Origin of the sequence: Streptomyces sodiiphilus (genome assembly GCF_039529215.1) — a bacterium.
GTDB lineage: Bacteria > Actinomycetota > Actinomycetes > Streptomycetales > Streptomycetaceae > Streptomyces > Streptomyces sodiiphilus.
Map to the genome: position 1 here is coordinate 169,973 of NZ_BAAAMJ010000030.1, position 57,049 is coordinate 227,021.

Consider the following 57,049-nt stretch of genomic DNA (forward strand, 5'->3'; position numbering starts at 1 on the left):
CCAGTTCCGAGCAGGCCGAGGAACGGCTCGGCGAGGAACTCGCGGCCGCCCGCGACTCACGGGAACGGCTGGCACACCTGCTGCTGGGCCACATCCGCCGGCACCCGCGGCAGTGGCATCTGTACGGCTCCCTGCTGGCCGAGACCGACCGCATGCTCGACGAGCTGGACGTGGAGAAACGGTCGGTACGGCTGGCCGAGGAACTCGACCGGTACACCCGTGAGCAGCGGGAACGCCACCCGCGCCTGTACCGCCTCAGGAGTCGGCTGTGGGCGGGTCCGCGGCGACGGCGCTCCCGGCCCTGACCACCGGCGCCCGCGCCCGCCCCGGCGAAGGGAGTCCCGGCCTCAGCGGCCCTGCCCTCCGGCACCCAGCTGTGCCATCAGCTGCTCGGTCTCCGAGATCACCCAGTACTCGGCGAGCCGTCCGCCGGAGTGGCGCAGGATGTCGTGACCGTGGAACTCCACGACCGTCCCGGGCTCGGCGCGGACCCCCGGCAACGCCGGATCCCCCGCATAGGTGCCGTGGGCACGCCAGCGGGCACAGATCAACTGCCCCTCGACGATCGGCCCCACCTCGGCGTGAAACCGCAGACCCTCGAACGGGCGGCGGCCCTCGCGGACGGTCTCGGCCAGCGCGTGCGCTCCGCGCACCAGCGCCGGCCTGCCGGGCCAGTGCCCGAGGAAGTCACGGGTGACCAGGTCCTCAGCGACCCGGCCCACCCGGTCGAGATCGCCGTTCCAGAGCTCCTCCAGCCATCGGGTGTACAGGGTGTGCGGGTTCCCACCTCGGCTCATATCACCCAATTGTGTCACTCTCCGGCCGATTCCGTCATGGCCACGGCCCACGGAGTCACCCCGGGATGCCGCCGGCCCGCTCGCGCAGGTACTGCCAGGCCCTGTCCACCTGTTCCCGCAGCTCCTCCATCGAGCCGTCGTTGTCCAGCACGATGTCGGCGACCGCCCGGCGCTCCGCCCGGCCCGCCTGCGCCGCCATCCGGGCCCGCGCGTCGGCCTCCGCCATGCCCCGCAGCCGCACCAGGCGGTCCAGCCGGGTCTCCTCGGAGGCATCCACCACGAGCACGGCGTCGTACAGATCCTGCAGCCCGTTCTCGGCGAGCAGAGGCACGTCCTGAACGATGATCGCGTCCGGATCGCGCGCGACAGCCGCCTCCTGGAGCCGGGCGGAGCGGTCGCGCACCAGAGGATGGATGATCGCGTTGAGCGCCCGGAGCCGCTCCGGGTCGGCGAAGACGATGCCGCCCAGCCGCTCGCGGTCCAGCGTCCCGGCGGGCGTCAGGATCTCCTCCCCGAACTCGCGCACCACCGCGGCCAGCCCTTCGGTTCCCGGCTCCACCACCTCGCGGGCGATCCGGTCCGCATCGATGATCACCGCCCCGCGGGCGGCCAGAAGCCGGACCGCTTCGCTCTTGCCCGCTCCGATACCGCCGGTCAGTCCCACTGTGAGCATGCGGGCAGGCTATCGTTCCGTGCCGCCGCCGCTCTCGCCCTCCCCGCGCTCGGCCAGGAACCGCTCGAAGACCTCGCCGAGTTCCTCCGCGGAGGGCAGCTCCGCGGGCTCGGCCATCAGGCTGCCGCGCGTCTCCGCTCCGGCCATCGCGTCGTACTGCTGCTCCAGCCCACGCACCACGGAGACCAGCTCCGCGTCCCCGTCGGCCAGTTCGCGCTCGATATCCTCCCGGGTGCGCAGCGCGCGGGAGCGCAGCTCCTGCGCCGCTTCCGGCAGCACCAGACCGGTGGCCGCGGTCACGGACTCCAGCACGGTCAGCGAGGCGTCCGGGTAGCGGGACCGGGCAAGATAGTGCGGCACATGAGCGGCGAGCCCCAGGACATCGTGGCCGGCCTCGCCCAGCCGGAACTCCGTGAGAGCCGCGGCGCTGCCCGGGACCTGGGCCTCGTCGAACATGCTGCGGTGCCCGGGCAGCAGGTCGGTGCGACTGCCGTGCGGGGTGAGCCCCACCGGGCGGGTGTGCGGGACACCCATCGGGATGCCGTGGAAGGTCACCGCCAGGCGGACCCCCAGCCGCTCCATGATCTGCCGGACGGCAGCGGCGAACCGCTCCCATTCCACATCCGGCTCCGGGCCGCTGAGCAGCAGAAACGGCTGGCCGGTGGCATCATTCAGCAGCTGAAGCTCCAGCACGGGGGTCGTGTAGGACGTCCAGCGGTCGCGCCGGAAGGTCATGGCCGGCCGACGCGCCCGGTAGTCCACCAGACGGTCGTGGTCGAAACGGGCCACGGTGGTGGATGCGCGCCCCTCCCGCAACTGCTCGACGAGTTGCGCCCCGGTCTCGCCGGCGTCGATGAAGCCCTCGAAGTGGTACAGCAGGACGGGCCCGGCATCGCCCTCACGGCTGACCTCCTCCTCGGCCTGCCGCAGGCCGTCGGGGTCCCACGTGTACAAATCCTGCGGATCGTGCACCGTCAACCGCACCCTTTCTGGTCTTGCCCTGCCACCGGAACCAACGAACCGGGTCTGCGGAGCATTCCCGCCTTCGGCGTCCTCACCTCCGGCACGGGCGAGGGCCCGCCCCCCGGTACGGGAGGCGGGCCCTCGGTGTGCCGGCTTGCCGCCGTCAGCGAGCGGTCAGCTCTGGCCTCCGGCCAGCTTCTCGCGCAGCGCCGCCAGCGCCTCGTCCGAGGCCAGCGCACCCGAGTCGTCGGACGACTCCGAGGAGTACGACCCGCCGCCGGTGCCGCCGCCCTGCGAGGACTGGCCACCGCCGCCGGCCGCACCCTCGGCCTCGGCCTGGGCGTCCGCCTCGCGGGACTTGATGACCTGGGCCTGGTGCTGCTCGAAGCGGACCTGCGCCTCGGCGTACTGGCGCTCCCACTCCTCGCGCTGCTTCTCGTACCCCTCCAGCCAGTCGTTGGCCTCGGGGTCGAAGCCCTCGGGGTAGATGTAGTTGCCCTGGTCGTCGTAGGACGCCGCCATGCCGTACAGCGTGGGGTCGAACTCGACGGCCATCGGGTCCTCGCCACCGAAGTTCTCGTTCGCCTGCTTCAGCGAGAGGCTGATCCGGCGACGCTCCAGGTCGATGTCGATGACCTTGACGAAGATCTCGTCGTTGACCTGGACGACCTGCTCGGGGATCTCCACGTGGCGCTCGGCCAGCTCGGAGATGTGGACCAGGCCCTCGATGCCCTCGTCCACCCGGACGAACGCGCCGAACGGCACCAGCTTGGTGACCTTGCCGGGAACGACCTGGCCGATCTGGTGGGTCCGGGCGAACTGCTGCCACGGGTCCTCCTGGGTCGCCTTCAGCGACAGGGAGACCCGCTCGCGGTCCATGTCGACGTCCAGGACCTCGACCGTGACCTCCTGGCCGACCTCGACGACCTCGGAGGGGTGGTCGATGTGCTTCCAGGACAGCTCGGAGACGTGCACCAGGCCGTCCACGCCGCCCAGGTCCACGAACGCACCGAAGTTGACGATGGAGGAGACGACGCCGGAGCGCACCTGACCCTTCTGGAGGGTGGTGAGGAAGGTCTGGCGGACCTCGCTCTGGGTCTGCTCCAGCCAGGCACGGCGGGACAGCACCACGTTGTTGCGGTTCTTGTCCAGCTCGATGATCTTGGCCTCGAGCTCCTTGCCGACATACGGCTGGAGGTCGCGGACGCGACGCATCTCCACCAGGGAGGCCGGGAGGAAGCCGCGCAGGCCGATGTCGAGGATCAGGCCGCCCTTGACGACCTCGATGACGGTGCCGGTGACGATGCCGTCCTCGTCCTTGATCTTCTCGATCGTGCCCCAGGCCCGCTCGTACTGAGCGCGCTTCTTGGACAGGATCAGGCGGCCTTCCTTGTCCTCCTTCTGGAGAACGAGGGCCTCGATCTCGTCGCCGACGGCGACGACCTCGTTCGGGTCGACGTCGTGCTTGATCGACAGCTCGCGGGAGGGGATCACGCCCTCGGTCTTGTAACCGATGTCGAGCAGGACCTCGTCCCGGTCGACCTTCACGATGACGCCGTCGACGATGTCGCCGTCGTTGAAGTACTTGATCGTCTCGTCGATCGCGGCGAGGAAGGCTTCCTCGGAACCGATGTCGTTGACCGCAACCTGCGGGGTGGTCACGGTGGTCTCGGTGCTGCTCGTCATGTGGTAAAGGGCTCCGGTACGGACAGTGTGTCGTAGGCACTACCACGCTCGCGGACCCGAGCCGCACCGCCGAAGCCGGACAGCCTGAGAAGCGCTCCTCCAGGACCTCCGGAGACCGGAGATCCGGGAAGCGCCTCGCCGACCGAGGGGACATCACAACCGATGCGAGCGCGACCTGCTCCGTCCGAGGCGCGCAGGCCCGCAGCGCGTCTTATAGCATACGTGCGCCGACGGACCGGGTCAATGCGCGCTTCGCCCCAGCAGGGGCCCAATCGGGCCAAATCCGGCGTCGGCCGGCCCGTCGTGTGCGACAGGGCACAGTTCTCCGAACGGGACGGGGCCCCCGGCCCCCCTCCGCGGCCCCCGGGGCCACACTGGACCGCGTGATTCCTGATCAGCGCCTCGACCGGCTCCCCGTCCGCACCGCGCTGCCCGCCCTGCGGGAGGCCCTGACGGCCGGTGGCACCGCCGTGCTCGCCGCCCCGCCGGGCACCGGGAAGACCACAGCCGTACCGCTCGCGCTGGCCGGATCAGGACTCCGCGTGCTGGTCGCCGAACCCCGCAGGATCGCCGCCCGTGCCGCAGCCCGCCGGATGGCCTGGGTGCTCGGCGAGCCCGTGGGCCGGCGGGTCGGCTTCACCGTACGCGGCGAACGCCGGGCCGGCCCGCAGACCGTGGTGGAGGTGGTGACCACCGGGGTACTGCTGCAACGGCTGCAGCGGGACCAGGACCTTCCCGGCGTCGACCTGGTGATGCTCGACGAATGCCACGAGCGGCATCTGGACGCCGACACCGCCACCGCATTCCTGCTCGATATCCGGGCCGCGCTGCGCCCCGGCCTGGCTCTGGTGGCCGCCTCCGCCACCACCGACACCGAGGGCTGGGCCCGTCTGCTGGACGCCCCGGTGGTGACCGCCGGCGGCACCGCGCACCCGGTGGAGGTGGTGTGGGCGCCGCCGCCGCGCCCGGTGCGTCCCCCGCACGGCACACGCGTGGACCCCGCGCTCCTGGAGCACGTGGCCCACGTGATCCGCAGGGCGCTGCGCGAACGGGACGGAGACGTGCTGTGCTTCCTGCCGGGTGTCGGGGAGATAGGACGGGTCGCCGGCCTGCTGGCGGACGGCGGCACGGGCCCCGAGGGGACCGAGGTGCTGCGCGTGCACGGGCAGGCCCCCGCAGCCGTGCAGGACGCGGTGCTGGCCGGTACGGACCGGGGCGCACCGCGTCGGGTGGTGCTCGCGACCGCGGTCGCGGAGTCCAGCCTGACGGTCCCCGGGGTGCGGGTGGTGGTGGACGCCGGGCTGGCGCGCGAGCCGCGCACCGACCACGCCCGGGGACTGAGTGCCCTGACGACGGTGCGCGTCTCGCGGGCGGCGGCCGAGCAACGGGCGGGGCGGGCCGGGCGGGAGGCGCCCGGCACCGTGTACCGGTGCTGGGACCGGGGCGAGGACGCACGGCTGCCCCGGCAGCCCGCACCCGAGATCTCGGTGGCCGACCTGACCTCCTTCGCCCTGCACACCGCCTGCTGGGGCGACCCGGACGCCTCCGGACTGGCTCTGCTGGATCCGCCGCCGGAAGGGGCCATGGCCGCGGCGCGGGCAACCCTCCGGTCGATCGGGGCAACCGCTCCGGACGGCCGGATCACCCCCCGGGGCGAACAGATGGCCCGCGTCGGTCTCCACCCGCGGCTGGCCCGGGCCCTGCTGGACGGCGCCGGACGGGTCGGTGCCCGGCGGGCGGCGGAGGTGGTGGCGCTCCTGAGCGAGGAACCGCCGCGCGAGTGGGGCGACGACCTGGCCGCCGCCCTGCGGGCCGCGCGGCGCGGGAACGACCCGTACACCGGCCGCTGGCGAGCCGAGGTGCGCCGGCTGTGCGGCGCCCTGGAACAGACCGGCGGCGCGGACGCCGGGAACCGGGTGACGGGCGCGCGGGACGACGGAGGCGACGACACCCACGCATCCGGCCTGGTGGCCGCCCTGGCGTTTCCCGAGCGGGTGGCCGGACAGCGCGGCGGCGGATCCCTGCTGATGGCCTCGGGGACACGCGCGGACCTGGCGGAGGGATCCGCACTGCGGAACGTCCCCTGGCTGGCGGTCGCGGTGGCCGACCGGCCGGTGCAGGCGGCGTCCGCACGCGTGCGCCTCGCCGCGGTGATCGACGAGGAGACCGCCCGGTGGGCCGCCGCCCCGCTCGTCGAGGAGGAGCAGGAGGTGTTCTGGTCGGACGTCCGCCGGGACGTGGTGGCACGGCGGGTGGAGCGGATCGGCGCGGTGGAGCTGCGCGAGCAGCGCCTGGACGCGCCCGACCCCGCCCGGCTGCGCGCAGCGCTGCTGGAAGGGCTGCGCAGGGAGGGCGTGGGGGTGCTGCGCCCCGGCCCCGCGGCCGAGGGGCTGCGGCAGCGGATGTCCTTCCTGCACCGGGTCCTGGGCGACCCGTGGCCGGAGGTCTCCGACGCCGCGGTCACCGCGCGTGCCGGTGACCTGCTGGATCCGGGGGCACGCCGCCGTGCCGACCTGGAGCGGCTGGACGTGCACGCGCTGCTGACGGGCATGCTGCCGTGGGCTGCGGGGGAGGCGGCCAGGCTGGAGGAACTGGCGCCGGAGCGCATCGAGGTGCCCTCGGGCTCCAGGATCAAAGTGGACTACTCGGGCGACCAGCCGGTCCTGGCGGTCAAGCTCCAGGAGCTCTTCGGGCTCGACCGCACCCCGCGGATCGCCGGCGGGCGGGTGCCGGTACTGCTGCACCTGCTCTCCCCCGCGGGGCGGCCGGCCGCGGTCACCGCCGACCTGGCGTCGTTCTGGCGCGAGGGCTATCGCGCGGTGCGGGCGGAACTGCGCGGGCGGTACCCCCGGCACCCGTGGCCACAGGACCCGGGCACCGCCCGGCCGACCCGGCGGACGAACGCCCGCCGGTCCTGAGAGGCCGGCGGGCGGCATCCGGTACCGGGCCGCGAGCCCGGCCCTCCGGGCTGTCCCGTCAGGCCAGGCGACGGGGGAGGACGGCGGAGTCGGCGTCCTCCCCGGCTCCGTCCCGGTCCTGTCCGTCCTTCGTGCCGTCGCCGTCCGCGTCGTCACCCTCGGGGTTCTCCGGGCCGGGACATTCCTCGCCGGGCTCCTCCTCCGGTTCCTCCTCGCCGTTCTCACCGGAGGGGTCCGGCGAGGCGGTGGGTGAGGCGGTGGGTGAGGCGGTAACGGTCGGCGAGGGGGCCGGGGTCGCGGTCGGGTCCGCGGACTCCGTGGGCTCCGGCTCCGGGTCCCCGGGGCACCCTGGCTCCCCGGGCTCGGTGGGCTCCCCCGGGCCAGTGGGAGTGGGAGACGGCTCCGGCACGGTGGGTGTCGGGGACGGCTCCGGCTCCGTGGGCTCCGGCACGGTGGGTGTCGGGGACGGCTCCGGCTCCGTGGGGTCCGCGCCGGTCGGCTCCGGCGAGGGCTGCTGCGGCCGCGAGGGCTCCCCGGGGCCCGGCCCGATGCCGCCGCTCGCGCTCGCGGTCGGCCGGGGGGCGGCCTCGACGCCCTTGCCACCACCGTCTCCGCGGTCCGGCGAGCCGCCCCGGCCGGTGTCCGGGCTCTGGCTCCCGCCGCTCTGCCTGTCCTTGCCCTTGCTCTTTCCGCCCCCGCCGGTGGCCGGGTCGGGGGAGCCTGGGCCGGGAGTGGTGGGCAGCCTGCCCTCGCCGTCGGGCACCTCGTGGGTGCCGCGGTAGTAGTACTCCAGCCAGGACTTCACGGTGTTCACGTACTCGCGCGAGTAGTTGTAGCTCAGCAGGGCCCGGTCGAGGTCCGCGGCCCGCGAGAGGTCCCGGCCCCCGGCACAGAGGTAGTTGCCCGCCGCCACCGTGGCGTCGTAGACGTTGTTGGGGTCCTTCACGCCGTCACCGTTGCCGTCGGCACCCCAGGTCGCCCAGGTGGAGGGGATGAACTGCATCGGCCCCACGGCGCGGTCGAAGACCGCGTCGCCGTCCCACCGGCCGCCGTCGGTGTCCTTGATCCGGGCGAAGCCGTTCCCGTCCAGGACCGGACCCAGAATCCGGCTGTTCGTGGTGCCGTACCGGTCCACATCACCGCCGCGGGCATGGCCTGACTCCACCTTGCCGATGGCGGCCAGGAGTTCCCAGTCGAGGTTGCAGCCGGGGGTGGTCTCCGCGAGCCGCTCCTCGGCCTTGCGGTAGGCGTCCAGGACCGTGGCCGGAATCCCCGCCTCGGCGGGCCCCGCCGGCGTGGCCGGGTCACCGCCCTGCCCGCTCTCCGGCAGCCCGGGCTCCAGGGGGCCGGACTCCACCGTGTCCAGCGGGGGGAGTTCGGTGTGGTACGGAGGAAAGTCGGTGTCGGCGGCGACGTCGTCCCGCTGAGCCGCCGGGTCTCTCGGCTCCTGCGCCTCGGACTCCGGAATCATCAGCTCCGATGCCTGGGAGGCGGTGAGGGCGGCCATCGCCGCCGCGGCCACCGCGGATCCCGAAATGCCCCTGCGAACCCTGCCGATGCGCAGTCCCACGCGCACTCCCTCCCTGTGCCGCCTGCCCCTTCGAGGTGTGCACACCTCCGACAACTGTGACGACAGTACGACAACTCGTGGTTCCGGACCAGGAGATGCCGCGCATCAGGCCCGTCAGTGCGCCGCGGCCTCCCAGTCGGCACCGGAACCCACCGAGACGTCCAGAGGGGCACGCAGCCGTACGGCCCCTGCCATTTCCCGTCGGACGAGCTCCTCCACCTGCTGCCGCTCCCCCGGCGCGACCTCCAGGACGATCTCGTCGTGCACCTGGAGCAGAAGCCGGGACGTGAGCTTCTCCTCGGCGAGCGCCGTGTCCACCCGCAGCATGGCGATCTTGACGATGTCCGCGGCGGTGCCCTGGATCGGGGCGTTCAGCGCCATCCGCTCGGCCATCTCCCGGCGCTGGCGGTTGGAGCTGGTCAGATCCGGAAGGTACCGGCGGCGGCCCAGGAGCGTCTGGGTGTAGCCCGTCTCCCTGGCCTCCTCGACCACCCGGTGCAGGTAGTCACGCACGCCCCCGAACCGCTCGAAGAAGGTGTCCATCAGCTTGCGGGCCTCCTCGGGGCTGATGGACAGCTGCTGGGAGAGGCCGAACGCCGACAGGCCGTAGGCCAGACCGTAGCTCATCGCCTTGATCTTGCGCCGCATCTCCGGGTCGACCTGGTCCGCGCCGACCCCGAAGACCTGGGAGGCGACCGTGGTGTGCAGGTCCTCGCCGGTGGTGAACGCCTCGATCAGCCCGGAGTCCTCCGACAGATGGGCCATCACCCGCAGCTCGATCTGGCTGTAGTCGGCGGTCAGCAGCGATTCGTACCCCTCCCCCACCACGAAGCCACGGCGGATCGCTCTGCCCTCGTCGGTCCGCACCGGGATGTTCTGGAGGTTGGGATCGGTGGACGACAGACGGCCCGTGGCCGCGACCGTCTGCTGGAACGTGGTGTGGATGCGGCCGTCCGGGGCGATCGCCTTGATCAGCCCCTCGACCGTGGTGCGCAGCTTGGACTGCTCCCGGTGCCGGAGCATGATCACCGGCAGTTCGTGCTCGGTCTGCGCGGCCAGCCAGGCCAGGGCGTCGGCGTCGGTGGTGTAGCCGGTCTTCGTCCGCTTCGTCTTCGGCAGGCCCAGCTCGCCGAAGAGCACCTCCTGCAGCTGTTTGGGCGAGCCCAGATTGAACTCCCGGCCCACCGAGGCGTGCGCCTCCGTGACCGCCTGCCGCACAGCCGCAGCGAACTGCTGCTCCATCCGCTCCAGCCAGCCACGGTCGGCCGCGATTCCGGCCCGCTCCATCCGGGCCAGCAGGCCCGAGGTGGGCAGCTCCGTCTCGCGGAGCAGGGCGCCGGCGCCGACCGTCTCCAGGCGTCCGGTGAACGCCTCGCCGAGGTCGAGGATCGTCCGGGCCTCGCGCATCAGGACATCCGCCTCCGCGGCGTCGTCCGCGCCGAAGGCGAGCTGGCCGCCGGCGCCCTCCGGACGCACGAGCTCCCGGCCCAGGAACTCCAGGCTGAGCCCCTCCAGGGCGAAGGAGCGGCGGCCGGGCTGCACCAGGTAGGCGGCCAGGGCGGTGTCCATGGCGATACCTGCCACGCTCCAGCCGTGCTCGGCGAACACCCGCTGGACCACCTTCGCGCCGTGCAGCACCTTGGGGCGCCCGGCGTCGGCCGTCCACGCGGCGAACGCCCGCTCGTCCTCCTCGTCGAGGCCGGCCGGATCGAACCACGCGGCCGGGCCCCCGGCGGTGGCCAGCGCGACCGCGTGGACGATGCCGGCGCCCAGCTTCCAGTCGTCCACCGTGGCCACGCCCAGCGGCCCGGCGCCGTGCTCGGCCAGCCAGGGTGCGAGCTCGCCTCCGGCCAGCACCCGGCCGTCCACCAGCAGTTCACCGGCCGGGGCAGGAGACTCCTCCTCCGCGCCCGGATCCACACCGAACAGCCGCTCGCGCAGGCTCGGGTTGCGGAACTCCAGGGTCTCCATCAGGCCGTTCAGGGCCTCCCGGTCGTACGGCGCGCGCACCAGGTCGGCGGGGCGGGAGGACAGCTCGACGTCCCGCACCATCTCGGTGAGCACCCGGTTCAGCCGGACGGACTCCAGGTGCTCGCGGAGGTTCTGGCCCGCCTTGCCCTTGACCTCGTCGGCCCGCTCCAGCAGCTCGTCCAGCGAGCCGAACTGGGTCAGCCACTTGGCGGCCGTCTTCTCCCCCACTCCGGGAATGCCCGGAAGGTTGTCGGACGGGTCCCCGCGCAACGCGGCGAAGTCCGGGTAGCGGGCCGGCGGCAGACCGTACTTCTCCTGGACCTTCTCGGGCGTGAAGCGGGTCAGCTCTGAGACGCCCTTCGTCGGGTAGAGCACAGTCACCTGGTCGGAGACCAGCTGGAAGGCGTCCCGGTCGCCGGTGACGATCGATACCCGGAACCCCTCGCCGGCGGCCTGGGTGGCCAGCGTGGCGATGACGTCGTCCGCCTCGAAGCCGTCCACCGCGAACCTCGGCACGGACATCGCGTCCAGCAGCTGCCCGATCAGCTCCACCTGGTCACGGAACTCGTCCGGGGTCTTCGAGCGCGTGGCCTTGTACTCCGCGTACCGCTCCGAGCGCCACGTCCTGCGGGACACGTCGAAGGCGACCGCCACGTGCGTGGGGGCCTCGTCCCGCAGCGTGTTCGCCAGCATGGAGGTGAACCCGTAGACCGCGTTCGTCGTCTGGCCCGTGGCCGTGGAGAAGTTCTCCGCGGGCAGGGCAAAGAAGGCCCGGTACGCCATGGAGTGCCCGTCCAGCAGCATCAGGTGGGGGGCGGTGGTCTTCTGCGATGCGTTCTCAGCCACGGGACAGATCCTCGCACGGGCCACCGACACTCCCCGCGCCCGGCGTGTGCGCCCCGGCATCGCCGTGCGACCATCTGCTGACAGCGCACGCCGCGCACGAGGTGAGGAGCTGGAGCCCATGCCCGCCGACCCGCTCTCCGGCGACCCGGTCCAGGACGCCCCCGAGATCAGGGCACCGCGGCGGTCCGCCGCCGGGCTCCCCGGGGTCGCCCACACCCTGCGCACCGCCGGCCGGGAGATGGGGGCGGCACGCGCCGCCCGGACCCTGCTGCGGGTCAACCAGCCCGGTGGTTTCGACTGCCCCGGCTGCGCCTGGCCGGAACCGGACAAGCCGCACACCGCGGAGTTCTGCGAGAACGGCGCCAAGGCGGTGGCCGAGGAGGCCACCCGGTTCCGGGTCACCCCCGCCTTCTTCGCCGAACACCCGGTCGCCGCTCTGGCCGGGCGGTCCGGCTACTGGCTCGGCAAGCAGGGCCGCCTCACCCACCCCATGTACCTCGCCGAGGGCGACACCCACTACCGGCCCATCGGCTGGGACGACGCGCTGGACCTGCTGGCCGCGGAGCTCCGCGGCCTGGAGACACCCGACCGCGCCCTCTTCTACACCTCCGGACGCACCAGCAACGAGGCGGCGTTCCTCTACCAGCTCTTCGTCCGCGAATTCGGCACCAACAACCTGCCCGACTGCTCCAACATGTGCCACGAGTCCTCCGGCTCCGCGCTGACCGAGACGCTGGGAGTCGGCAAGGGCAGCGTGCTCCTGGAGGACCTGTACCGGGCCGACCTCATCATCGTCGCCGGGCAGAACCCGGGCACCAACCACCCCCGGATGCTCTCCGCACTGGAGAAGGCCAAGGCAGGCGGGGCGCGGATCATCACCGTGAACCCGCTCCCCGAAGCCGGACTGGAGCGGTTCGACAACCCGCAGACCGCCCGCGGGCTGGTCGGGCGCGGCATCCGGCTCACCGACCTCTTTCTGCAGATCCGGCTCGGCGGGGACCAGGCACTGTTCCGGATGCTCAACAAGCTGATCATCGAGACCCCCGGCGCCGTCGACGAGGAGTTCGTGCGCGAGCACACCGCGGGCTTCGGGGAACTCGCCGCGGCCGCCCGCACCGCCGGGTGGGAGGACACCGAGCGCGCCACGGGCCTGGATCGCGCCGACATCGAGCGCGCCCTGGAGATGATCCTCGCCTCCCGGCGCACCGTGGTCTGCTGGGCCATGGGGCTCACCCAGCACAAGCACGCCGTTCCCACCATCAAGGAGGTCGTCAACCTCCTCCTGCTGCGTGGCAGCATCGGGCGCCCCGGCGCCGGGGTGTGCCCGGTGCGCGGTCACAGCAACGTGCAGGGCGACCGCACCATGGGCATCGTGGAGAAGCCCTCCGCGGAGTTCCTGGACGCCCTCGAACGGGAGTTCGGCTTCGCGCCGCCGCGCCGCCCGGGCCTGGACACCGTGGAGGCCATCCGTGCCCTGCGCGACGGCCGCGCCGACGTCTTCCTGGCCATGGGAGGCAACTTCGTCGCCGCCTCGCCCGACACCGCGGTCACCGAGGACGCGATGCGCCGCGCCCGGCTCACCGTTCACATCTCCACCAAGCTCAACCGCTCGCACTGTGTCACCGGGGCGCGGGCACTGATCCTGCCCACCCTCGGCCGCACCGAACGCGACACCCAGGCCGGCGGGGACCAGTGCGTGACCGTGGAGGACTCCATGGGGATGGTGCACGCCTCCCGCGGCCGGCTGGAGCCGGCCGGTGACCTGCTCTCCGAGCCGGCCATCGTGTGCCGCCTCGCCCGCCGGGTGCTGGGACCGGGCAGCCGCACGCCCTGGGAGGAGTTCGAGCGGGACTACTCGCTGATCCGCGACCGCATCGCCCGGGTGATCCCCGGATTCGAGGACTTCAACGCCAGGATCGCCCGGCCCGGCGGCTTCGCACTCCCGCACGCCCCCCGCGACGAGCGGCGCTTTCCCACCGCCACCGGCAAGGCCCACTTCACGGCCGGCCCGGTCACCTTCCCGCGGGTGCCCGAGGGGCGGCTGCTGCTGCAGACCCTGCGCTCGCACGACCAGTACAACACCACCGTCTACGGCCTGGACGACCGCTACCGCGGAATCCGCGGCGGCCGCCGGGTGGTCCTGGTGAACCCGCAGGACGCCACCGCCCTCGGGCTGCCCGACGGGTGCTACGCCGACATCACCAGCGAGTGGACCGACGGCACCGAACGCACCGCTCCCGGCTTCCGGGTGGTCCACTACCCCACCGCCCGCGGCTGCGCCGCGCCCTACTTCCCCGAGACGAACGTCCTGGTACCGCTCGACGCCACCGCCGACACCAGCAACACCCCCGCCAGCAAGTCCGTGGTCGTGCGTCTGACCCCCACCGGGCAGCCCGGCTGAGCGCTGGCTTAGTCTGCGGGGAATCCCTCCGAGGGGGCCGATCACCGAACGGAGCCGACACCATGGGCGAGCAGACCAGCACCTACTTCCCGCCGGAGATCCTGGAGGAGTGGTCCGGACGCGGCGTCGACCTGCACGCTCTCTTCTCCGCCGGGAACCTCGGCACCCGGATGGGCCTGCGGGTCCTGCACGCCTCGCCCGGGAAAGTGACCGGCACCCTGCCGGTGGAGGGCAACACGCAGCCCTACGGGCTGCTGCACGGCGGCGCCTCGGCCGTCCTCGCCGAGACTCTCGGTTCCATCGGCGCCATGCTGCACGGCGGACCGCACAAGCTCGCCGTCGGTGTGGACCTCAACTGCACCCACCACCGGGCGGTGCGTTCCGGGATCATCACGGCCACGGCGACTCCCGCGCACACCGGCCGCACCTCCGCCACCTACGACATCGTCGTCACCGACGAGAGCGGCCGGCGGGTGTGCACCGCACGCCTGACCTGCGCCCTGCGGGACAATCCCGACGCGCCCGGCACCCCGGCCTGAGCCCGCGTCCGGTTCCCGGTCCGGCTGTCCGGCAGTCCCCGGTACAGCGGCCCGGACGGCCGGAACGCCGGTCACCGGGGCGCGGCGGCTGCCGCGCGGTCCGGTGGCCGGCGTTCCCGGGACGGCCCGGCGGAGCCGCCCCGGCCGGTCAGTGCTCCCCGCTCTCCCCCAGATAGGCCGCTCGCACCCGCGGGTCCGACAGCAGGGCACCCGCCTGGTCCGACATCACGACCTGCCCGGTCTCCAGCACGTACCCCCGGTCGGCCAGCTGCAGCGCCTGGGCCGCGTTCTGCTCGACCAGCAGCAGCGTGGTGCCCTGTTCGTTGATCTCCCGCAGGATCTCGAAGATCTGCTGCACGATCAGCGGGGCCAGGCCCATCGACGGCTCGTCCAGCAGCAGCAGTTCCGGCTTGCCCATCAGGGCCCGGCCGATCGCCAGCATCTGCTGCTCACCGCCGGAGAGCGTGCCGGCCAGTTGCCTGCGCCGGTCGGCCAGCCGCGGGAAGAGGGTGAACACCCGGTCCAGGTCGTCCGGGTCCGGACGGCGCAGCCGGTAAGCCCCCATACGGAGGTTCTCCAGCACCGACATCCGGGCGAAGACCCGTCGCCCCTCGGGGACATGCCCCATGGCGAACTTCACGAGCTCGTGGGAGGCGATGCCGTCGATCCGCTCACCGCGCAGCAGCACCTCCCCGGTGCGCGGCGAGAGCATGCCCGAGGCCGTCTTCAGCGTGGTCGACTTCCCCGCGCCGTTCGCGCCGAGGAGCGCGACGACCTCGCCCTCCCCCACCGTGAGGTTCACGCCCTTCAGCGCCTCGATGGCTCCGTAGAAGACATGCAGGTCCCGCAGCTCCAGCAGCGGCACCGCGTCCGCTCCCCCCGCGGCGGGCTGCTTGCTCAACTGAGGCGTACTCATGCCCGCCCCTCCTCGTCCTCGGACTCGCGCCGCAGACGCTCGCGCTCCTCGTGCTCGTGCTGTTCGTGCTCGGCCACCCGCTCGGCCATCTCGGCCACGGCCGCCGTGTCCTCCTCCGCGGCTGTGCCGAGGTACGCCTCGATCACCACCGGGTCCTGCTGCACCTGCGACGGAGTGCCCTCGGCGATCTTCCGGCCGAAGTTCAGCACCGCGACCCGGTCGGCCACCGACATCACCAGACGCATGTCGTGCTCGATCAGCAGCACGCTGACCTGCAGATCCTGGTTGATCCGCCGGATCAGTTCCTCCAGGTCCTGCTTCTCCGTCGGGTTGGTGCCGGCCGCGGGCTCGTCGAGCAGCAGCAGCTCGGGGTCCGTGGCCAGCGCCCGGGCGATCTCCAGCCGGCGCTGCTCGCCGTAGCTGAGCGAGGAGGCCAGTTCGTTCAGCCGGGTCTCCAGCCCCACGTACGCCAGGATCTCGTGCGCCTTGCGGTCGCTCTCCCGTTCTGCCCGCCGGGCGTGCGGAAGGCCCAGCATGATCGACAGCGCGTCGGTGTGCTGCCGGGTCTCCACCGCGATCTTCACGTTCTCCAGTGCGGTGAGCGCCCCGAACAGCCGGATGTTCTGGAACGTGCGTGCCACGCCCAGCCGGCTCACCAGGTGCGGCTTGCGGCCGCGCAGCTCGTGCTCGCCACCGGCCCGGGGACGGAACGAGATCCGGCCCTCCTGCGGCAGATAGGCACCGGTCAGCGAGTTGAACAGCGAGGTCTTCCCGGCACCGTTGGGCCCGATGATGGCCAGGATCTCGCCCCGGCGCATCCGCAGGTCCACGTGGTCCAGGCTGGTCAGACCACCGAAGCGCAAGGTCACGCCCGAGGTCTCGAGCACGTTCTCCGCGGCGCCCGCGGCCACCTCCGTGCCCGCCTGCTTCATCTCCGTCGTCATGCCTGCTTGCCTCCTGCCGCACCCAGCGCGTCGGCTCCGCCGGTGCTTTCCTCCGCCATCTTCAGCTCTCGCTGCCGGCGCCGGGAGGGCCACAGACCCTGCGGCCGGTAGATCATCATGATCACCAGCAGTGCTCCCAGGTACATGTGCCGGTCCCGCGGGTCGACGTACTCACGCAGCACCTCGGGCAGCCACACCAGCAGCGCGGCGCCCATCAGTACGCCGGGGATGGAGCCCATGCCGCCGAAGATGACATAGGCCAGCACCAGGATGGACAGCAGGATCGCGAAGTTCTCCGGGTTGAAGAAGCCCGCCTTGGAGGCGTACGCGACCCCGGCCACTCCGGAGGTCGAGGCTCCGATGGCGAATGCCAGCAGCTTCATCCGCACGGTGTTCACACCGGTGGACGCGGCCGCGACCTCGTCCTCCCGGATGGCGGTCCACGCCCTGCCCACGCGCGAGTGCTCCAGCCTCAGGAAGAGGAAGATCACCACGACGATGAAGCCGAGCAGCAGCCAGTAGTACGGCTTGGGGTCCAGACCCCACTCGTAGCTCCAGAAGCCCAGGTCGATGGAGAACCGGTCGGTGTGCACGCCGCGCGAGCCGCCGGTGAGGGAGTCCCAGTTCCGGGCGGTCAGGTAGACGATCTCGTGGAAGCCGAGAGTCACGATCGCCAGGTAGTCGCCGCGCAGCCGCAGCGTCGGGGCGCCCAGCAGCACACCGGCGATCAGACAGGTCACCACGGCGATCGGGATGACCGCGAAGGTGTTCAGCTCCATCGGCGGCTGGACCGGCAGGGCGCCGGTCCAGAACGCCGCGCTGTAGGCACCGATGGCGAAGAACGCCACGAAGCCCAGGTCGAGCATGCCGGCCCAGCCGATGACCACGTTCAGGCCGATCGCCAGAAGCACGAAGATCGCGATCTGGTCGACCATGACCTGCTGCCAGTAGGTGGAGACCCACAGCGGCAGCAGTACCAGGAAGAGCAGCAGCATCGAGAGCGCGCCGTGCCGCAGGACGGGGCGGGACCGCCACTCCTGCCGGGCGCCGGCCACCGGCCCGGCGACCAGCGCCTTGCCGGCGGACCAGCCGGAGCGGACCGGCTCGTGCAGGAACTCCCGCACCAGCCAGATCGCCAGGCAGGCTCCCACCCACATCCACAGGCCGGTGCCGGTGAAGTTCTCCCGCAGGGCGAGAAAGATGTCGTTGGTCGTGCCCTGTTCACCCGTGACCTGGGTGCCCACCAGGGCCACGACCATCAGGGCCCCGAGCCGCTTGACGCGGGGCTGCTGGTACCACGAGACCTTCCGCAGCTTCGCCGCGGACGGGGTCCGGCGGAGTGTCGTGTCCGTACTCATGCCGCCCTCGCAATCCGCTCACCGAGGATGCCGGTGGGCCGGAACATCAGCACCAGAACCAGTACGGCGAACGCGCCGACGTACCGCCAGGAATCGCCCCAGAATTCGACCGTGAACTGTTCGACGAGGCCCAGGAGGAGGCCGCCGAGCATCGCGCCCCGGACGTTGCCGATACCACCCAGCACCGCTGCGGCGAACGCAGTGATCCCGGGCAGGAAGCCCATCGTGTACCAGACCTGGTTGGTCATGCCGTACAGGAATCCGGCGGCTCCGCCCATCAGACCGCCGATGACGAAGGTCCGCGAGACCACCTTGTCGATGTTCACACCCATCAGGGCGGCGACTTCCGGGTCCTGCGCCACGGCACGGATACCCGAGCCCAGCTTCGTGCGGTTCACCACGTAGTCGACGGTGATCAGCATGAGAACGGCCGCGACCACGATCAGCAGCTGATTGATGCTGACCCGGGTGCCGAAAAGGGTGAACAGCGTCCGGTTCTCGAACATGCTGGGCATCGCGCTGGTGTTGCGCCCGAAGACCTTGCCCACCAGGTTGTAGAGAAAGAAGGAGGCGCCGATCGCGGTGATCAGAAAGACCAGCCGGGGAGCGTGGCGCCGCCGCAACGGCCGGTAGGCGACCTTTTCGAGGCCGTAGGCGACCGTGGCGCCCAGTGCAGCGCCGGCGGATATCCCCAGCACCACGTAGAGGGCGGACTGCATCCCCGAGGGGGCGGCCGGAGGTGCGACCAGGGTGAGCATGATGAGCCCGCCGAAGCCGCCGAACATGAAGACCTCGCTGTGCGCGAAGTTCAGCAGCTGGAGGACCCCGTAGACCAGCGTGTAACCGATGGCGATGACGGCGTACAACGAGCCGAGCACCAGCCCCAGGACCAGGACGTCCCAGAGATCACTGAAGGGCATCGAACTGACTTCCTTGTGGGAATGAGCAGCCGTGCGGACGGCGCGATTCGCCGCCGCGCGGTGCGCCGCGGAGCGCGGCGGAAGTAAGGACCGAGAAGGGGGGCGGGCGGCACGTGGTGCGTCACGCCCCGGCGACAGGGGCCCGGCCGGCACGGAAGACAATCGCCCTTCCGTGCCGGCCGGCCCTCGGATCCGGCCGGCGCCGGTCTCAGCTGCCGGTCAGTTCCTCCACGCCGCCGAGGTACTCACGGCTGCTGCCCTGCACCTCGTAGAGGAAGATCGCCTGGTTGGTGAACTCCCCCTTCTCGTCGAAGGAGAACGTCTTGGTCAGACCCTGGTACTCGGTGCTCGCGAGCGCCTCGTACAGCGACTCCCGGTTGACGTCGTCACCCAGCTCCGCCATGGTGCTGATGATCATCATCGCCACGTCGTAGGACTCGGCCGAGTAGGTTCCCGGAGGCGTGTTGAACTCCGCCTGGTAGCGCTCGGCGAAGGCGGAGGTGGCCTCCTCCTCCGTCGGGTCCGTGCACGGGCAGGTGAGCAGCCAGCCCTCGGCCGAGTTGCCCGCCTGGTTGAGGAAGTTGTCGTCGTTCACGCCGTCACCGGCCATGGCCAGGCCGTCGTAACCGGCGTCCGCGAGCGCCGGGGCGAACCGGCCCGCGGCCTCGTAGTAACCGGCGTAGATCAGCGCGTCCGCGCCCGACTGGACGACGGTGCGGGCCGCACCGCTGTAGTCCGGGGTGTCGGCCGGGATGCTCTCCCGCTCCACGTTCAGCCCGGCGTCCAGCAGACCCTGCTCGGCGACCTCGGCCAGGCCGACGCCGTAGTCCGAGACGTCGTCGATGACGATGACCGTCTCGACACCGTCCTGGGCGGCCAGGTAGGTGGCCATGCCGGCGCCCTGGGCGCTGTCGTTGGGCACCGCGCGCAGGAAGGTCGGGAACTCCTGCTCGGTCAGGGTGGGGTTCGTCGCCGAGGACGACACCGCCGCCATGCCCGCTTCGCCGTACAGCGGCGCCGCCGTGCTCGCGGCACCGGAGAACGCCGGGCCGATGACCGCCATCACGGCGCTGTCGTCGATGGCGCGCTGGGCGGCGGCAGTCGCCTTGCCCGGGTCGCCCTCGTCGTCCGTCGGGACGTATTCGACGGTGAAGTCGTAATCACCCGACTCGTTCGCCTCGTCGATGGCGAGCTGAATGCCGTTCTGCATGTTCTCGCCGAGCGCGACATTGTCGCCGGAGAGGGGACCCTGGTAGGCGATCTTGTAGGTCGCGCTACCGCCACCGCCGCCGCCGTTGTCGTCACCGTCTTCGCTTCCGCAAGCGGTGAGCGCCAGCGCGCCTATGGCGATAGGTATCGCGAGTCTCACGATGGTTCTGTTGAGCACTTCGAAAACCCCCTGGACCGAGCCCAGATCATGACGTCACCGCACGAGGACCGGTGCAATCGCACACTGGTACGGTGTGGAGCGGAATCTATTGCCCCGCACGCTGCACAGATAGACGGTCGGCCCAGATGTGATCGCCTCGTGACCTCACCGACACACCGGTCACAGAACACCCCTCACCGGCAAGCGGACGCCCCCGCGAAGATCGACTCGCTTTCGCACACACCCGCACACACCCGGAATCCGGCCGCGGCGGCACGGCGGGGCGCCAGTCCTGGGGCTACGCGCCGCAACCGGGTCACTGCTGCTTGCGCTCGCGCGCGTCCTCGATGACGGCCTCGGCCACCTGGAGCATGGACAGCCTGCGGTCCATCGAGGTCTTCTGGATCCAGCGGAACGCGGCGGGCTCGGTCAGCCCGTACTGGGTCTGCAGGACGCTCTTGGCCCGCTCGACCATCTTGCGGGTCTCCAGCCGCTGGGTGAGGTCCGCGACCTCCTGCGAGAGCGCCTTCATCTCCTCGAACCGGGAGACCGCCATCTCGATGGCGGGCACCACGTCACCCTTGCTGAAGGGTTTCACCAGGTACGCCATCGCCCCGGCGTCGCGCGCCCGCTCCACCAGGTCGCGCTGCGAGAACGCGGTGAGCATCAGCACCGGGGCGATACTGTCCGCGGCGATCTTCTCCGCGGCCGAGATGCCGTCCATGACCGGCATCTTCACGTCCAGGATCACCAGGTCCGGCCGGTGCTCGCGGGCCAGCTCCAGCGCCCGCTGGCCGTCCCCGGCCTCGCCGACGACGCTGTAGCCCTCCTCCTCCAGCATTTCCTTGAGGTCCAGCCGGATCAGCGCCTCGTCCTCGGCGATGACCACGCGGGTGGTGTGCGGCGGTGTGTGGGCATCACTTCCGTCGCCGGCGGGGTCGGTCGGCGTCGGCTCGTCGGGGACATCGGCGGTGCTCACGGTGCTCCTCGCTTCCAACCGGATGGGGCACCCATGAGGGTACCTACCTGTTGTATGTTTGAGTCACGGCGGGTAGCCGCCGCCCTTTGTTCCGAAGGGTCCCGGTAGTCCAATCGGCAGAGACGGCACCCTCAAAAGGTGCACAGTGTGGGTTCGAGTCCCACCCGGGACACTTTTCCCTTTTATTCGAAGGAGGCGCCCCTTCAGGGCGACGCGTCCCCGGACTCCCCGTGGTACGGGAGTGTGGCACCGGGCACCTCGTACTCGGCCCTCCGGCCGCACATCCCGTAGCCTCCGGTGCGCGTCGGCCCCGTCGAACGGACCACGGCCCGGCCCAGATGCGAGGGGTCGGCCCGCACCAGGGCGTCCAGATGCCGGCCGGTGGTCCGCGCCGCCTCCAGGGCTCCGGTCCGCCAACGCTCGCGCCACGCCTCCGCCTTCGGCGCCACCAGCCGTGCAGCGGCCCGGTGGAACTCCCGCAACGGCCCGGCGTCACCGGCGCGCAGGGCCGCGCTCAGGTCCAGGTAGCCCTCGACGGCCAGATCCCGCCGGCGGCGGGCGGCCTTCCCGGCGGCGGGCCCCTCGCGGGCCGGGAGAGCGGCTTCCGCGGCGTAGCGCGCCGGATCGGCCAGGATCTCCGGCGGAAACGTGAAGACCGCGTCCCCCGCCTCGGGCAGGCCGCTGTTCTGCATCAGCACGGTGACCCGCAGGCCACTCCCGTCGATCATGCGGTGGACAGTGCCGGGGGTGAACCAGACCACGATGCCGGGCTCCAGGAAGGTCTCCTCGAAGCCGCCGGGCGTCAGCGTCTGCACCGCTCCCGTCCCGCCGGTGGTGATGTACGCCTCGGTGCAGGCGAGGTGGACGTGCGGGCTCCCGCCGCAGCGGCCGTCGGCGGCGGGCCAGGGGCAGGCGCTGATGTGGGACAGCCCCACGGCGCCGGGAAGCGGGGCGGAAAGGTCCATCGCGACTCCCCCGCTCACCAGGGGAGGGTGTCGAGGTAGCGCTGGATGCGGGCGGTGTCCCAGGCTCCGTCGGCCACGACGACGCGGTAGCGGTAGGCGAACGACTCTCCCGGCGGGAGGCCGAACTCCTCGAAGAACGCCCAGGAGAAGGCGACCGAGGGGATCGGGGCGGACCGGACGAACCAGTGGGAGGGGTGCACGGCCTCCGCGCCGAGGTTCTCCGGGGCATGGGCGAAGACAAGGGTGGAGTGGGCGTCCATGTCGTCGTGTTCGGCGGTGAAGCCCAGCCAGGGCACGGTGGCCGCCGCGGTTCCCATGACGGCGGCGTCGGCGCCGGGCCCCTGGGGTGTGAGCACCCGGCCCCCGGTGAAGTCGCGGGGGCCGCGCCAGTTCAGCCCGGTGTACCCGGCCATCTCCCGGCCCGCAGTGGTGGGGCTTCCGAAGCGGAGTGTCTCGTCGCGCAGGTTGGTGAGGTGAATAGTCCAGTCCAGGACCCAGGCGCCCTCCGTGGGATCGGCGGAGTGGACGGTGAGCGTGCGGTGCTCGGCGGCCCACTCCTGACCGCTGTTGCTGAGCCAGGTCAGGTCCTCGGCGATGTGCGCGCGTTCCCCGGTGCACTCAACGGCGGGAAAGGCGTCGTGCCGCATCGATCCCACACGCTCGGGAATGCGCCGGTACCCCTGCCCGTGGATGTAGGAGTTGCCGCCCCAGAAGTTCTGTTCCGACAGATGGCTGGCGGTCATCTGCAGCCCTTTGTGCCACCGGTGGTCGTTGGGGCGGTATCCGGTGACCAGGCGGCCGGCCAGGGTGCGCAGCGGGTGGGCGTAGGGCTTGCGGGACTCGTAGGGCTCCGGATCGGGGCGGTAGACGTAGGACAGGATCCCGCTGCCGCAGGCCTCGACGGCGATGTGCTCGCCCAGGGCGTGGGTGACGGTCAGGCCGGCGGTCATGCGATCTCCTTGCCCGCGGCCGGCGCCCAGTCCGGATGACCGCCGTGCATCGCGTCGTAGTAGGGGCCGCCGGTGACGATGGCGCCGGTACCGACCACGGCGACGCGGATGCGGGGCGGTCCGGCCATGCGCGACTCCTCGCAGTAAGCGCTTTCCCGGCGATGCCGGAAACCCAATCACGCCAGGCCGGGCATGACAAGTGCGCCCGGCCGGCGGTCGGCCGCCCGGGCTGCCGGCCGACCGCTTCAGGCCGGGGGCTCGCCCCCGCCGACCCGGTGCACCCGCACCAGATTGGTCGTGCCGGCCACCCCCGGCGGGGATCCCGCGGTCATGACAACCACCTCCCCGCGGCGGCAGCGACCGCTGCTCAGCAGCAGCCGGTCCATCTGGTCGGCCATCTCGTCCGTGGACCGCACGGTGGGGACCAGGAAGGACTCCACCCCCCAGGTGAGACTCAGCTGCGCGTGAGTGGCCGGGTCCGGGGTGAAGGCGACGAGGGGGACGGGGGAACGGTAGCGGGACAGCCGCCGTGCCGTGTCACCGCTGAGCGTGAAGGCGGCCAGCAGCGAGGCACCCAGGAAGTCGCCGATCTCGGCGGCGGCCCGGGCCACCGCCCCGCTCTGGGTGCGCGGCTTGCTGCTCTGGACGAGCGGGGACAGCCCGCCGGAGAGCATCTCCTCCTCCGCCGCGGCCACGATCCGGGACATGGTCCGCACCGTCACGGCGGGATGGCGGCCGACGCTCGTCTCACCCGAGAGCATGACCGCGTCGGTGCCGTCCATCACGGCGTTGGCGACGTCGGACGCCTCGGCCCGGGTGGGCCGCGAGGAGTCGGTCATCGACTCCAGCATCTGGGTGGCGACGATCACCGGTTTGGCGTTGCGCCTGGCGAGCTGGACCGCCCTCTTCTGCACCAGCGGCACAGCCTCCAGCGGGGTCTCCACACCGAGGTCGCCGCGGGCCACCATGATGCCGTCGAAGGCGTCGACGATGTCCTGGAGGTTCTCCTCCGCCTGCGGCTTCTCGATCTTGGCGATGACGGGCAGGAACCGCCCCTCCTCCGCCATCACCCGGTGCACGTCCTTGATGTCGTCACCGGTGCGCACGAAGGACAGCGCCACGATGTCCACGCCGGTGCGCAGCGCCCAGCGCAGGTCGGCGACGTCCTTGGGCGACAGCGCCGGGACAGAGACGGCGACGCCGGGGAGATTGAGCCCTTTGTGGTCGGAGACCACCCCTCCCTCGACCACCACGGTGTGCACCCGGGGGCCGTCGACGGCGACGACATCGAGAGCCACCTTTCCGTCGTCGACGAGAATGCGCTCACCGGGCGAGACATCCGCCGCCAGGCCCGCATAGGTGGTGCCGCAACGGTTCTGATCGCCTTCCACGCTTTCGGTGGTGATGGTGAATGTGTCCCCGTTCTCGAGAAGCACGGGACCTTCCCGGAAACTCCCGAGTCTGATCTTCGGGCCCTGGAGATCCGCGAGAATACCCACCCCCCTCCCCGCCTGCGCCGCGGCACGGCGGACACGGTCGTACCTGAGTTCGTGCTCGGCATGCGCACCATGGCTGAGATTGAGCCGCGCCACGTCCATTCCGGCCTCCACGAGCGCGGCGATCTGCTCGTACGAGTCGGTGGCGGGCCCCAGGGTGCAGACGATTTTCGCTCGGCGCATGGCGACGACTCTACGACTTACCAATGAGTAGAGGAGCGCGCGAAGACGTCCGCACAACGGCTTCCGGATAACTTCCCGTTGACATTTCATGAATGTGCACGGGGGTGCTCGGATGAGCGGGCGGCGGATGTCTCTTCGTGCGCCCGGGGCTGCTGTCCCAGACCGAATGCGGTGAATGCGGTGCGCTCGGGCAGCGGATAGGGCGGATGCCCGGTGAGGGCGGCGAGAACGACCGCGCTGCGGTGGGCCACCAGGCCCAGATCGGGGGCACCGACCCCGTGGGTGTGGCGCTCGGCGTTCTGCACGAAGACGGCGCCGGTGACGGAGGGATCCAGCACCAGCCGGTAGTACTCGTCGATCCGCGGCCGCCCGGCGGAGTCCCTGCGGACGGCGTCGCCGAGCGGGGCGAGCAGGCGGTCCAGGGGGCGTTCCCGGTAGCCGGTGGCCAGCACCACGGCGTCCGTGACGAGCCCGGCGCGGGTGCCCTGCTCCGCGTGGGCCAGATCCAGCCCGATCCGTCCCTCCGCGGTGCGGAAGGCGGCGCGCACCGTGACGCCGGGCGTCAGGACGGTGTCCGGCCACCCCCCGTGCTGGGAGCGGCGGCACAGCTCGTCATGGACGGCCGCCAGGGTCTGGTGGTCCACCGCCTTGTACAGCTGCCATTGCCGGCCGGGCAGGGCATCGCGCACCGGCTCGGGAAGCGTGTGGAAGTACCGCGTGTAGTCGGGGGTGAAGTGCTCCAGGCCGAGCTTGCTGTACTCCATGGGTGCGAAGGCCGGGCTGCGGGCGAGCCAGTGCAGCCGCTCCGCCCCGGCCGGCCGGTGGCGCAGCAGGTCCAGGAAGACCTCCGCACCGGACTGGCCCGAGCCGACGACGGTGACGTGCCCGGCCGCCAGCAGGCGGTCGCGGTGCCGGAGGTAATCGGACGAGTGGACGACCGGCACCGACGGGTCGTCGGCCTGCCCCCGCAGCGCCTCGGGCACGTGCGGCGCGGTGCCCACCCCCAGGACCACGTTGCGGGCCCGGACCCGGCACGGTGCGGGCCGGGGCTCCCCGGCGGCGTCCGGACCCGGGCCGGGGGCCGCCCCGGTGCGGGTGACGTCGAGCACGAACAGACCGTCCGCGGCGTCCCAGCGCACCGCCTCCACCCGGTGGCCGAAGCGCAGTGACGGAAGCCGGCCGCTGACCCACCGGCAGTAGGCGTCGTACTCCGTGCGCAGCGGGTGCAGCCGTTCGGCGAAGTAGAAGGGGTACAGGCGCTGACGGTGCGCCAGGTAGCTGAGGAAACTGAACGGGCTGGTCGGATCGGCGAGGGTGACCAGGTCCGCCAGGAAGGGGACCTGCAGGGTGGTTCCCTCGATGAGCAGTCCCGGGTGCCAGTGGAAGGAGGGCCGCTGGTCGTGGAAGGCCGTGCGCAGCCCGGGGACCGGGTGGGCCAGGGCCGCCAGCGAGAGATTGGCCGGGCCGATCCCGACACCCGCCAGATCCAGCGGGGCCCCGGCCGACGGGTCGTGGGTCACCGGACGGCCCTCCGCGCCGGGGAGTGGACGGGACCGGCACCGCCCGCGGCGGCCTCGTGCACGAGTTTGATCAGGGCGGCCAGATCGTCCGGCTGGACGTGCGGGTTGAGCAGGGTGGCCTTGAGCCACAGGCGCTCCCGTCCGCCGGTATCGGGCGCGTGGGCGCGGCCCAGCACCGCGCGGCCGTCGGCAAGCAGCCGTCGGCGCACGGCGGCGACCAGCGCGTCGGTGGCTCCCGCGGGGCGGAACAGCACGGTGCTGAGGACCGGCCGGGTCCGCAGCTCCAGCCGGGGGTCGGAGTCCACCAGTGCCGCGAGCTGCGCGGCGGCCTCGCAGGTCCGGTCGATGAGCGCGCCGAGCCCTTCCTCCCCGAGCGCGCGGAGGGTGACAGCGATCTTGAGGATGTCGGGCCGCCGGGTGGTGCGCAGCGACCGGCCGAGGAGGTCGGGGAGTCCGGCCTCCGTGTCGTCGCCGGGGTTGAGGTATGCGGCGCGGTGTTCCAGGGGCTTCAGGAAGGCGCGGTCGGGCACCGTGAGCAGGCCCGCCGCGACCGGCTGCCAGCCGAGCTTGTGGAGGTCCAGCGTGACGCTGTGGGCACGGCCGAGGCCGTCGAGGAGATGCCGGCGGGCGGCACTGAACAGCAGTGGCCCGCCGTAGGCGGCGTCCACGTGCAGCCGGGCCCGGTGGGCGGCGGCGGTGGCGGCCAGTCCGGGCAGCGGGTCCACGGCGCCGCTGTCGGTGGTCCCGGCGGTGGCCACGACCAGCGCCGGGGCCCCGGGGTCCGGCGTGTCCCGCAGCGCCGTGTGCACGGCGGCCGGGTCGAGCGTTCCCGCCGGGGTGGGCAGGACATGCGGTGCCGGCAGTCCGAGCAGCCAGGCGGCGCGCAGCACGCTGTGGTGGGCATTGGCCCCGCACAGCACCCGCAGCCGGTGCCCGTCCCCGCTCGCCCCCGGTGCCTCCCGGGCCAGCAGGAGACCGAGCTGGTTGCCCTCGGTGCCGCCGGTGGTGACCAGTGCCGCGGGGTCCGGGCCGCCGGGGTGGACACGCCCGGCGAGCTCTTCGGTGACCAGGGTCTCCAGGGCCGAGGCGGCGGGGGCCTGATCCCAGGAGTCCATGGACGGGTTGAGTGCGGCGGCCGCGAGATCCGCCGCCGCGGCGACGGCCAGCGGGGGGCAGTGCAGGTGTGCCGCGCAGTGCGGGTCGGCAGGATCGGCGGCGCCCTCGGCCAGCAGGCCGACGAGTTCGCGCAGCGCCTCGTGGGCCCCGGTGCCCTGCCGGGGCAGGACGGGCGCGCAGCGGCAAGCGACCGCACGCCCCACGGCGCCGGGCCCGCCCGGGGGCAGGGGCCCGCAGCGGGCGTCCGCGCCATCGGCCAGGGCCTCCAGCACGGTGTGGAGCAGCGGCGCCAGCGCGCGGGGGCCGGCGGGTCCGCCGGCCAGCGACGCCGGATCCGGGGGAAGGTGTGGTGCGGGCACGGAGCGGCTCCCGTCGGCAAGGGTGCGGGCCCCGCACCACCGGGGCCGCCGGAGCGGTGCCCGGTGGGACCGGTGGTGCGGGGGGAGGACGCCCTCAAGTTAGGGGCGGGCGCCCTCCCCCGGCCGGGCTCCGGAGGTTCTTCCCCCGATCGGGGGACACCACGGCCCGTCTCCCGTCCCTGGCCGGTCAGCCGTGCCGCACCCGCAGCGCCCGCCGCATGTCGTCGAGCGCGTCGGTGAGCCGTCGGCGGAGCGTGGGGGTGAGTTCCGTCCCGGCGAGGTGCTCCTCCCCGAGCCGCAGGAGGCGGTCCGACCCGAAGACGTGCGGGAAGGCGTCGTTCACCGCGGCCTCGGCCAGGGCGTGGCCGCGCCGCTCGGCCAGCGCGACGGCGGCCGGGAACCAGCGTTCGGTCCAGGGCTGCAGCAGTTCGTGCTGCTCAGGGTGCCAGAACCCCTGGCCGGTGGCCGAGAACAGACGGTTGGAGAGCGTGTCGGCCTCACCGAACATCGCCTCCCAGGCCGCCTCCTTGGCGCCGCTGTCGGGCAGCGCGGCCCGGCAGCGGGCGGCTCCCTGCTCACCGGCGGCGCTCGGGTCGCGTCCGGCCTCCGCCTGGATCTCCCGCGGGTCGGTGGCCCCGAGCACGGCGAGGCGGTGCAGCAGCAGCCAGCGCAGTTCGGGATCGAGCACCGGCCCGCCGGGCACGCTTCCCGCCTCCCACCAGGCGCGCAGCGTGCCGGGGGCGGTGGCGGAGCGGATCGCGACGCGGACGGCGGTGAGTCTGCGCCCCGGGTCGCCGCCGTCCTCGGTGCGGGCCAGCAGTTCCCCGGCCAGCTCGCCGAGGAGACCGAGGGCCTCACCGCGCCGGGAGGCGGGCAGGTAGCGGTCGGCGATCTGGCCGCGGGCGAAGTCCAGCACACCCTCGACGATGGCCAGGTCCGGCTCCGCGGCCAGGTTCCGGCGGGCGGTGCCGAGGTACTCCATCGGGTCGAGTTCGGCGTCGCGCACCATGTCGCGGGCGGCGTTCCACACCACGGACCGCGTCAGCGATCCGGGCAGCGAGGGAAGGACCTGCCGCGCGGTCCGCCAGGAGACGGGGTCCAGGCGGACCTTCGCGTAGGTGAGATCCGTGTCGTTGACGACGAGGAGGTCGGGGCGGGGCCCGGGGAAGGTGTGCTCACCGGTGCCGTCGCCGGCGGGCAGGTCGATCGCGGTGCGTTCGCGCAGGACCACGGTGCCCGTGTCACGGCCGCCGCCCTCGGCGGGGGCCAGGTCGTACGCCCCCAGCAGCAGCCGGTGCGGACGGCCCCCGGTGTGCCGCAGCCGCAGCCGCCAGCCGTCGCCGCTGTCCGCACCGCCGGTGATCTCGGGAGTGAGGGTGTCGGGGCCGCTGGTGCGCAGCCAGCGGGCGGCCCAGCCCTGGACATCGCGGCCGGACGCGCGGGCCAGGGAGTCGATGAAGTCGGCGAGGGTCGCGTTGCCGAAACGGTGGCGGGCGAAGTGGTCGTTGATGCCGGCCAGGAAGTCCTTCTCCCCCAGCCACGCCACGAGCTGACGGAGGGCCGAGGCCCCCTTGGCGTAGGAGATGCCGTCGAAGTTGAGCCACGCGGCGGCGGTGTCGGGGACGTCGTCGGGTTCGGGGGCGACGGGGTGGGTGGAGGGCCGCTGGTCGGCGTCGTATCCCCAGCCCTTGCGGCGGACGGCGAACTCGGTCCAGGTGTCGCGGTAACCGGTGGCCTCGCTGAGCACCTGGTATCCCATGTACTCGGCGAAGGACTCGTTCAGCCAGATGTCGTCCCACCAGCGGAGGGTGACCAGGTCACCGAACCACATGTGGGCCATTTCGTGGGCGATGACCATGCCCCGGGTCTGCCGCTGGGTGGCCGTGACCGCCGACCGGAAGACGAACTCGTCGCGGAAGGTGACCAGTCCGGGGTTCTCCATGGCTCCCGCGTTGAACTCAGGGACGAACGCCTGGTCGTAGGAGTCGAACGGGTAGGGCTCGTCGAAGATCTCGTGATACCGGTCGTAGCAGCGCCGGGTGATGTCGAGGATCTCCTCGGCGTCGGCGTCGAGGTGAGCGGCGAGGGAACGCCGCACGTGCAGGCCGAAGGGCAGGCCGGCGTGCTCGGTGCGCACCGAGTGCCACGGTCCTGCGGCCACCGCCAGCAGATAGGTGCTCAGGGGCGGGGTGGGAGCGCACGTCCAGCGCCCCGGTTCCCCCTCCGCCCGGGTGGCGACACCGTTGGCCAGGACTGTCCAGTCCGGCGGGGCGGTGACGGTCACCTCGAGGACGGCCTTGAGGTCGGGCTGGTCGAAGCACGCGTAGACCAGGGGAGCCTCGGTCAGCGCGCACATGGTGTACAGGTAGGTGTGCCCGTCGGCGGGGTCGGTGAAGCGGTGCATGCCCTCCCCGGTGCGGGAGTAGGGCATGTCGGCCTCGACGCGCAGTTCGTGGTCTCCGGCAGTCAGTCCCGGAAGCGGCAGACGGCCGTCCGCCAGCGTCCCGGGATCCAGTTCCCGGCCGTCGAGCACCGCGCGGCGCAGCGCGGCCGGACGGAGTTCGGCGAAGGTGTCGCCGTCCCGGACGGCGGCGAAACGGATGATGGTGGTGGAGCCGAAGGTCTGCTCTCCGCGGGTGAGGTCGAGGTCGATCGTGTACCGGTCGACGGCGAGCATCTCCGCACGGGTCTGCGCCTCGTCGCGCGTAAGGGGTGCCATGCGCTCATGCTGCCGTACCGGCCGGGCCCGGTGAAAGCGGGTTCGCGCCCGGCGGGCGGCCCTCCTCAGGGGCGGTCCGGCCCGCCCTGCGGTTCCGGGTGGCCGGCGATCGTCTCGTGGTGGCGGATCACTTCGGCGATGATGAAGTTGAGCAGCTTCTCGGCGAACGCCGGGTCGAGCCGGGCGTTCTCGGCGAGCCGGCGCAGCCGGGCGATCTGCCGGGCCTCCCGGGCCGGATCGGCGGGCGGCAGATCGTGAGCGGCCTTGAGCCGGCCGACCTGCTGGGTGCACTTGAAGCGCTCGGCGAGCATGTGCACCACCGCCGCGTCGATGTTGTCGATGCTCTCGCGCAGCCGGCCGAGTTCCGCGGCCACAGTCTCGTCGATGTCGCTGTACGTCACAGTCGGGACTCTATGCCGGGACGTCCCGGCGGCGCCGCCGGTCGCCGCACAGTGAGATCGCCCGGCGGCCGGGGAGGGACGCGCGGCACGGACGGCGGTTGCGGCCCCGGCCCGGTGGTGAGACGCACAATGGCCCTGGCGGACGACCGACGGAGTGCGAACGTGACGCAGCAAGGGCTCACCGGACACGCGGAGGCCATCGGCGCACTGGCCCGCCGGTGGCTGGAGGTGTCCGCGGACGGCCCGGACCCGGCCCGGCCGGGCGGGGATCTCGTCTGCTCCCCGGCGGGCCTGTGGCTGACTCTGGCGGCCCTCGCGGCCGGGGCGCGCGGCGGGACGGCGGCGGAGCTGGAGGGGCTGCTGGGCACCGCCGGCCGGCCGGCGGCTCCCGCCGTGACGGCGGTGGCGCGGGCGCTGGCCCGGACGGACGCGCTGGCCTGCGGGACCGCGGTGTGGACGCGCGAACCGGTGCACACGGCGTACCGGGACGGGCTGCCCTGCGTCGGCTTCGGAGAGCTGGAAAAGCTCACCGGCGGACGCCTGGACGACTGGGTACGGGAAGCGACCGGGGGCCGGATCGGGCACCTGCCGCTCCAGCCGGCCGCCGGTACTCAGCTGCTGCTGGTGAACGTGCTGGCGCTGACCGCCCGCTGGCAGACCCCCTTCGACCCGGCGGGCACCGCGATGCGTCCGTTCACCGACGTGGCCGGGACCACCGCGCCGGTGCGCACGATGCGCGGACCGGTACCGGGCGCCGACGCGTGGCTGGTGCCGGGACACGGCGCGGCGGTAGTCCAGCTGCGGTGCTCCACCGGGGGCGGCGGGCTGCCGGCGGTGGTCCGCTTCGTGCTGGGGCCCCCGGGCGCACCGGCGCCCGAGGTGCTGCCGGCGGCCTGGGCGGACCCGGGCCGCCGGGAGGCTGTGGACGCGGACGAGGTGTCGGTGTCGCTGCCCCGCCACCGGCTGCGGAGCAGCTGGGAGGTGACGGACCGGCTGGCCGCTCTGGGGGCCGGTTCGGCGGTCTCGGACGCGGCCGACTTCTCCGGGCTCTCGCCGGGCCGGCTGCGGATCGACCGGGTGGTCCAGGAATGCGTGCTGGCGGTCGCCGAGGAGGGCGTGGAGGCGGCTGCCGCCACGGCGGTGACGATGGTGCGGGCCGCGTTCCGCCGCGCGCGACACGTGCGGCACCTGGCCTTCGACCGGCCGTTCGGGGTGGTGGTGCTGGACGGCGAGGGCTCGGTACCGCTGTTCACCGCCTGGCAGGCCCGGCTGCCGCGGGACCCCGGCTGATCCCGGGCCGCCGCTTCCCGGCGGCCCTGCCCTTCCGTCACCCGGCTCCTCCGGAGCGGGAGATCCGGACCGGTCGGGTTTCTGCCGGGGGAACGGAACCCATCCGTCCGCTCGTCCGTCACACCCCCATGCCGAAGATCAAGGAGGTGCGTGTCATGCGCAGGACCACGATACTGCCGCTGGTGGCAATCGCCGCACTGGTGCTCGCCGGGTGCGGCGAGGAGAGCGCCCAGGAACCGTCGCGGGACGCGGATGCCACGGAGGGCNGGACGCCGGCGGCCAGGAACCCGGGGCTGCCTCCCGCGCCGCCTTCGACGAGCGGGCGGAACAGATCGCGGCCGACTGGCCCGAGGTGGAGCCGTCGGTGGGCGGCGGGCAGGACCTGCTGCCGCTGGAGGGCGCGGACCCGCCCGCCTCTTCGGATGCCGAGGGCCTCACCGTGCAGGTCGGGCACGGCGACTGCGACGCGGACTTCGGCGTCTGGGTGAAGGAGACCGAGGACCTGGTGATCCTCGGCGGCTGGTCGGTGCCCGACCCGGAGGCCGAGGTGTGCAACGACATGCTGGTCATCGACCCGGTGGAGGTCGAGCTCGACGCGGAGCTGGGCGGGCGGGTCGTGGTGGACGCCGTCCATGGCACGGACCTGTTCGAGGAGCGCTTCCCGCCGCTTGACTGACAGGCCGCGGGCCGGGCCGGTGCATCCCGGCCCGCACCGCCGCGGCGTCCGTTCCCGGCCGTCCGGCCGGGCAGGGCATCGCGGCACCGGCCGCGCCACCGGGTGCGGCCGCCACCGCGGCCGCCGGGCTTCGCTGACGGGCCCGGCGGCCGCGGAACGGACCGCCCGGCCACGCCGCGTCAGGTCATACGGTCAGGGCGCGGTCGGTGGGGCGCACCGGGTAGGGCAGCGCGCTGCCGCCGGTCAGATAGCTGTCCACGCCGCGGGCCGCGGCCCGGCCCTCGGCAACGGCCCACACGATCAGGGACTGGCCCCGGCCGGCGTCACCGGCCACGAAGACCCCGTCCACATTGGTCGCGTAGTCGCCGTCCCGGGCGATGTTGCCCCGCTCGTCGAGCTCCAGACCGAACTGCTCGACCAGCCCGTTCTCCCGGTCCGGGCCGGTGAACCCCATGGCCAGGGTGACCAGCTGGGCCGGGATCCTGCGCTCGGTGCCCGACACCGGCACCGGGCGGCCGCCGGTGAACTCCACCTCCACCATGTGCAGCCACTGCACATGGCCGTCCTCGTCCCCCTCGAAATGGGTGGTGGACACGGAGTAGACCCGCTCGCCGCCCTCCTCATGGGCGGAGGTGACCTTGTAGGTCATCGGGAAGGTCGGCCAGGGCTGGTTCTCCGGGCGGTCCACTCCGGGCTGCGGCATGATCTCCAGCTGGGTGACGGAGGCCGCCCCCTGCCGGTGAGCGGTGCCGACGCAGTCCGCGCCGGTGTCACCGCCGCCGATGACCACCACGTGCTTGCCCTCGGCGGAGATGGGCGAGGTGATGAAGTCGCCCTCCTGCACCTTGTTGGCCAGCGGAAGGTACTCCATCGCCTGGTGCACGCCCTTGAGCTCGCGTCCGGGCACCGGCAGATCCCGCGCGGTGGTGGCACCCGCGGCGATGACCACCGCGTCGTACCGCTTGCGCAGCCGGGCCGCGTCGATGTCGCGGCCGACCTCCACCCCGGTGCGGAACTTCGTGCCCTCCGCGCGCATCTGCTCGATGCGGCGGTTGATGTGGCGCTTCTCCATCTTGAACTCGGGGATGCCGTACCGCAGCAGGCCGCCGATCCGGTCCGCGCGCTCGTAGACGGCGACGGTGTGCCCGGCGCGCGTCAGCTGCTGGGCGGCGGCCAGCCCGGCCGGCCCGGAACCGATGACGGCGACCGTCTTCCCGGACAGCCGCTCGGGGGGCTGCGGGATGACGTGCCCCGACTCCCACGCCTTGTCGATGATGGTGACCTCGACGTTCTTGATGGTCACCGCGGGCTGGTTGATGCCCAGCACGCAGGCGGACTCGCACGGCGCCGGGCACAGCCGCCCGGTGAACTCCGGGAAGTTGTTGGTGGCGTGCAGCCGCTCGCTGGCGGCCGCCCAGTCCTCGCGGTAGGCGTAGTCGTTCCACTCGGGGATGAGATTCCCCAGCGGGCAGCCGTTGTGGCAGAACGGGATGCCGCAGTCCATGCAGCGGCCGGCCTGCTTGCTGATGACCGGCAGCAGGGAGCCGGGGACGTAGACCTCGTTCCAGTCCTTGACGCGCTCGGCGACGGGACGGCTCCGCGCGCCCTCGCGCTCGGTGGTGAGAAAGCCCTTCGGGTCAGCCATGGGTCGCCGCCTCCATCATCTTCTCGTGGGTCTCGGACTCGCTGAGTCCAGCTCGCTCGGCGGCGTCCTTGGCGGCGAGCACGGCCTTGTACGTGATCGGCATGATCTTGCCGAACCGGGCAACGGCGGCCTCCCAGTCGCCCAGCAGCCCGGCGGCGACGGTGGAGCCGGTCTCCTCGGCGTGGCGGCGCACCACGTCGTGCAGCCACTCGCGGTCCTCGACGGTCAGCTCCTCCACGGCGACGAAGCCGGGGTTGACCCGCTCCGGGGCCAGATCGAGGACATAGGCGATGCCCCCCGACATGCCGGCCGCGAAGTTGCGCCCGGTCTCGCCCAGTACGACGGCCCGGCCCCCGGTCATGTACTCGCAGCCGTGGTCGCCCACACCCTCGGCGACCACCGTGGCACCGGAGTTGCGCACGCAGAAGCGCTCGCCGACCCGGCCGCGCAGGAACAGCTCGCCGCCGGTGGCCCCGTAGGCGAGGGTGTTGCCCGCGATGGTGGAGTACTCCGCCAGGTGGTCGGCCGCGCGGTCCGGGCGGACGATCAGCCGCCCGCCGGACAGGCCCTTGCCGACGTAGTCGTTGGCATCGCCCTCCAGCCGCAGGGTCACACCGCGCGGCACGAAGGCGCCGAAGGACTGCCCCGCGGAGCCGGTGAAGGTGATGTCGATGGTGTCGTCCGGCAGGCCGGCGCCACCGAACCTCTTGGTCACCTCGTGACCCAGCATGGTGCCGACCGTGCGGTTGATGTTGCGGATCGCGACCTGGGCGCGCACCGGCTGTGCGGCCTCGGCGCTCCCGGCCTCCAGGGCGTCGGCGGCCAGCTTGATCAGCTGGTTGTCCAGCGCCTTCTCCAGCCCGTGGTCCTGGACGGTGGCGCAGTGCCGGGCGGCGCCCTCGGGAAGCTGCGGGACGTGCAGCAGCGGGTCCAGATCCAGGCCGGCCGCCTTCCAGTGGTTCACGGCGCGGGAGGTGTCCAGCAGTTCGGCGTGGCCGACCGCCTCCTCCAGGGTGCGGAAGCCCAGCGCGGCCAGCAGCTCGCGGACCTCCTCGGCCACGAACTCGAAGAAGTTCACCACGTGCTCGGCCTTGCCGGCGTAGCGCCCGCGCAGCACCGGGTTCTGGGTGGCGATACCGACCGGGCAGGTGTCCAGGTGACACACCCGCATCATGATGCAGCCGGAGACCACCAGCGGCGCGGTGGAGAAACCGAACTCCTCGGCGCCCAGCAGGGCGGCGATCAGGACGTCGCGGCCCGTCTTCAGCTGGCCGTCGGTCTGCACCACGATCCGGTCGCGCAGCCCGTTGAGCAGCAGCGTCTGCTGGGTCTCGGCCAGGCCGAGCTCCCAGGGGCCGCCCGCGTGCTTGAGGGAGGTCAGCGGCGAGGCCCCGGTGCCGCCGTCGTGCCCGGAGATCAGGACAACATCGGCGTGCGCCTTGGAGACTCCGGCGGCCACGGTGCCCACACCGACCTCGGAGACCAGCTTCACATGGACACGGGCCGACGGGTTGGCGTTCTTCAGGTCGTGGATCAGCTGGGCGAGATCCTCGATGGAGTAGATGTCGTGGTGCGGCGGAGGCGAGATCAGCCCGACGCCCGGCGTGGAGTGCCTCGTCCTGGCGACCCACGGGTAGACCTTGTGGCCGGGCAGCTGGCCGCCCTCTCCCGGCTTGGCGCCCTGGGCCATCTTGATCTGGATGTCGTCGGCGTTGGACAGGTACTCGCTGGTGACGCCGAACCGGCCGGAGGCGACCTGCTTGATCGCGCTGCGCCGCTCCGGGTCGTACAGGCGGTCGGGGTCCTCCCCGCCCTCACCGGTGTTGGACTTGGCGCCCAGCCGGTTCATGGCGATGGCCAGCGTCTCGTGCGCCTCCTGGGAGATGGAGCCGTAGGACATCGCTCCGGTGGAGAACCGCTTGACGATCTCGCTGACCGGCTCGACCTCCTCCAGCGGAACCGGCGGGCGCTCACCCTCCTTGAACCGGAACAGGCCGCGCAGCGTCATCAGCCGCTCGGACTGCTCGTTCACCCGCTCGGTGTACTGCTTGAAGATGTCGTAGCGGCGCTGCCGGGTGGAGTGCTGGAGCCGGAAGACGGTGTCCGGGTCGAACAGGTGCGGTTCGCCCTCCCGGCGCCACTGGTACTCGCCGCCGATCTCCAGGTTCCGGTGGGCCGGGGCGATGCCGGATGCCGGGTAGGCCTTGGCGTGCCGGGCGGCGACCTCCTGGGCAATGACGCCGATCCCCACGCCGCCGATCTTGGTGGTGGTGCCGTGGAAGTACGTGTCGGCGAACTCCTGGTCCAGGCCGATGGCCTCGAACACCTGAGCTCCGCGGTAGGAGGCCACCGTGGAGATGCCCATCTTGGACATGACCTTCAGCACGCCCTTGCCGAGCGCCAGGATCAGGTTGCGGATGGCGGTCTCCGGCTCCATGCCGGGCAAGTAGGTGCCGCGCGCGACGAGGTCCTCCACCGACTCCATGGCCAGGTAGGGGTTGACCGCGGCGGCACCGTAGCCGATGAGCAGCGCGACATGGTGCACCTCGCGCACGTCGCCCGCCTCCACCAGCAGGCCGATCTGGGTGCGCTGCTTGGTGCGGATGAGGTGGTGGTGGACGGCCGAGGTGAGCAGCAGGGAGGGGATGGGGGCGTGCTCGGCGTCGGAGTGCCGGTCGGAGAGCACGATCACGCGCGCGCCGTCGGCGATGGCCGCGTCCGCCTCGGCACAGATCTCGTCGAGGCGGGCGGCCAGGGCCCGGCCGCCGCCGGCCACCCGGTACAGGCCGGAGAGGGTGGCGGAGTCGAAGCCGGGCAGGTTGCCGTCGGCGTTGATGTGGATGAGCTTGGCCAGCTCGTCGTTGTCGATCACCGGGAAGGGCAGCGTGACGCTGCGGCAGGCCGCCGCGGTGGGCGCCAGCAGATTGCCCTGCGGGCCCAGCGACGAGTGCAGGGAGGTGACGAGCTCCTCCCTGATGGCGTCCAGCGGCGGGTTGGTGACCTGCGCGAACAGCTGGGTGAAGTAGTCGAAGATCAGCCGGGGGCGGTCCGAGAGCGCGGCGATGGGGGTGTCGGTGCCCATGGAGCCGATCGGTTCGGCTCCGGTCCTGGCCATAGGCGTCAGGAGGATCCGCAGCTCCTCCTCGGTGTACCCGAAGGTCTGCTGGCGCCGGGTGACCGAGGCGTGGGTGTGCACGATGTGTTCGCGGTCGGGCAGGTCGGCCAGCTCGATGAGCCCGGCCTCCAGCCACTCGCCGTAGGGGCGCTCGGCGGCCAGCCCGGCCTTGATCTCGTCGTCCTCGACGATGCGGTGCTCGGCGGTGTCGACCAGGAACATACGGCCCGGCTGGAGGCGGCCCTTGCGGACCACCCTGGCCGGCTCGATGTCCAGCACGCCGACTTCCGAGGACAGCACGACCAGCCCGTCGTCGGTGACCCAGTACCGGCCCGGGCGCAGACCGTTGCGGTCCAGTACGGCGCCGACCTGGACGCCGTCGGTGAAGGTGACGCAGGCCGGGCCGTCCCAGGGCTCCATCAGGGTGGAGTGGTACTGGTAGAAGGCGCGCCGCGCCGGGTCCATCGACTCGTGGTTCTCCCACGCCTCGGGGACCATCATGAGCACCGCGTGCGGCAGCGTCCGGCCGCCCAGGTGCAGCAGTTCCAGGGCCTCGTCGAAGGTCGCGGAGTCGGAGGCTCCCGGGGTGCAGACCGGGAACACCCGCTCCAGCGCGCCTTCGGGGAACAGGTCGCTGGCGAGCATGGACTCCCGGGCACGCATCCAGTTGCGGTTGCCCTGGACGGTGTTGATCTCACCGTTGTGGGCCACGAACCGGTAGGGGTGCGACAGCGGCCAGCTCGGGAAGGTGTTGGTGGAGAACCGGGAGTGCACCAGCGCGATGGCCGAGGCGAGACGGCGGTCGGAGAGGTCCGGGAAGAACGGCTCCAGCTGTCCGGTGGTGAGCATGCCCTTGTAGACGAGCGTGCGGGAGGACAGCGAGGGGAAGTAGACGCCGGCCTCGCGCTCGGCGCGCTTGCGCAGCAGGAAAGCGAGACGGTCGAGCTCCAGGCCCGCCCGCTCGCCCGCGGCGTCCGCGACGAACAGCTGCCGGAAGGCGGGCATGACCTCGCGGGCCGCGGCGCCCAGCAGCTGGGGGGCGACAGGGACCTCGCGCCAGCCGAGCACCGTCAGGCCCTCTTCGCCTGCCATCGTCTCGATGGTGGCCGCGGCGCCCGCGGCGGCGTCCGCCTCGGCGGGCAGGAAGGCCATGCCGACGGCGTAGCGGCCGGCGGCGGGAAGTGTGAAGGGCACGGCTTCCCGCAGGAAGGCGTCGGGCACCTGGAGGAGAATGCCCGCGCCGTCGCCGGTGTCGGGGTCGCGGCCGGTGGCGCCCCGGTGCTCCAGGTTGCGGAGCACGGTGAGCGCCTGATCGACGAGGTCGTGGCTGGCCTCACCGGTCAGGGTGGCGACGAAGCCGACGCCACAGGCGTCGTGCTCGTTGCCCGGGTCGTACATCCCCTGCTTGGCCGGGTGGGACGCAGAACGCATCGGCTCTCCCGTCGTCGTCTCTTGGCAAGTTGCGTGTTGCCGAGGGACGACGTTGGCCCTGGCGTTCAAAAATTTTCGTGCAGGTTACACGATGCGGCCATTCCCGGGGAGCGGAGAAACCCCGTCCACGATGCGGACGACGCTGTGGCAGGGGCCGCTTCCGGGAAGGGCGGGCGAGCCACCCGGGAGGAACGGATGGCGGCGAGCGTCACTGCTCGGGGGCCCTGGGGTCATGCCCCCTGAACGGCGGGCGAAACCCCTGGGTAACAAAGCACACCCACACGCGGGCGCGCAAGCCTCGAAGAGCCGGGGCATGGGAGCCCCGGCTCTTCGGACCGTGTGTCGCGGCGCGGTTACTCGCCGGGGCGTCCTCCGGCGGGCTTCCCCGCCGCCTTTCCGGCCCGCTCGCGCTCCGGTTCCCCGGCACCGGCGTCGCCGGCCTCGCCTCCGGTGCTCTCCTCCGTCGGCTCACGCTCCGAGCCGTCCTCGTCCGCCCCGCCCTCGGGGGCCGGCTCCACCACGTCCTCACGGCCCGGACGGCGCCGGGCGGAGATCACGAAGTACGCCACCGCGGCGAGAAAGACGACGACCGCGGTCCAGTTGTTCAGCCGCAGGCCGAGGAACTCGTGGGCCTCGTCGATGCGCAGGTACTCGATCCAGAACCGGCCCACCGTGTAGGCGGCCACGTACAGGGCGAAGGCCCGGCCGTGCCCGAGCCGGAACCGGCGGTCGGCCCAGATCACCAGCACGGCGACCCCGACGCACCACAGCGACTCGTACAGGAAGGTGGGATGGAAGGTGCCGGTGTCGACGTTGTTGTCGATCTCCACCGCCCACGGCAGATCGGTGGGGCGCCCGTACAACTCCTGGTTGAACCAGTTCCCCCAGCGCCCGATGGCCTGGGCCAGGGCGATGCCGGGAGCCACCGCGTCGGCCATCGCCGGCAGCGGGATGCCCCTGCGGCGGCAGGCGATCCAGGCTCCGACCGCACCGCCGGCGATGGCTCCCCAGATACCGATGCCGCCGTCCCAGATGCGGATGGCGTCGACCGGGTTCCGGCCCTCGCCGAAGTAGAGCTGGTAGTCGGTGATCACGTGGTACAGCCGGGCACCGATCAGTCCGGACGGCACCGCCCAGACGGCGATGTCCGCCACCGTCCCGGCCCGGCCGCCGCGGGCGACCCAGCGCCGACCGCCGAGCCAGATCGCGACGAAGACACCGACGATGATGCACAGCGCGTAACCGCGCAGGGGCAGGGGCCCGAGATGAATCTCACTGGTCCCGGGGCTGGGGATAGAGGCAAGGATCTCCATGGTGTCCCCGACGCTACCGCGCCGGTGCCCCCGGCCGGAATCCGCGGGGCCGATCCCGTCCCGTGTCACACACCTTCCTCACCACCGCGTCACCCCTCCTCACCGGCCAGTTCGTCGACCCTCTCGCGCAGCCGCTGGGGAGTCAGCGGGTCGGACGGGTCGCCGTAGATGTTCTCGCCGTTCAGCAGGACCGTCGGGGTGGCCTGGTAGGACGACTGGCGGAACGCGTTGTTCGAGCGCTCCACCCAGTCGTCGTGGGTACCGTCCCGCACGCACGAGCGGAAGCTCTCGGTGTCCAGCTCCTCGATCCCGGCGGCCAGGTCGATCAGCCGGTCCTTGTCCCCGAAGGCGTCCGCGGACTCCGGAGGCTGGTTGTCGTACAGGACGTCGTGATACTCCGTGAAGGCGCCCTCGTCGCGGGCGCAGGCGGCGGCGTTCGCCGCGAACTGCGAGCCGTCCCCGCCGAGGTTCCCGTCGATGATGGTGACCAGGTGGTACTCCGTGCGCAGCTTGCCCTCCTCGGTCAGCTCCCCGATGGTGTCCCGGAAGGAGATCTCGAACTGGGCACAGGCCGGACACCGGAAGTCCTCGTAGATGCTCAGCGTCGCGGGCGCCCGGGCCGACCCCACGGCGATCGGGTCGGCGGGACCGTCGGCGTCCCCGTTGCCGCCCTGGCCGGCCGCGATGTAGCCCACCACGGCCGCGACACCGAGAACGGCGAGCGCGACACCGAGCACCTTGGCCACCCGCAACCGCCGCTCGGCCGCCTTCTCCCGCCGGCGGTCCTCCAGCAGCCGCTCACGGGCGGTGCTCTTCCCCTCACGGTTCTTCTGGCTCATGCCCGGGCCAACGACCCGGGCACGGGCAGGACACGGCCCGCGGCGGCACATCTTCCGGGCGTCCGGCGCCGCGCGAGGCACCGCGTCCGGCGCCGCGCGCCGGTCCGCCGGGGACGGCGGGACAGCCCTTAGCGTGGAACGGTGACCGCCGCGAACACCGACACCGGCCGCTCCGGTCCGCAGAAACCCGACGGCCACCGGAACGAGGCCCCCGCCGACCCGGGGCGCAGAGCCGACCTGATCGCCGCCGCCGTCGCGGCGGCGCTGTTCGCGGTGGCCGACGCCGTCGGGGCCGCGGTCGACGGCGACAACGTTCTTCAGCTCAACTGGCCCCCGCTGTATGCCGACTGGGAACCCCACGTCGGTCCGGGCACCGTGCCGGCGCTGGTCACCGGCACCCTGCTCACGGTGTACGGGCCCGCCGCTGCCCGCCGGCTGAGCACGCGGGCGCTTCCTTGGGCCGCGACCGCGGGGTCGCTGGTGTGGATCTGGACCCTGGCGATGATCGACGGCTGGGAGCGTGGCATCACCGAGCGGCTCACCAGCCGTTACGAGTACCTGGCGGCGGTGGACGAGGTACGGGACCTGCGGGTGTTCCTCACCACGTTCACCGAACGCGTACCCCTGGACCGGCCCGACAACTGGCCCGTGCACGTGGCCGGGCATCCTCCCGGCGCACTGCTCACGTTCGTGGGGCTGGACCGCATCGGGCTGGGCGGCGGCGCCTGGGCGGGCATGTTCTGCGTGGTCACCGCCGCCACGGCGGCCGCCGCCGTACTGGTGACCGTCCGGGCACTGGCCGGGGAGGAGACCGCCCGGCGGGCGGCCCCGTTCGTGGTGCTCGCCCCGGCCGCGGTCTGGATGGGTGTGTCGGCCGACGCCCATTTCGCCGCCGTGGCCGCGTGGGCGGTCGCCCTGCTGGCACTGGCCGCCACCGGAGCGGCCCGGTTCCCGGCCGCGGCCGCGCTGGGGTCCGGGCTGTTGTTCGGCTGGCTGCTGTACCTGTCGTACGGGCTCGCGCTGATGGGAACCGTGGCACTGGCGGTGCTGGTGGCCGCCCGGTCCTGGCGCCCGCTGCCGTGGGCCCTGGCGGGCATCGCCGTGTGGGTGGTGGCCTTCACCGCGGCCGGCTTCTGGTGGTTCGACGGCTACACCGCCGTGGTGGACCGCTACCACCAGGGGGCCGGCGGTGTGCGCCCCTACGCCTACTTCGTGTGGGCCAACCTCGCCGTCCAGGTGCTCACGGTGGGACTGGCCGGTGTGGCGGCGCTGCGCCGCTGGGCCGTGGCCCTGCCGGGCACCGCCCGTCGCGCGGCCCGCGACCTGGGATCGGGCAGCCCGCTGACGGGACAGGCCGCGACCGTGGTCCTGGTGGCCGGGGCCCTGACGGCGATACTGCTGGCCACGGCGTCCGGCATGAGCAAGGCGGAGACCGAACGCATCTGGCTGCCGTTCGTGCTGTGGCTGCTGCCGGCCGCCGCGCTGCTGCCCGCCCGGTGGGCACGCGGCTGGCTGGCCGCCCAGGCAGCGGTCGCGCTGGCCGTGAACCACCTGCTGCTCACCGGCTGGTGAGCCGGCGTCACCCGTTCGGGGCGTCGCGGCTCGTCGCACCCCGCCGCCGCTCCCCCGCCGGGCGGGGCCGGTCTGTCAGTGGCTGCCGTTGCGCAGCGCCACGAAGCTGCGGCCGTGTGCGGTCCACAGGCCGGCGGTGACCCAGCCGGTCCGCTCGGCACGGTCGCGCAGCGCGTCCTGGCCCAGTCTGGCCCAGGGAAAGGCCGGGCCGGTGTCCCCGCTGCCGTCGTCCAGCCGGACCTCGAACCGTTCGTCGAGCCCTGCCTCGCCGTGGCTCGCCTCGGCCACCAGGACCCCGCCCGGAGCGGTCAGTTCCCGGATGCGGGTGAGCAGCGCCGCCGGATCGCCGCCGATCCCGATGTTGCCGTCGACCAGCAGCACGCTGCGCCAGCGCCCCGCGCCGGGGACGTCCCCGAACACCGAGCGCAGCAGCGCGGGCCCGCCGCGCCGCCGGGTCCGCTCGACGGCCGCCGGGACGGTGTCGATGCCCAGTACCGGACGGTCCATGCGGGCCAGGGCGGTCACCATGCGGCCGGGGCCGCAGCCGATGTCGAGCACCCGGCCGGTGCACCGGCCCAGCACGGTGCGGTCGGCCGCGTCCGGCCCGGCGCACCAGCGCTCCACCTCCAGCGGCAGGCGTCTTCCGTCGGGGCAACGCAGGTACAGCGGGCCGCCGCCGGCCCGCAGGGCCCTGGTGTAGGGGTCGGCCGACCAGGCCGGGGCCGCGCGCGCGGGACCGCGCGGGGAGCGCGAGGAGGAAGTGATGGTCACGGGGCGGCCCTCCGTCGTACGGCTGCGTACACGGCCGGGAAGCGGCCGCCGGTCGTCTCGGCGGCGATCCGTTCGGCGTCCCGCACGGTGTCCATGTCCGTGAGCACCGGCAGTTCACGGACGGTGAGCCCGGCACGCGTCAGCCGCTCCCGCTGGGCCCGGCCGGTGCCGGACGTGGACATCGGGACTCCCCGCACCAGGGCGGGGTCGGGGTCCGTCAGCCCCAGCGCCCAGAACCCGCCGTCGCGGGCGGGCCCGAACCAGGCGGTGCGCTCGGGCCAGCTGTCCGGCCCGGTGGCCGGGGCCAGCAGCTCGGGCGTCAGCTGAGGGGTGTCCATGCCCAGCAGCAGAGCGGGCCCGGCGCAGCGGGCGAAGGCCGCCGCGATCCGCTCGTCGAGACCGCCCTCCGCCTGCGGGACGACCTCGAAGCCGCCCGGCAGCCACGGGCCGGGGCGGCCGGACAGCACCAGCACGCGCCGCCGGGCGGGCACCTTCAGCACGGTCCGCAGCGTGTCGGCCAGCGCGGCCTCCGCCAGCCGGGCCGCCTCGCGAGGGGTGTAGGGAGGGGTCAGACGGGTCTTGACCCGGCCGGGCACCGGCTCCTTGGCGATGACGAGCAGGGTGGCCGGCCCGTCCGGCGCACAGCCGCCGGGCACCGCCCCCGGCGCCGCGCCGGGCACCGGCTCCGTCGGCATGGTCGTCCGCTTCACCTGAGCACCGCCCTCATGTCGTGGACCGCCTGCCAGGTGCCGCGCCAGGTGCCGGTCACCTTCGACCGTCCCGTACGCGGCCGGTAGGGGACCTCCGCCTCCTCGATCCGCCAGCCGGCGTCGGCGGCCCGCACCACCATTTCCAGGGGGTAGCCGCTGCGCCGGTCGGTGAGGTCCAGGGCGAGCAGTTCCTTGCGGCGGGCCACCCGCAGCGGGCCGAGGTCGTGCAGGCGGGCCCCGGTGCGGCGGCGGACCATCCGGGACAGCGCGCGGTTGGCCAGCCGGGCGTGCAGCGGCCAGGCTCCGCGCCCGGTGGGGCGCCGGCGGGCAAGTACCAGGTCCGCCTCCCCGGCACTCACCGGCCGTGCCAGATCCACCAGCCGTCCGGGGTCCAGGGAGGCGTCGCAGTCGCAGAAGGCGACCAGGTCGCCCTCCGCGGCCTCGAGCCCGGCGTGACAGGCCGCGCCGAAACCGCGCACCGGCTGGTGGACGACGACGGCACCCAGCCGTTCGGCGATCCGGGCCGAGCCGTCGGTGGAGCCGTTGTCCACCACGACCGCCCGCCACCCTTCCGGGATGCGGTCCAGCACCCAGGGCAGCGCCGCGGCCTCGTTCAGGCACGGCAGGACGACGTCACCGTGTTCCGTCGGAGAAATGGTCATCTCCCCTACCCTACGAAGACAACAACCGCATAACGGTCTGTTGTCTTCTTACGAAAGTCTGACGTCCGCCGCCCCTTCTCACGCCCCCAGGCCGCACCACGCAACCGAGGTGAGACCCGCACATGCCTCAGACACTCCCCCGCCGCGTGCTCGTCGTCGACGATGATCCGACCGTCAGCGAAGTCGTGGCCGGCTATCTCGGCCGGGCCGGATTCTCCGTGGACCGTGCCGCCGACGGCCCCGGCGCGCTGGAACGCGTCGCCGCGGCACCGCCCGACCTGGTGGTGCTCGACCTGATGCTGCCGGGACTGGACGGCCTGCAGGTCTGCCGGCGGCTGCGCCGCGGCGGGGCGGTGCCCGTGGTGATGCTGACCGCCCGGGGTGCCGAGGAGGACCGCATCCTGGGCCTGGAGACGGGAGCCGACGACTATGTGACGAAACCGTTCAGCCCCCGGGAACTGGTGCTGCGGGTGGAGTCGGTGCTGCGCCGGTCCCCTCCCGGCACGGTGCGCGGAGGGGATGTGCTCTGCGGCGGCGGCCTGCTGCTCGACCCGGCGGCGCGCACCGCGCGGGACGCCCGCGGGGAGCTGGGCCTGACCCTGCGCGAGTTCGACCTGCTGGCGCACTTCCTGCGCCACCCCGGCCGCGTCTTCAGCCGGGAGGACCTCATGACGGCCGTGTGGGGCTGGGAGTTCGGGGACCTGTCCACGGTCACCGTGCACGTGCGGAGGCTGCGGCACAAGGTGGAGGCGGACCCCTCCCGGCCCCGGCTGATCACCACGGTCTGGGGCGTGGGGTACCGGTTCGACGCCCAGGGCACCGGGCGGTGCGCGTGACCGGGCCCCCGGCCGGCGGCGTGGCGTTCCCGGACCTGCTGCCGATCGCCGGATACGGCGCGGCCGGCGCCGTGGCGGCCGGGCTGGCGGGCGCGCTGGTGCTGCGGGCGGTGCGGCGCCGCCCGGTGGCGGTTTCGCTGGCGGTGCTCACCACGGTCGCGGTGGGTGCCACGCTGGCCGGAACGCTGGCTGTGGCCCGCTCGATGTTCCTCTCCCGGCACGACCTCGCGGTCGTCACCGCGGTGGCGGCGGTGGCGGCGGTGGCCGCGTCGGTCACCGCGCTGCTGCTGGGCCGCTGGGTGAGCTCCGGGCACCGGGCCCTGGAACAGGCCGCCCGCACCCTGGGCGACGGCGGCGGCTTCACCGCACCGGTCACCGCCATGCCCGCCGAACTGACCTCGCTGGCGCGCCAGCTCGCCGACACCGACGCGAGACTGGCGGACGCCAGGCAACGGGAGCGGTCCCTGGAGGCGTCCCGGCGGACGCTGGTCGCCTGGATATCCCACGATCTGCGGGCCCCCCTGTCCGGGCTTCGCGCCATGGCCGAGGCGCTGGAGGACGGCGTCGCCCCGGAGCCTGCCCGCTACCACCGGCAGATCCGCAGCGAGGTGGACCGCCTCGGGACGATGATCGAGGACCTGTTCGAACTGTCCCGGATACAGGCCGGGTCGCTCTCCCTGGCTCCCGCGCCCGTCTCGGCCTACGACCTGCTGGGGGACGCGGTCGCCGGGGCGGAACCGCTGGCCGCCGAACGCGGGGTGCGTCTTGCCGACGGCGGGGCGGACGCCGTACCGATGCTGGTGGACGGCAAGGAGATGAGCCGGGTCCTCACCAACCTGCTGGTCAACGCGATCCGCCGGACACCGCCCGGCGGCACGGTGCGCGTGGCCGCGGCCCGCCGGGATGAGGGCACCGTGCTCTCGGTGACCGACGGCTGCGGCGGCATTCCGCCCGGGGACCTGCCCCGCGTCTTCGAGACCGGCTGGCGCGGCGCCCACGGCGGGTCGCCGGACGGCACGGGGCTGGGACTGGCGATCGTGCGCGGCATCGTGGAGGCCCACGGCGGACTGGTCCGGGTGGGCAACGTGCCGGGCGGGTGCTGCTTCGAGGTGGTGCTGCCGGTGCCGGAGGACGTCCGGGCACCCGCCACGGCCGTGCTGCCCGCCCCCGCCCGGCGGCCGGCGGGGCTCCGGCGCTGCCGGCCCGGGGACCGGCAGCCGGTCCGCGGGGGCGGCACCGCCCGGACCGCGGGCTGAGCGGCTCACCGCCCCGCGCGCCGGGGGGCTCATCCGCCGGTTGCCAGCGGCTCCCGGGCGAAGCGCGCCATGCCCTCGGAAAAGCCGACCCTGGGCCGCCACCCGAGTTCCTCCCGCAGGCGCCGCGAGTCGGCCGTGATGTGCCGCACGTCGCCCAGCCGGTACTCGCCGGTGACCTGCGGCTCCGGGCCCCCCGCCGCCTTCGCCAGTTCGAGCGCCATCTCGCCCACGGTGTGCGGTTCGCCGCTGCCGGTGTTGTAGGCGCGCAGCGTGCCGGGCGGGTGCGCGGACAGCGCGGACAGGGCCGCCGTGTTGGCCGCCGCGACGTCGTCCACGTGCACGAAGTCACGGCGCTGGGCACCGTCCTCGAAGACCCGGGGCGGTTCTCCGTGCTCCAGCGCGGAACGGAAGAAGGAGGCCACACCCGCGTAGGGGGTGTCGCGCGGCATGCCGTCGCCGTAGACGTTGTGGTAGCGGAGGCTGATCGCCCGTCCGCCGGTGGCCCTCGCCCATGACGACGCCAGGTACTCCTGGGCGATCTTGGTGACGGCGTAGACGTTCCGGGGGTCGGCCGGGGCGTCCTCGGTCACCAGGTGCGGCGTCAGCTCCGCGCCGCACGCGGGGCACCGCGGTTCGAAGCGGCCCGCGTCGAGGTCGGCCGGGGCCCGTGGCCCGGGACGCACCTCGCCGTGCCCGGGGCAGTGGTAGCTGCCTTCTCCGTAGACGACCATCGATCCGGCCAGCACCAGCCCGCCCACCCCGGTCCGCTCCATGGCGGCCAGCAGCACGGCGGTGCCCAGGTCGTTGCTGCCCACGTAGGCCGGGGCGTCCGCGAAGTCCTTGCCCAGGCCGACCATCGCGGCCTGGTGGCACACCGCGTGCACGCCCGCCAGGGCCCGCTCTGCCGCCTCCCCGTCACGGACGTCCGCCCGCAGCCACTCCACGCCCACCGGCGTACCGGCCGGACGCGGCCGGGTGTCCAGCACCACCGGCTCGTCGCCCGCGGCCAGCAGGTCGCGCACGATGTGCGATCCGATGAATCCGGCGCCTCCGGTGACCAGTACACGCATGCCGCCACGCTAACGGCCGCGGCGGGCGGTGCCCGGGCCGCGCGGCCGGGCCGTCAGAGATCCGTAAGATCCCTCGGGTCCGGGAGGTCTCCTTCGCCGGCGGGAGCGAGGAAGGACACAGTCCGCCACGGGCTGCGCGGATCGGCCGTCAGCAGCCGGTGGGCGGCCAGCATCTCGGTGTACCAGTCGCCGTATTCCTCGCTGTCGAAGTGCAGGCAGCGGCCCAGGATGTAACCGGCGGAGAACTCCTCCCAGGAGCCGTAGACCCCGCGGGCTGTCTCCCCCGCGCGCAGCACGGCCGTCTCGGTCTCGGCCTGCCCGCAGTAGCGGGCACCCAGCCCCCAGCGGGCCATGCACGAGGCCCGGCCCAGGTCCCAGGCGAGCACCGAGCGGACCAGACCGTCCTCGGCGAGCACGCCGTCGGCGCGGAACCGTGCCTCGTAGCGCAGGATCCGGCCGATCAGCTTCTGGATCAGCGCGATGTCGGAGTCCAGGTCGAAGTCGGGCGGCCGACCGGTGCGGTCGACCAGTTCGGCGGTACGGGCGACCAGCACCGCCTCGACGGCTTCCCGCCACTGGACGGGCTTCGGCGGCACCCCGTCCTCCTGGAGCAGCACCTGCCGCACCTCCAGCACGAACTCCCACGCGGCGGGCAGCATGTCACCGCGCAGCAGTTGTTCCTGGGCCTGCAGCCAGCCGTCCCGGCCGGTCACGCCCCACCACCGGCGCAGCAGCGCGCGCTCCTCGCTGTAGCCACCGGACTGCCAGCCCAGGTGGTTCCATATCGCCCCGTTGCTGACCATGAGCAGGGCACCGCAGGCCAGGCCGTGCGCCAGCGGCCCGGTGAGCGGCCCGGTGAACCAGGTCTTGAGCGGCGGCTCGGGGGCGGCCCGGCGGGCGTGCCGCTTCCATCGCCGGGGTTCGGCCGGCAGAAAGGTCTCCACCGGTGTCCCGGGGTTGACCGCCAGCCAGCTCGCGGAACGCGGCCAGGACTTGGCGATCCGCAGCAGATCACCGCGTTCGAAGACGTCCCCGCTGTCGGGGGGCGGGAGCATGCCGCGGGTGAACACGGCCACGCACAGCCCCCGCACCTGCGGGTCACGGAAGATGGCCGGCCTCAGCACACCGGGCAGCGCGTCCACGATGTCCCGGCGCATCGGGAAGAACAGATCGGTGGCGGCCAGCGTCCGGTAGTACGCCGGCCAGTCCTCCCGCTCCCCTGCCCGGTGAAGCGCCCGTTCCACCTCGGTCGGCGGCTGCCAGACGTCCGGCACCGGCTGCCCGGCGGGGTGTCCCCCCGCTGCCCCTGTCCCCATGGCGCACGACTGTACCGGGGCCCGGATCCGGGCGGACCCGGGCCCCGGTGGGACGGGCGCGCGGCGCCCGGTCAGCTCTCCCGGCGGACCCCGCGGGCCAGTTCACCGGCCAGCGCCCGCACCGCGGCGACCCCTGCGGCCGGCTCCTCCAGGTCGTCCAGCATCCGCTGGACGAAGGCCGATCCGACGATGACGCCGTCAGCGAAGCCGGCCACCTCGGCCGCCTGTGCGGGGGTGGAGACGCCGAGCCCGACGCACACCGGCAGGTCGGTGGTGGCCCTGGTGCGGCGGACCAGTTCCTGAGCCTGCTGTCCCACCGACTGACGGGTGCCGGTCACCCCCATCAGGGAGGCGGCGTAGACGAAGCCGCTGCCGGCCGCGGTGATCGCCGCCAGCCGTTCGTCCCGGCTGCTGGGGGCCACCACGAACACGGTGGCCAGCCCGTGCTGCTCGGCGGCCTTGCGCCAGGCCTCGGACTCCTCGACCGGGAGGTCGGGCAGGATGCAGCCGGCCCCGCCGGCCTCCGCCAGGCCCGCCGCGAAACGCTCGGGCCCGTACCGGTCCACGGGGTTCCAGTAGGTCATGCACAGCACCGGCACCCCGGTGGCGGCGTGGACCTCGCGGACGGTGCGCAGCACTCCGGCGATCCGCACCCCGCCGCGCAGCGCGATGTCGTCGGCGGTCTGGATGACCGGCCCGTCCAGCACGGGGTCGCTGTGCGGCAGCCCGACCTCGATGATGTCGCAGCCGCCCTCGGCCATGGCCGTCATCGCCTCGATGCCGCCCTCGACCGTGGGGAAGCCGGCCGGGAAGTACCCGACCAGGGCGGACCGTCCCGCCTGTGCCGTGGCCCGCAGGGTGGACTGCAGCAGCCCCGCGTTCCCGCTCGCGACCGCGCTCATCGGTCCGTCTCCTCGCCGTCGTACAGCCCGAAGTAGCGGGCCGCGGTGTCCATGTCCTTGTCGCCGCGCCCGGAGAGATTCACCAGGACCAGGCCCTCGGGGCCGAGTTCACGGCCGAGCGCCAGGGCGCCGGCCAGGGCGTGCGCGCTCTCGATCGCGGGGATGATGCCCTCGGTGCGCGACAGCAGGCGCAGGGCCCGCATGGCCTCGTCGTCGGTGACCGGGCGGTACTCGCCGCGTCCGCTGTCCTTCAGATAGGCGTGCTCGGGCCCGATCCCGGGGTAGTCCAGGCCGGCCGAGATCGAGTACGGCTCGGTGATCTGGCCCTCGTCGTCCTGGAGGACGTAGGAGCGGGAACCGTGCAGGATGCCCGGCTCCCCCGCGGTCAGGGTGGCGGCGTGCTCACCGGAGGCGATGCCGTGGCCGGCGGCCTCCAGGCCGACCAGCCGGACGTCCCGGTCGGGGAGGAAGGCGTGGAACAGCCCGATGGCGTTGGAGCCGCCTCCCACGCAGGCGGCCACCGCGTCCGGGAGGCGGCCGGTCCGCTCCAGGATCTGCCGCCGCGCCTCCACGCCGATGACCCGGTGGAAGTCGCGCACCAGGGTGGGGAAGGGGTGCGGGCCGGCGACCGTCCCGAACAGGTAGTGGGTGCGGTCCACATTGGCGACCCAGTCGCGGAACGCCTCGTTGATCGCGTCCTTGAGCGTCCGGCTGCCGGAGGAGACGGGCACCACCTCGGCACCCAGGATGCGCATCCGGGCGACGTTCAGGGCCTGGCGTCTGGTGTCCACCTCTCCCATGTAGATGGTGCACTCCAGGCCGAAGAGCGCGCATGCGGTGGCGGTGGCGACCCCGTGCTGCCCGGCGCCGGTCTCGGCGATGACCCGTGTCTTGCCCATGCGCCGGGTGAGCAGCGCCTGGCCCAGCACATTGTTGATCTTGTGGGAGCCGGTGTGGTTGAGGTCCTCACGCTTGAGGAAGATCCGGGCGCCGCCCGCCTCCCGGGCGAACCGCGGGACCTCGGTGAGCGGGCTGGGCCTGCCGGTGTAGTTGACCAGCAGATCGTTCAGTTCGGCGGCGAAGGCGGGATCGGCCTTGGCCTTCTCGTACTCGGCGGCGACCTCCTCCACCGCGGCCTTCAGGGCCTCGGGGATGAAGGTGCCGCCGAAGGCGCCGAAATACCCTTCGGCGCTGGGGACCCGCCCCTCGGGATCGGGGACGAAGAAGTTCTCGGACATGGCTGGGCCCTCCGTCAAGAGCAGCGTGACAGCGAAAAGGTGACGTGGGAGAGGGGTCTCTCAGCCACGCCATCGCATGCCGCGGGTCTGCCCCGGCTCACAGCCGATGTGGTACCTGACCCTGCGGCCCAGCACCCGGCGGGCGGGCGGTCAGCAGCCGCGCGGACGGGCGCCGGCGGCCAGCCAGGCGTGCCCCGGTCCGCCGCAGGCCCGTGCGGTCCGCCGCGCGGCGGAGCGCACGGCACCGGCCCCCGGCGGACGGCCGGGGGCCGCGACGGCACGGCGGCGGACGGACACGCTCAGCGCCCCTGCCGCAGAGCGGGGTGGGCACCGGCCGCGACCAGGTCGGCGACCGCGGCCCGCGGATCCCGGCCGGTCACCAGGGATTCGCCCACCAGCACCGCGTCGGCACCCTCGTTGGCGTAGGCAATGAGGTCGTGCGGGCCGCGCACCCCCGATTCGGCGATCCTCACCACATGACCGGGTATCTCCGGGGCGACCCGGGCGAAGGTGGAGCGGTCCACCTTGAGGGTCTTCAGGTCCCGGGCGTTGACGCCGATGACCCGGGCGCCGGCGTCCAGCGCCCGCGCCGTCTCCTCCTCGTCGTGCACCTCGACCAGCGGGGTCAGGCCGATCGACTCGGCCCGCTCGATCAGGGACACCAGGGCGTCCTGCCCGAGGGCGGCGACGATCAGCAGCACCAGGTCGGCGCCGTGCGCCCGCGCCTCCCAGAGCTGGTAGGAGCTGACGATGAAGTCCTTGCGCAGCAGCGGGACGTCCACCCGGGCCCGGACCGCGTCCAGGTCGGCCAGCGAACCGCCGAACCGGCGCTGCTCGGTGAGCACGGAGATCACGGCGGCACCGCCGGCCTCGTAGTCCGCGGCCAGGCCGGCCGGATCGGCGATCGCGGCCAGGGCGCCCTTGGACGGACTGGAGCGCTTGACCTCGCAGATCACCCGGACGCCGTCGCCCTTGAGGGCGGCCACGCCGTCCTTGGCGGGCGCGGCCTTGGCGGCTGCCTGCTTGAGCTCCTCCAGACTCACCCGCTGCTGCCGCTCGGCGAGGTCGGCGCGGACTCCGTCGATGATCTCGTCGAGCACACTCACTCGAGCGGCCCCCTTCGTCTCGGGTGCGGTCTCCCGGGCGGGCCGGCGGTTGCCTGCCGGGCGCGGCTCGAAAGAGCGAACGGATCAATCACTGACGATGGTATCCGGCACGGGTGACAGGGTCCGCATCCGCCCGCGCACTGTCCCGTATCCCGGACAGCGGCCACCCGATCAGGGCATCGGCACCACGCCGAACGGCAGATTGCGCGCCACGGTGAAGACCACCAGCGCCCCGCAGACCGCCCCCGCGGCCCACCGGCGCCCGCGTCGCCCCGGCAACCGTGCCCGCCGGGGCCCGGGCCGCGGCCGCAGGGCTCGCAGCAGCCACCCGGCCAGCAGTACCCCGCCCACCGCGTAACCGGCGACGGCCAGGGCGTTCGCCTCCAGGGCCGTCACGAGGTCCCCGTGCGCGACGGCGTGCGCGCTGCGCAGCCCCCCGCAGCCCGGGCAGTACAGGCCGGTGAGCACCGGCACCGGGCAGGCGGGGTACCGTCCGGGGACGCCCGGGTCGACCGCACCCACATAGCCGAACGCGGCCACGGCGCAGGCCAGCGCCGTCAGCGGGGGCGCCGCCCGCACCAGGGGGCGCGGAAGGCGGCGCGGCACAGCTCGCGGGGCACACACGGGACCAGGCTGGCCCGCGGCCCGGCGCCGCGCATCCGCGGCGCCGCCGGGCGGGTGACCGGCGGGCCGGAACCCGCCGGTCCGGGATCAGACCGAGGTCTTCTCCGCCTCGCCGTCGGCGCCCTCCGGCTCCGAGGCGGCACGCGAGGGCGGAATCGCGGGGGTACCGAGCTGCTTCTCCGACCCCAGGCCCATCGAGTTCATCACCAGGGTGGCCACCCCGCCCAGGGCGACCACCACGAGGCCGGCCACCACGCCCAGCGGCTGGGCCATCACCATGAAGACGCCCGCGGCCGAGAAACCGATGAGGGCCAGGACGACGCCGGTCCAGGCGGCAGGGGTGTTTCCGTGGCTGTTGCCCGCCATGAGGTGCTCCTTGTGTGTCACGAGGTAAGTCCCGAGCAGGGTGCGATCCGTGCGCGGCCCGCACCTATTGTGGCAAACGGGTCCGGAGGACCTGCCGGGGAGCCCCCGCTCAGGTGGGGTCCTCGCCCCGGTCCAGGGCCTTCCACATGTCCTCCGGGCTGTCCCCGGCGCCGCTCCCGGCCCCGGCGGGCCGCCGGCCGCGCTCGTATCGTCCCGACATCGCGGGCCAGTGACGGCCGTGGCTGAGCGCCAGAAGCCCCGCGCACAGCAACAGCAGCCCGCCCAGGGCGGACAGCCAGGGCCAGCCGGTGTGGGAGACACTTGTCACAGCGGCGTCCGCGAGGCCGGTCACCTCCGCGGCCCGGTCCCGCAGCGCGGCGGTGTCCCGCGCCCCCAGGAGCGCCGAGCCGATCGCCCCGGCTCCGCTGAGGGCCAGTACCGAGGCCACCGCCACGCGCCCGGCGCGACGCACCGCGAAGACCGCGACAAGCGCCGCCAGGCCGGTCAGGGCCAGCGCGCTGGGCAGCCCCGAGACGTCGCCGCCGGTCACCGCCACCGGAAGCCCGCCTCCGCCCGCCGAGGCCGTGCCCTCGCCCCAGGTCTGCCCCGCGGAGATGAGGACGGCCGTGGCACCCGCCGCGCCGCTCAGGAGCGTCGCGACGAGGGCGCGGCGCGAAGCGCGCGGGGGCCGGGAAGAGAACTCGCCAGTCACCCCATCACGCTACCTCGCAGCGCACCGGCCGCCGCCACGGCCCTGAGCACCGCCGCGGCCTTGTTGCGGCACTCGGTGTCCTCGGCCACCGGATCGGAGTCCGCCACCACCCCGGCGCCGGCCTGCACATAGGCCGTGCCGTCGCGCAGCAGCGCGGTGCGGATGGCGATGGCGGTGTCCGCGTCACCGGCGAAGTCCATGTAGCCCACGCAACCGCCGTACAGGCCGCGCCGGGTCGGCTCCAGCTCCTCGATGATCTGCATGGCCCGGGGCTTGGGCGCTCCGGAGAGCGTGCCGGCCGGGAAGCACGCCAGCAGCGCGTCGAAGGCGGTGCGGCCCTCCGCCAGCCGTCCGGTCACCGTGGACACGATGTGCATGACATGGCTGTAGCGCTCCACGGACATGAAGTCGACCACCTCCACGCTGCCCGGCTCGCACACCCGGCCCAGGTCGTTGCGGCCCAGGTCGACCAGCATCAGGTGCTCGGCCCGCTCCTTGGGGTCGGCCAGCAGTTCCTCGCCCAGAGCCGCGTCCTGGCCCGGGGTGGCCCCGCGCGGCCGGGTTCCGGCGATGGGGTGCAGGAGTGCCCGGCCCTCCTCCACCTTGACCAGCGCCTCCGGGCTCGACCCGACGATGTCGAAGCCGTCCAGGCGCAGCAGGTACATGTACGGGCTGGGGTTGGTGGCCCGCAGCACCCGGTAGACGTCCAGCGCGGACGCCTCGCAGGGGGCCTCGAACCGCTGGGAGGGCACGATCTGGAAGGCGTCCCCGGCGCGGATGTGCTCCTTGGCCGCTTCCACGGCCTCCTGGTACGCCGGGCCGCCCCAGCGCGCGGTGTACTCGGGCACCCGGGGCGCGGGCAGTTCGGCCGCCGCCGCGGACACCGGGCGGGCCAGGTCCGCCGTCATCGCGTCCAGCCGGTCCACGGCCTCGGCGTAGGCCTCGTCCACGCCGGTGTCCAGGTCGTTGTGGTTGATGGCGTTGGCGATCAGCAGCACGCTTCCGTCGCGGTGGTCGAGCACCGCGAGATCCGAGGCGAGCAGCATGGTCAGCTCCGGCAGCCGCAGATCGTCCTCGGCGCTGTCGCCGATCCGCTCCAGGCGCCGGACGGTGTCGTAGCCGAGGTAACCCACCATGCCGCCGGTGAAGGGCGGCAGCGAGGGATCACGGGGGGTGTGCAGACGCTCCACGGTCTCGCGGAGCACGGTCAGCGGATCGCCGGAGACCGGGACGGAGACCGGCGGGGTGCCCAGCCAGTGCGCCTCGCCCTCGCGCACGGTGAGGGTGGCGGCGCTGCGCACGCCGATGAAGGACCAGCGTGACCAGGTACGGCCGTTCTCGGCGGACTCCAGCAGGAAGGTGCCCGGGCGCTCGCCGGCCAGTTTCCGGTACAGCGCGATGGGAGTGTCGCCGTCGGCCAGCAGCCGCCGGGTGACCGGGATGACCCGGCTCTGCTTGGCGAGCGTACGGAAGGTCTCGAGATCGGGGGTGGCGCGTCCCCGCGTGCTGCCCGTTGTCGTGGCCGAAGTCATGACCGAAGGGTAAGGGCAGTCCCGCCGTCCCCGGCGCGCTTGTCCGCCGCGGACGACGGGCCGGCCCTCAGGCCGCCGTCCCGGGCGCGGGCGCCGGTTCCACCGGCAGCGGATCGGCATCGAAGCAGGTGCGCTCGCCGGTGTGACAGGCGGCACCGACCTGGTCGACCTTCACCAGCAGGGTGTCGCCGTCGCAGTCCAGGGCCACGGACTTGACGTACTGGACGTGGCCGGAGGTGTCCCCCTTCACCCAGTAGGACTTCCGGCTGCGGCTCCAGTAGGTGCAGCGTCCGGTGGTCAGGGTGCGGTGGAGGGCCTCGTCGTCCATCCATCCCAGCATCAGCACCTCACCGGTGTCGTACTGCTGGGCGATGGCCGGGACGAGCCCGTCGGCGGTGCGCTTGAGGCGGGCCGCGACGGCGGGATCGAGCGGGGAGGCCGGCGGCCGGGTGCTGGACATGGGCCCATTGTGCCGCCTGCGCCGCGTGCCGCGCGGCACCCCGGCGCGCGGCGCGGGGAGCCGTAGGCTGGAGACATGTCTACCCATGCCAAGCGTGAACGCCTGCTGCTCGCCGACCTCTTGGAGAGCGCGGGGCCGGAGGCCCGCACCCTGTGCGACGGTTGGACGACCCGCGATCTGGCGGCCCACCTGGTGGTGCGGGAGAACCGGCTGGACGCCGCCGGCGGCTCCTGGATCAAGCCACTGGCGTCCCGGCTGGAACGGGTGCAGGCCGAGTACGCCGCCAAGCCCTACGACGAACTGCTGCAGCTCATCCGCACCGGCCCCACCGGGGCGTCGCCGTTCCGCCTCAAGCAGGTGGACGAGGCGGCGAACACCGTGGAGTTCTTCGTGCACACCGAGGACGTGCGCCGGGCGCAGGAGGACTGGCAGCCGCGCGAGCTGGACCCGGTGTTCTCCGACGTCCTGTGGCGCCGGCTGGACCGCACCGCCCGGCTGCTGGGCCGCGGCTCGCCGGTCGGGCTGGTGCTGCGCGCCCCGGACGGCCGGACGGTGGTGGCCCGCAAGAGCACCCCGGTGGTCACCGTCACCGGGGAGCCCGGGGAGCTGCTGCTGTACGCCTTCGGCCGGCAGCAGGCCGCCAGGGTCACCGAGGAGGGCGACCCGGAGGCCGTGCGGCGGCTGCGGGAGGCGAAGCTCGGCATCTGACCCGGGCGGCCCGGTAGTTCAGCGCGGCAGCAGGGCGCGGCGCAGTTCTCCGGACCCCGCGGCCACGGCGGCCGTGGCCAGTCCGAGCAGGCCGCAGGCCGCGTAGACCGGCTCGGGCCCCCACCAGCCGATGGCCGCTCCGACGAGCGGGAAGGTGAGCGGGGCCAGCCCGAAGGTGCCCAGGGCGAACACCGACATGACGCGCCCCAGGTAGGCGGGGTCGGCCGCGGTCTGCACCAGTGCGGCCAGCAGGCCGCCGGCGACTCCGGCACACAGTCCGGCCGCGGCCGCGCACGCGGCGGCGGCAAGGAGGGAGGGGACCAGCCCCACTGCGCCGATG

General features: G+C 73.1%; 47 protein-coding genes, 1 tRNA gene and 1 pseudogene (2 of these 49 cut by a window edge). 10 read left to right on the forward strand and 39 right to left on the reverse strand.

The features are described 5' to 3' along the window. Window positions 1-305, forward strand: the 3' end of a protein-coding gene (locus ABD299_RS15050; RefSeq protein WP_344262488.1) for an FUSC family protein. Its footprint begins 919 nt before the window's first position; only the last 305 of its 1,224 coding nucleotides appear in the window; its start codon lies off the left edge, out of view; its stop codon occupies window positions 303-305. 42 nt (window positions 306-347) lie between these two features. On the opposite strand, the gene ABD299_RS15055 is transcribed toward ABD299_RS15050, so the two are convergent. The 4 genes from ABD299_RS15055 to rpsA form a co-directional block, all read right to left on the reverse strand. Then, the gene (locus tag ABD299_RS15055; protein ID WP_344262491.1) at window positions 348-797 is read right to left on the reverse strand and encodes an ester cyclase; all 450 of its coding nucleotides are present in this window, start codon (window positions 795-797) and stop codon (window positions 348-350) included. Between the two features lie 55 nt (window positions 798-852). Further along, window positions 853-1,470, reverse strand: a complete 618-nt coding sequence (gene coaE, locus ABD299_RS15060) for a dephospho-CoA kinase (RefSeq protein ID WP_344262493.1) — start codon at window positions 1,468-1,470, stop codon at window positions 853-855. Window positions 1,471-1,479: 9 nt separating this feature from the next. Beyond that, window positions 1,480-2,442, reverse strand: coding sequence for a PAC2 family protein (locus tag ABD299_RS15065; RefSeq protein WP_344262495.1), 963 nt, complete (start codon window positions 2,440-2,442; stop codon window positions 1,480-1,482). 165 nt (window positions 2,443-2,607) lie between these two features. Beyond that, window positions 2,608-4,119: a 30S ribosomal protein S1 gene (rpsA, locus tag ABD299_RS15070; RefSeq protein WP_344262497.1), complete on the reverse strand. Its 1,512-nt coding sequence runs from the start codon at window positions 4,117-4,119 to the stop codon at window positions 2,608-2,610. Window positions 4,120-4,502: 383 nt separating this feature from the next. Here rpsA and hrpB point away from each other — a divergent pair, with 383 nt between their 5' ends. After that, complete coding sequence (hrpB, locus tag ABD299_RS15075; RefSeq protein ID WP_344262499.1) at window positions 4,503-7,037, forward strand: ATP-dependent helicase HrpB; 2,535 nt, start codon at window positions 4,503-4,505, stop codon at window positions 7,035-7,037. Between the two features lie 58 nt (window positions 7,038-7,095). On the opposite strand, the gene ABD299_RS15080 is transcribed toward hrpB, so the two are convergent. Both ABD299_RS15080 and polA read right to left on the reverse strand, forming a co-directional pair. Then, window positions 7,096-8,544, reverse strand: coding sequence for a lytic transglycosylase domain-containing protein (locus ABD299_RS15080; RefSeq protein WP_425581344.1), 1,449 nt, complete (start codon window positions 8,542-8,544; stop codon window positions 7,096-7,098). A 177-nt stretch (window positions 8,545-8,721) separates the two neighbouring features. After that, window positions 8,722-11,424, reverse strand: coding sequence for a DNA polymerase I (gene polA, locus ABD299_RS15085; RefSeq protein WP_344262501.1), 2,703 nt, complete (start codon window positions 11,422-11,424; stop codon window positions 8,722-8,724). A 118-nt stretch (window positions 11,425-11,542) separates the two neighbouring features. Between polA and ABD299_RS15090 the strand changes: the two genes are divergently transcribed. Next, window positions 11,543-13,825: an FdhF/YdeP family oxidoreductase gene (locus ABD299_RS15090; RefSeq protein WP_344262503.1), complete on the forward strand. Its 2,283-nt coding sequence runs from the start codon at window positions 11,543-11,545 to the stop codon at window positions 13,823-13,825. Between the two features lie 62 nt (window positions 13,826-13,887). Then, complete coding sequence (locus tag ABD299_RS15095; RefSeq protein WP_344262505.1) at window positions 13,888-14,364, forward strand: PaaI family thioesterase; 477 nt, start codon at window positions 13,888-13,890, stop codon at window positions 14,362-14,364. Window positions 14,365-14,512: 148 nt separating this feature from the next. On the opposite strand, the gene ABD299_RS15100 is transcribed toward ABD299_RS15095, so the two are convergent. The 6 genes from ABD299_RS15100 to ABD299_RS15125 all read right to left on the reverse strand — a co-directional run bounded on the left by ABD299_RS15100 (window position 14,513) and on the right by ABD299_RS15125 (window position 20,850). Further along, window positions 14,513-15,280, reverse strand: a complete 768-nt coding sequence (locus ABD299_RS15100; RefSeq protein ID WP_344262507.1) for an ABC transporter ATP-binding protein — start codon at window positions 15,278-15,280, stop codon at window positions 14,513-14,515. Then, window positions 15,277-16,224 carry an ABC transporter ATP-binding protein gene (locus ABD299_RS15105; protein WP_344262509.1) on the reverse strand — a complete coding sequence of 316 codons (948 nt, stop codon included), beginning with the start codon at window positions 16,222-16,224 and terminating at the stop codon, window positions 15,277-15,279. The genes ABD299_RS15100 and ABD299_RS15105 overlap by 4 nt, the downstream gene beginning before the upstream one ends. After that, window positions 16,221-17,582: a branched-chain amino acid ABC transporter permease gene (locus tag ABD299_RS15110; protein ID WP_344262511.1), complete on the reverse strand. Its 1,362-nt coding sequence runs from the start codon at window positions 17,580-17,582 to the stop codon at window positions 16,221-16,223. The genes ABD299_RS15105 and ABD299_RS15110 overlap by 4 nt, the downstream gene beginning before the upstream one ends. Beyond that, window positions 17,579-18,502, reverse strand: coding sequence for a branched-chain amino acid ABC transporter permease (locus tag ABD299_RS15115; RefSeq protein ID WP_344262513.1), 924 nt, complete (start codon window positions 18,500-18,502; stop codon window positions 17,579-17,581). The genes ABD299_RS15110 and ABD299_RS15115 overlap by 4 nt, the downstream gene beginning before the upstream one ends. 208 nt (window positions 18,503-18,710) lie before the next feature. Further along, complete coding sequence (locus ABD299_RS15120) at window positions 18,711-19,871, reverse strand: branched-chain amino acid ABC transporter substrate-binding protein (protein WP_344262515.1); 1,161 nt, start codon at window positions 19,869-19,871, stop codon at window positions 18,711-18,713. A 316-nt stretch (window positions 19,872-20,187) separates the two neighbouring features. Beyond that, window positions 20,188-20,850: an ANTAR domain-containing response regulator gene (locus ABD299_RS15125; protein ID WP_344262517.1), complete on the reverse strand. Its 663-nt coding sequence runs from the start codon at window positions 20,848-20,850 to the stop codon at window positions 20,188-20,190. Between the two features lie 98 nt (window positions 20,851-20,948). On the opposite strand from ABD299_RS15125, the gene ABD299_RS15130 reads away from it, so the two are divergent. Then, window positions 20,949-21,022, forward strand: a tRNA-Leu gene (locus ABD299_RS15130). Window positions 21,023-21,053: 31 nt separating this feature from the next. On the opposite strand, the gene ABD299_RS15135 is transcribed toward ABD299_RS15130, so the two are convergent. The 8 genes from ABD299_RS15135 to ABD299_RS15170 all read right to left on the reverse strand — a co-directional run bounded on the left by ABD299_RS15135 (window position 21,054) and on the right by ABD299_RS15170 (window position 30,559). Further along, entirely contained in the window at window positions 21,054-21,815 is a 762-nt protein-coding gene (locus ABD299_RS15135; RefSeq protein ID WP_344262730.1) for a cupin, read from the reverse strand. A 14-nt stretch (window positions 21,816-21,829) separates the two neighbouring features. After that, complete coding sequence (locus ABD299_RS15140) at window positions 21,830-22,765, reverse strand: DUF6807 domain-containing protein (protein ID WP_344262519.1); 936 nt, start codon at window positions 22,763-22,765, stop codon at window positions 21,830-21,832. After that, window positions 22,762-22,893, reverse strand: a complete 132-nt coding sequence (locus ABD299_RS15145) for a hypothetical protein (RefSeq protein ID WP_344262520.1) — start codon at window positions 22,891-22,893, stop codon at window positions 22,762-22,764. The genes ABD299_RS15140 and ABD299_RS15145 overlap by 4 nt, the downstream gene beginning before the upstream one ends. Window positions 22,894-23,010: 117 nt before the next feature. Next, entirely contained in the window at window positions 23,011-24,444 is a 1,434-nt protein-coding gene (gene pyk, locus ABD299_RS15150) for a pyruvate kinase (protein ID WP_344262522.1), read from the reverse strand. 86 nt (window positions 24,445-24,530) lie between these two features. Beyond that, window positions 24,531-25,964: a lysine N(6)-hydroxylase/L-ornithine N(5)-oxygenase family protein gene (locus ABD299_RS15155; RefSeq protein ID WP_344262524.1), complete on the reverse strand. Its 1,434-nt coding sequence runs from the start codon at window positions 25,962-25,964 to the stop codon at window positions 24,531-24,533. After that, window positions 25,961-27,439, reverse strand: coding sequence for a pyridoxal phosphate-dependent decarboxylase family protein (locus tag ABD299_RS15160; RefSeq protein ID WP_344262526.1), 1,479 nt, complete (start codon window positions 27,437-27,439; stop codon window positions 25,961-25,963). The genes ABD299_RS15155 and ABD299_RS15160 overlap by 4 nt, the downstream gene beginning before the upstream one ends. Window positions 27,440-27,626: 187 nt before the next feature. Then, a complete protein-coding gene (gene pepN, locus ABD299_RS15165) occupies window positions 27,627-30,158 on the reverse strand; it encodes an aminopeptidase N (protein ID WP_344262528.1) in 2,532 nt (843 codons plus the stop codon). Between the two features lie 65 nt (window positions 30,159-30,223). Next, window positions 30,224-30,559, reverse strand: coding sequence for a chorismate mutase (locus tag ABD299_RS15170; RefSeq protein WP_344262530.1), 336 nt, complete (start codon window positions 30,557-30,559; stop codon window positions 30,224-30,226). Window positions 30,560-30,721: 162 nt separating this feature from the next. Between ABD299_RS15170 and ABD299_RS15175 the strand changes: the two genes are divergently transcribed. Next, entirely contained in the window at window positions 30,722-31,849 is a 1,128-nt protein-coding gene (locus ABD299_RS15175) for a serpin family protein (RefSeq protein ID WP_344262532.1), read from the forward strand. Between the two features lie 860 nt (window positions 31,850-32,709). Here the strand turns inward: ABD299_RS15175 and ABD299_RS15180 are convergent. The 4 genes from ABD299_RS15180 to ABD299_RS15195 all read right to left on the reverse strand — a co-directional run bounded on the left by ABD299_RS15180 (window position 32,710) and on the right by ABD299_RS15195 (window position 40,868). Beyond that, entirely contained in the window at window positions 32,710-34,170 is a 1,461-nt protein-coding gene (locus ABD299_RS15180) for a glutamate synthase subunit beta (protein ID WP_344262534.1), read from the reverse strand. Then, window positions 34,163-38,716: a glutamate synthase large subunit gene (gltB, locus tag ABD299_RS15185; protein ID WP_344262536.1), complete on the reverse strand. Its 4,554-nt coding sequence runs from the start codon at window positions 38,714-38,716 to the stop codon at window positions 34,163-34,165. Before gltB ends, ABD299_RS15180 begins: the two co-directional genes overlap by 8 nt. A gap of 353 nt (window positions 38,717-39,069) precedes the next feature. Next, the gene (gene lgt, locus ABD299_RS15190; RefSeq protein ID WP_344262732.1) at window positions 39,070-40,029 is read right to left on the reverse strand and encodes a prolipoprotein diacylglyceryl transferase; all 960 of its coding nucleotides are present in this window, start codon (window positions 40,027-40,029) and stop codon (window positions 39,070-39,072) included. Between the two features lie 89 nt (window positions 40,030-40,118). Next, the gene (locus tag ABD299_RS15195) at window positions 40,119-40,868 is read right to left on the reverse strand and encodes a DsbA family protein (RefSeq protein ID WP_344262538.1); all 750 of its coding nucleotides are present in this window, start codon (window positions 40,866-40,868) and stop codon (window positions 40,119-40,121) included. A gap of 141 nt (window positions 40,869-41,009) precedes the next feature. On the opposite strand from ABD299_RS15195, the gene ABD299_RS15200 reads away from it, so the two are divergent. Beyond that, entirely contained in the window at window positions 41,010-42,440 is a 1,431-nt protein-coding gene (locus tag ABD299_RS15200; protein WP_344262540.1) for a hypothetical protein, read from the forward strand. A 75-nt stretch (window positions 42,441-42,515) separates the two neighbouring features. On the opposite strand, the gene ABD299_RS15205 is transcribed toward ABD299_RS15200, so the two are convergent. Genes ABD299_RS15205 through ABD299_RS15215 form a run of 3 tightly spaced genes read right to left on the reverse strand, consistent with a single transcriptional unit; the run spans window position 42,516 to window position 44,583 of the window. Further along, window positions 42,516-43,211, reverse strand: coding sequence for a class I SAM-dependent DNA methyltransferase (locus tag ABD299_RS15205; protein WP_425581341.1), 696 nt, complete (start codon window positions 43,209-43,211; stop codon window positions 42,516-42,518). Further along, window positions 43,208-43,906: a TIGR04282 family arsenosugar biosynthesis glycosyltransferase gene (locus ABD299_RS15210; protein ID WP_344262542.1), complete on the reverse strand. Its 699-nt coding sequence runs from the start codon at window positions 43,904-43,906 to the stop codon at window positions 43,208-43,210. Before ABD299_RS15210 ends, ABD299_RS15205 begins: the two co-directional genes overlap by 4 nt. Before the next feature lie 11 nt (window positions 43,907-43,917). Then, on the reverse strand, window positions 43,918-44,583 hold the full coding sequence (locus tag ABD299_RS15215; RefSeq protein ID WP_344262544.1) for a glycosyltransferase family 2 protein: 666 nt from the start codon (window positions 44,581-44,583) through the stop codon (window positions 43,918-43,920). Between the two features lie 122 nt (window positions 44,584-44,705). Between ABD299_RS15215 and ABD299_RS15220 the strand changes: the two genes are divergently transcribed. Then, a complete protein-coding gene (locus tag ABD299_RS15220; RefSeq protein ID WP_344262546.1) occupies window positions 44,706-45,419 on the forward strand; it encodes a response regulator transcription factor in 714 nt (237 codons plus the stop codon). Further along, window positions 45,416-46,675 carry a sensor histidine kinase gene (locus ABD299_RS15225; protein ID WP_344262548.1) on the forward strand — a complete coding sequence of 420 codons (1,260 nt, stop codon included), beginning with the start codon at window positions 45,416-45,418 and terminating at the stop codon, window positions 46,673-46,675. Before ABD299_RS15220 ends, ABD299_RS15225 begins: the two co-directional genes overlap by 4 nt. A gap of 29 nt (window positions 46,676-46,704) precedes the next feature. On the opposite strand, the gene ABD299_RS15230 is transcribed toward ABD299_RS15225, so the two are convergent. The 11 genes and pseudogenes from ABD299_RS15230 to hisI all read right to left on the reverse strand — a co-directional run bounded on the left by ABD299_RS15230 (window position 46,705) and on the right by hisI (window position 56,001). Continuing rightward, window positions 46,705-47,745, reverse strand: a complete 1,041-nt coding sequence (locus ABD299_RS15230) for an NAD-dependent epimerase/dehydratase family protein (protein ID WP_344262550.1) — start codon at window positions 47,743-47,745, stop codon at window positions 46,705-46,707. 53 nt (window positions 47,746-47,798) lie between these two features. Then, a complete protein-coding gene (locus ABD299_RS15235; RefSeq protein WP_344262552.1) occupies window positions 47,799-49,061 on the reverse strand; it encodes a DUF1266 domain-containing protein in 1,263 nt (420 codons plus the stop codon). A 71-nt stretch (window positions 49,062-49,132) separates the two neighbouring features. Further along, complete coding sequence (gene trpA / locus ABD299_RS15240) at window positions 49,133-49,963, reverse strand: tryptophan synthase subunit alpha (protein ID WP_344262554.1); 831 nt, start codon at window positions 49,961-49,963, stop codon at window positions 49,133-49,135. Continuing rightward, on the reverse strand, window positions 49,960-51,201 hold the full coding sequence (gene trpB, locus ABD299_RS15245) for a tryptophan synthase subunit beta (protein WP_344262556.1): 1,242 nt from the start codon (window positions 51,199-51,201) through the stop codon (window positions 49,960-49,962). The genes trpA and trpB overlap by 4 nt, the downstream gene beginning before the upstream one ends. Before the next feature lie 60 nt (window positions 51,202-51,261). Next, a pseudogene (trpM, locus tag ABD299_RS25155) lies at window positions 51,262-51,441 on the reverse strand (tryptophan biosynthesis modulator TrpM). Between the two features lie 59 nt (window positions 51,442-51,500). Continuing rightward, entirely contained in the window at window positions 51,501-52,307 is an 807-nt protein-coding gene (gene trpC / locus ABD299_RS15250) for an indole-3-glycerol phosphate synthase TrpC (protein ID WP_344262558.1), read from the reverse strand. Window positions 52,308-52,478: 171 nt separating this feature from the next. Then, a complete protein-coding gene (locus ABD299_RS15255) occupies window positions 52,479-52,931 on the reverse strand; it encodes a DUF2752 domain-containing protein (protein ID WP_344262560.1) in 453 nt (150 codons plus the stop codon). An 87-nt stretch (window positions 52,932-53,018) separates the two neighbouring features. Continuing rightward, window positions 53,019-53,297: an HGxxPAAW family protein gene (locus ABD299_RS15260; RefSeq protein ID WP_344262562.1), complete on the reverse strand. Its 279-nt coding sequence runs from the start codon at window positions 53,295-53,297 to the stop codon at window positions 53,019-53,021. A gap of 109 nt (window positions 53,298-53,406) precedes the next feature. Then, window positions 53,407-54,009, reverse strand: a complete 603-nt coding sequence (locus tag ABD299_RS15265; RefSeq protein WP_344262565.1) for a TIGR02234 family membrane protein — start codon at window positions 54,007-54,009, stop codon at window positions 53,407-53,409. Continuing rightward, on the reverse strand, window positions 54,006-55,541 hold the full coding sequence (locus tag ABD299_RS15270) for an anthranilate synthase component I (RefSeq protein ID WP_344262567.1): 1,536 nt from the start codon (window positions 55,539-55,541) through the stop codon (window positions 54,006-54,008). The genes ABD299_RS15265 and ABD299_RS15270 overlap by 4 nt, the downstream gene beginning before the upstream one ends. A 67-nt stretch (window positions 55,542-55,608) precedes the next feature. Then, on the reverse strand, window positions 55,609-56,001 hold the full coding sequence (gene hisI / locus ABD299_RS15275; RefSeq protein WP_344262569.1) for a phosphoribosyl-AMP cyclohydrolase: 393 nt from the start codon (window positions 55,999-56,001) through the stop codon (window positions 55,609-55,611). A gap of 75 nt (window positions 56,002-56,076) precedes the next feature. Between hisI and ABD299_RS15280 the strand changes: the two genes are divergently transcribed. Further along, the gene (locus ABD299_RS15280) at window positions 56,077-56,709 is read left to right on the forward strand and encodes a TIGR03085 family metal-binding protein (protein ID WP_344262571.1); all 633 of its coding nucleotides are present in this window, start codon (window positions 56,077-56,079) and stop codon (window positions 56,707-56,709) included. An 18-nt stretch (window positions 56,710-56,727) separates the two neighbouring features. On the opposite strand, the gene ABD299_RS15285 is transcribed toward ABD299_RS15280, so the two are convergent. After that, on the reverse strand, window positions 56,728-57,049 hold the end of the coding sequence (locus ABD299_RS15285; RefSeq protein ID WP_344262573.1) for an MFS transporter. The gene runs 962 nt beyond the window's last position; 322 of the gene's 1,284 nt are visible here — the last part of the coding sequence; the start codon falls outside the window, past its right edge; its stop codon occupies window positions 56,728-56,730.

Excerpts from the sequence above, each read along its gene's own strand:
- ABD299_RS15055 (WP_344262491.1), bottom strand. The coding sequence starts at position 797 with ATGAGCCGAGGTGGGAACCCGCACACCCTGTACACCCGATGGCTGGAG.
- coaE (WP_344262493.1), bottom strand. The coding sequence starts at position 1,470 with ATGCTCACAGTGGGACTGACCGGCGGTATCGGAGCGGGCAAGAGCGAA.
- rpsA (WP_344262497.1), bottom strand. The coding sequence starts at position 4,119 with ATGACGAGCAGCACCGAGACCACCGTGACCACCCCGCAGGTTGCGGTC.
- ABD299_RS15080 (WP_425581344.1), bottom strand. The coding sequence starts at position 8,544 with ATGGCCGCCCTCACCGCCTCCCAGGCATCGGAGCTGATGATTCCGGAG.
- ABD299_RS15090 (WP_344262503.1), top strand. The coding sequence starts at position 11,543 with ATGCCCGCCGACCCGCTCTCCGGCGACCCGGTCCAGGACGCCCCCGAG.
- ABD299_RS15095 (WP_344262505.1), top strand. The coding sequence starts at position 13,888 with ATGGGCGAGCAGACCAGCACCTACTTCCCGCCGGAGATCCTGGAGGAG.
- ABD299_RS15100 (WP_344262507.1), bottom strand. The coding sequence starts at position 15,280 with ATGAGTACGCCTCAGTTGAGCAAGCAGCCCGCCGCGGGGGGAGCGGAC.
- ABD299_RS15105 (WP_344262509.1), bottom strand. The coding sequence starts at position 16,224 with ATGACGACGGAGATGAAGCAGGCGGGCACGGAGGTGGCCGCGGGCGCC.
- ABD299_RS15110 (WP_344262511.1), bottom strand. The coding sequence starts at position 17,582 with ATGAGTACGGACACGACACTCCGCCGGACCCCGTCCGCGGCGAAGCTG.
- ABD299_RS15115 (WP_344262513.1), bottom strand. The coding sequence starts at position 18,502 with ATGCCCTTCAGTGATCTCTGGGACGTCCTGGTCCTGGGGCTGGTGCTC.
- ABD299_RS15135 (WP_344262730.1), bottom strand. The coding sequence starts at position 21,815 with ATGGACCTTTCCGCCCCGCTTCCCGGCGCCGTGGGGCTGTCCCACATC.
- ABD299_RS15140 (WP_344262519.1), bottom strand. The coding sequence starts at position 22,765 with ATGACCGCCGGCCTGACCGTCACCCACGCCCTGGGCGAGCACATCGCC.
- ABD299_RS15145 (WP_344262520.1), bottom strand. The coding sequence starts at position 22,893 with ATGGCCGGACCGCCCCGCATCCGCGTCGCCGTGGTCGGTACCGGCGCC.
- pyk (WP_344262522.1), bottom strand. The coding sequence starts at position 24,444 with ATGCGCCGAGCGAAAATCGTCTGCACCCTGGGGCCCGCCACCGACTCG.
- pepN (WP_344262528.1), bottom strand. The coding sequence starts at position 30,158 with ATGGCACCCCTTACGCGCGACGAGGCGCAGACCCGTGCGGAGATGCTC.
- ABD299_RS15180 (WP_344262534.1), bottom strand. The coding sequence starts at position 34,170 with ATGGCTGACCCGAAGGGCTTTCTCACCACCGAGCGCGAGGGCGCGCGG.
- gltB (WP_344262536.1), bottom strand. The coding sequence starts at position 38,716 with ATGCGTTCTGCGTCCCACCCGGCCAAGCAGGGGATGTACGACCCGGGC.
- lgt (WP_344262732.1), bottom strand. The coding sequence starts at position 40,029 with ATGGAGATCCTTGCCTCTATCCCCAGCCCCGGGACCAGTGAGATTCAT.
- ABD299_RS15195 (WP_344262538.1), bottom strand. The coding sequence starts at position 40,868 with ATGAGCCAGAAGAACCGTGAGGGGAAGAGCACCGCCCGTGAGCGGCTG.
- ABD299_RS15210 (WP_344262542.1), bottom strand. The coding sequence starts at position 43,906 with ATGCCGACGGAGCCGGTGCCCGGCGCGGCGCCGGGGGCGGTGCCCGGC.
- ABD299_RS15215 (WP_344262544.1), bottom strand. The coding sequence starts at position 44,583 with ATGACCATTTCTCCGACGGAACACGGTGACGTCGTCCTGCCGTGCCTG.
- ABD299_RS15220 (WP_344262546.1), top strand. The coding sequence starts at position 44,706 with ATGCCTCAGACACTCCCCCGCCGCGTGCTCGTCGTCGACGATGATCCG.
- ABD299_RS15230 (WP_344262550.1), bottom strand. The coding sequence starts at position 47,745 with ATGCGTGTACTGGTCACCGGAGGCGCCGGATTCATCGGATCGCACATC.
- ABD299_RS15235 (WP_344262552.1), bottom strand. The coding sequence starts at position 49,061 with ATGGGGACAGGGGCAGCGGGGGGACACCCCGCCGGGCAGCCGGTGCCG.
- trpA (WP_344262554.1), bottom strand. The coding sequence starts at position 49,963 with ATGAGCGCGGTCGCGAGCGGGAACGCGGGGCTGCTGCAGTCCACCCTG.
- trpB (WP_344262556.1), bottom strand. The coding sequence starts at position 51,201 with ATGTCCGAGAACTTCTTCGTCCCCGATCCCGAGGGGCGGGTCCCCAGC.
- ABD299_RS15260 (WP_344262562.1), bottom strand. The coding sequence starts at position 53,297 with ATGGCGGGCAACAGCCACGGAAACACCCCTGCCGCCTGGACCGGCGTC.
- ABD299_RS15270 (WP_344262567.1), bottom strand. The coding sequence starts at position 55,541 with ATGACTTCGGCCACGACAACGGGCAGCACGCGGGGACGCGCCACCCCC.
- hisI (WP_344262569.1), bottom strand. The coding sequence starts at position 56,001 with ATGTCCAGCACCCGGCCGCCGGCCTCCCCGCTCGATCCCGCCGTCGCG.
- ABD299_RS15280 (WP_344262571.1), top strand. The coding sequence starts at position 56,077 with ATGTCTACCCATGCCAAGCGTGAACGCCTGCTGCTCGCCGACCTCTTG.